The 55,290-nt window shown below is 64.7% G+C and carries 46 protein-coding genes, 1 tRNA gene and 1 pseudogene; 31 read left to right on the top strand and 17 right to left on the bottom strand.

Annotation, left to right across the window (positions count from 1 at the left end; translation table 11 throughout):
• The 3 genes from Q0R16_RS15960 to copC form a co-directional block, all read right to left on the bottom strand.
• Positions 1 to 326: heavy metal-binding domain-containing protein (locus Q0R16_RS15960; protein WP_295638313.1), on the bottom strand; the 326-nt coding region annotated here is incomplete at its 3' end.
• Between the two features lie 106 nt (positions 327 to 432).
• Complete coding sequence (gene copD / locus Q0R16_RS15955; protein WP_295638300.1) at positions 433 to 1,317, bottom strand: copper homeostasis membrane protein CopD; 885 nt, start codon at positions 1,315 to 1,317, stop codon at positions 433 to 435.
• A gap of 3 nt (positions 1,318 to 1,320) precedes the next feature.
• Positions 1,321 to 1,704, bottom strand: coding sequence for a copper homeostasis periplasmic binding protein CopC (copC, locus tag Q0R16_RS15950; RefSeq protein WP_295638297.1), 384 nt, complete (start codon positions 1,702 to 1,704; stop codon positions 1,321 to 1,323).
• A gap of 117 nt (positions 1,705 to 1,821) precedes the next feature.
• Here copC and Q0R16_RS15945 point away from each other — a divergent pair, with 117 nt between their 5' ends.
• Genes Q0R16_RS15945 through Q0R16_RS15930 form a run of 4 tightly spaced genes read left to right on the top strand, consistent with a single transcriptional unit; the run spans position 1,822 to position 5,004 of the window.
• A complete protein-coding gene (locus Q0R16_RS15945) occupies positions 1,822 to 2,094 on the top strand; it encodes a hypothetical protein (protein WP_295638294.1) in 273 nt (90 codons plus the stop codon).
• On the top strand, positions 2,091 to 2,531 hold the full coding sequence (locus Q0R16_RS15940; RefSeq protein ID WP_295638291.1) for a periplasmic heavy metal sensor: 441 nt from the start codon (positions 2,091 to 2,093) through the stop codon (positions 2,529 to 2,531). Before Q0R16_RS15945 ends, Q0R16_RS15940 begins: the two co-directional genes overlap by 4 nt.
• The gene (locus tag Q0R16_RS15935; protein WP_295638288.1) at positions 2,528 to 3,109 is read left to right on the top strand and encodes a sigma-70 family RNA polymerase sigma factor; all 582 of its coding nucleotides are present in this window, start codon (positions 2,528 to 2,530) and stop codon (positions 3,107 to 3,109) included. Before Q0R16_RS15940 ends, Q0R16_RS15935 begins: the two co-directional genes overlap by 4 nt.
• A gap of 5 nt (positions 3,110 to 3,114) precedes the next feature.
• A complete protein-coding gene (locus Q0R16_RS15930) occupies positions 3,115 to 5,004 on the top strand; it encodes a copper resistance system multicopper oxidase (RefSeq protein ID WP_295638284.1) in 1,890 nt (629 codons plus the stop codon).
• A 79-nt stretch (positions 5,005 to 5,083) separates the two neighbouring features.
• Here the strand turns inward: Q0R16_RS15930 and Q0R16_RS15925 are convergent, their stop codons facing one another.
• Positions 5,084 to 5,323 (bottom strand): hypothetical protein, encoded by a 240-nt coding sequence (locus tag Q0R16_RS15925; protein ID WP_295638316.1) that lies wholly within the window; start codon positions 5,321 to 5,323, stop codon positions 5,084 to 5,086.
• Here Q0R16_RS15925 and Q0R16_RS15920 point away from each other — a divergent pair.
• Both Q0R16_RS15920 and Q0R16_RS15915 read left to right on the top strand, forming a co-directional pair.
• Positions 5,208 to 6,119, top strand: a complete 912-nt coding sequence (locus tag Q0R16_RS15920) for a copper resistance protein B (protein ID WP_295638310.1) — start codon at positions 5,208 to 5,210, stop codon at positions 6,117 to 6,119. The genes Q0R16_RS15925 and Q0R16_RS15920 overlap by 116 nt on opposite strands.
• A gap of 82 nt (positions 6,120 to 6,201) precedes the next feature.
• Complete coding sequence (locus Q0R16_RS15915) at positions 6,202 to 6,585, top strand: DUF305 domain-containing protein (RefSeq protein WP_295638281.1); 384 nt, start codon at positions 6,202 to 6,204, stop codon at positions 6,583 to 6,585.
• Between the two features lie 84 nt (positions 6,586 to 6,669).
• Here the strand turns inward: Q0R16_RS15915 and Q0R16_RS15910 are convergent, their stop codons facing one another.
• The 4 genes from Q0R16_RS15910 to Q0R16_RS15895 form a co-directional block, all read right to left on the bottom strand.
• Positions 6,670 to 6,999, bottom strand: coding sequence for a hypothetical protein (locus Q0R16_RS15910; RefSeq protein ID WP_295638278.1), 330 nt, complete (start codon positions 6,997 to 6,999; stop codon positions 6,670 to 6,672).
• Positions 7,000 to 7,093: 94 nt separating this feature from the next.
• Positions 7,094 to 8,335, bottom strand: coding sequence for a CDF family Co(II)/Ni(II) efflux transporter DmeF (dmeF, locus tag Q0R16_RS15905; RefSeq protein ID WP_295638275.1), 1,242 nt, complete (start codon positions 8,333 to 8,335; stop codon positions 7,094 to 7,096).
• A gap of 5 nt (positions 8,336 to 8,340) precedes the next feature.
• Positions 8,341 to 8,619 carry a metal/formaldehyde-sensitive transcriptional repressor gene (locus tag Q0R16_RS15900; protein ID WP_295638272.1) on the bottom strand — a complete coding sequence of 93 codons (279 nt, stop codon included), beginning with the start codon at positions 8,617 to 8,619 and terminating at the stop codon, positions 8,341 to 8,343.
• 744 nt (positions 8,620 to 9,363) lie between these two features.
• A tRNA-Pro gene (locus tag Q0R16_RS15895) sits at positions 9,364 to 9,440 on the bottom strand.
• Positions 9,441 to 9,717: 277 nt separating this feature from the next.
• Between Q0R16_RS15895 and Q0R16_RS15890 the strand changes: the two genes are divergently transcribed.
• The 21 genes from Q0R16_RS15890 (at position 9,718) to Q0R16_RS15790 (ending at position 38,178) form a co-directional block, all read left to right on the top strand.
• Positions 9,718 to 10,608, top strand: a complete 891-nt coding sequence (locus tag Q0R16_RS15890) for a LysR family transcriptional regulator (RefSeq protein WP_295638269.1) — start codon at positions 9,718 to 9,720, stop codon at positions 10,606 to 10,608.
• Positions 10,609 to 10,718: 110 nt separating this feature from the next.
• Positions 10,719 to 11,945: an amidohydrolase family protein gene (locus tag Q0R16_RS15885; protein WP_295638266.1), complete on the top strand. Its 1,227-nt coding sequence runs from the start codon at positions 10,719 to 10,721 to the stop codon at positions 11,943 to 11,945.
• Positions 11,946 to 11,950: 5 nt separating this feature from the next.
• Positions 11,951 to 13,477 carry a bifunctional 3-(3-hydroxy-phenyl)propionate/3-hydroxycinnamic acid hydroxylase gene (locus Q0R16_RS15880; protein WP_295638263.1) on the top strand — a complete coding sequence of 509 codons (1,527 nt, stop codon included), beginning with the start codon at positions 11,951 to 11,953 and terminating at the stop codon, positions 13,475 to 13,477.
• The gene (locus tag Q0R16_RS15875) at positions 13,474 to 14,364 is read left to right on the top strand and encodes a VOC family protein (protein WP_295638260.1); all 891 of its coding nucleotides are present in this window, start codon (positions 13,474 to 13,476) and stop codon (positions 14,362 to 14,364) included. Before Q0R16_RS15880 ends, Q0R16_RS15875 begins: the two co-directional genes overlap by 4 nt.
• 25 nt (positions 14,365 to 14,389) lie before the next feature.
• Positions 14,390 to 15,223: a fumarylacetoacetate hydrolase family protein gene (locus Q0R16_RS15870; RefSeq protein WP_295638257.1), complete on the top strand. Its 834-nt coding sequence runs from the start codon at positions 14,390 to 14,392 to the stop codon at positions 15,221 to 15,223.
• A 23-nt stretch (positions 15,224 to 15,246) separates the two neighbouring features.
• The gene (locus Q0R16_RS15865) at positions 15,247 to 17,610 is read left to right on the top strand and encodes a TonB-dependent receptor (protein WP_295638254.1); all 2,364 of its coding nucleotides are present in this window, start codon (positions 15,247 to 15,249) and stop codon (positions 17,608 to 17,610) included.
• Positions 17,611 to 17,612: 2 nt separating this feature from the next.
• Complete coding sequence (locus Q0R16_RS15860) at positions 17,613 to 18,458, top strand: alpha/beta hydrolase (RefSeq protein WP_295638250.1); 846 nt, start codon at positions 17,613 to 17,615, stop codon at positions 18,456 to 18,458.
• Positions 18,459 to 18,469: 11 nt separating this feature from the next.
• Positions 18,470 to 19,507, top strand: coding sequence for an aromatic ring-hydroxylating dioxygenase subunit alpha (locus tag Q0R16_RS15855; RefSeq protein WP_295638247.1), 1,038 nt, complete (start codon positions 18,470 to 18,472; stop codon positions 19,505 to 19,507).
• Positions 19,504 to 20,820, top strand: coding sequence for a family 1 glycosylhydrolase (locus Q0R16_RS15850; RefSeq protein ID WP_295638244.1), 1,317 nt, complete (start codon positions 19,504 to 19,506; stop codon positions 20,818 to 20,820). The genes Q0R16_RS15855 and Q0R16_RS15850 overlap by 4 nt, the downstream gene beginning before the upstream one ends.
• Before the next feature lie 234 nt (positions 20,821 to 21,054).
• Positions 21,055 to 24,000, top strand: a complete 2,946-nt coding sequence (locus Q0R16_RS15845; protein ID WP_295638241.1) for a TonB-dependent receptor — start codon at positions 21,055 to 21,057, stop codon at positions 23,998 to 24,000.
• Positions 24,001 to 24,105: 105 nt separating this feature from the next.
• Entirely contained in the window at positions 24,106 to 25,653 is a 1,548-nt protein-coding gene (locus Q0R16_RS15840; protein ID WP_295638238.1) for a tryptophan halogenase family protein, read from the top strand.
• The gene (locus Q0R16_RS15835) at positions 25,650 to 26,369 is read left to right on the top strand and encodes a SapC family protein (protein ID WP_295638235.1); all 720 of its coding nucleotides are present in this window, start codon (positions 25,650 to 25,652) and stop codon (positions 26,367 to 26,369) included. The genes Q0R16_RS15840 and Q0R16_RS15835 overlap by 4 nt, the downstream gene beginning before the upstream one ends.
• Positions 26,362 to 27,393: a cupin-like domain-containing protein gene (locus tag Q0R16_RS15830; RefSeq protein WP_295638307.1), complete on the top strand. Its 1,032-nt coding sequence runs from the start codon at positions 26,362 to 26,364 to the stop codon at positions 27,391 to 27,393. Before Q0R16_RS15835 ends, Q0R16_RS15830 begins: the two co-directional genes overlap by 8 nt.
• On the top strand, positions 27,393 to 28,892 hold the full coding sequence (locus Q0R16_RS15825) for a tryptophan halogenase family protein (RefSeq protein ID WP_295638232.1): 1,500 nt from the start codon (positions 27,393 to 27,395) through the stop codon (positions 28,890 to 28,892). The genes Q0R16_RS15830 and Q0R16_RS15825 overlap by 1 nt, the downstream gene beginning before the upstream one ends.
• Complete coding sequence (locus tag Q0R16_RS15820; protein WP_295638229.1) at positions 28,889 to 29,821, top strand: glycoside hydrolase family 16 protein; 933 nt, start codon at positions 28,889 to 28,891, stop codon at positions 29,819 to 29,821. The genes Q0R16_RS15825 and Q0R16_RS15820 overlap by 4 nt, the downstream gene beginning before the upstream one ends.
• A 3-nt stretch (positions 29,822 to 29,824) precedes the next feature.
• Complete coding sequence (locus Q0R16_RS15815) at positions 29,825 to 30,889, top strand: LacI family DNA-binding transcriptional regulator (protein WP_295638226.1); 1,065 nt, start codon at positions 29,825 to 29,827, stop codon at positions 30,887 to 30,889.
• A 4-nt stretch (positions 30,890 to 30,893) separates the two neighbouring features.
• Complete coding sequence (locus tag Q0R16_RS15810) at positions 30,894 to 32,090, top strand: MFS transporter (RefSeq protein ID WP_295638223.1); 1,197 nt, start codon at positions 30,894 to 30,896, stop codon at positions 32,088 to 32,090.
• A gap of 102 nt (positions 32,091 to 32,192) precedes the next feature.
• Positions 32,193 to 34,643 carry a glycoside hydrolase family 3 protein gene (locus Q0R16_RS15805; RefSeq protein WP_295638220.1) on the top strand — a complete coding sequence of 817 codons (2,451 nt, stop codon included), beginning with the start codon at positions 32,193 to 32,195 and terminating at the stop codon, positions 34,641 to 34,643.
• A 21-nt stretch (positions 34,644 to 34,664) separates the two neighbouring features.
• Positions 34,665 to 35,963: a sugar MFS transporter gene (locus tag Q0R16_RS15800; protein WP_295638216.1), complete on the top strand. Its 1,299-nt coding sequence runs from the start codon at positions 34,665 to 34,667 to the stop codon at positions 35,961 to 35,963.
• A complete protein-coding gene (locus Q0R16_RS15795) occupies positions 35,963 to 37,501 on the top strand; it encodes an MFS transporter (protein WP_295638213.1) in 1,539 nt (512 codons plus the stop codon). Before Q0R16_RS15800 ends, Q0R16_RS15795 begins: the two co-directional genes overlap by 1 nt.
• Complete coding sequence (locus tag Q0R16_RS15790) at positions 37,498 to 38,178, top strand: DUF6445 family protein (protein ID WP_366857834.1); 681 nt, start codon at positions 37,498 to 37,500, stop codon at positions 38,176 to 38,178. The genes Q0R16_RS15795 and Q0R16_RS15790 overlap by 4 nt, the downstream gene beginning before the upstream one ends.
• On the opposite strand, the gene cobA is transcribed toward Q0R16_RS15790, so the two are convergent.
• The 6 genes from cobA to Q0R16_RS15760 all read right to left on the bottom strand — a co-directional run bounded on the left by cobA (position 38,165) and on the right by Q0R16_RS15760 (position 47,453).
• Positions 38,165 to 38,977, bottom strand: a complete 813-nt coding sequence (gene cobA, locus Q0R16_RS15785) for a uroporphyrinogen-III C-methyltransferase (protein WP_295638207.1) — start codon at positions 38,975 to 38,977, stop codon at positions 38,165 to 38,167. The genes Q0R16_RS15790 and cobA overlap by 14 nt on opposite strands.
• Positions 38,977 to 41,649, bottom strand: coding sequence for a nitrate reductase (locus Q0R16_RS15780; RefSeq protein WP_295638204.1), 2,673 nt, complete (start codon positions 41,647 to 41,649; stop codon positions 38,977 to 38,979). Before Q0R16_RS15780 ends, cobA begins: the two co-directional genes overlap by 1 nt.
• The gene (nirD, locus tag Q0R16_RS15775; protein WP_295638202.1) at positions 41,646 to 42,002 is read right to left on the bottom strand and encodes a nitrite reductase small subunit NirD; all 357 of its coding nucleotides are present in this window, start codon (positions 42,000 to 42,002) and stop codon (positions 41,646 to 41,648) included. Before nirD ends, Q0R16_RS15780 begins: the two co-directional genes overlap by 4 nt.
• The gene (gene nirB / locus Q0R16_RS15770; protein WP_295638199.1) at positions 41,999 to 44,518 is read right to left on the bottom strand and encodes a nitrite reductase large subunit NirB; all 2,520 of its coding nucleotides are present in this window, start codon (positions 44,516 to 44,518) and stop codon (positions 41,999 to 42,001) included. The genes nirD and nirB overlap by 4 nt, the downstream gene beginning before the upstream one ends.
• A gap of 244 nt (positions 44,519 to 44,762) precedes the next feature.
• Positions 44,763 to 46,070, bottom strand: a complete 1,308-nt coding sequence (locus Q0R16_RS15765) for an alginate export family protein (RefSeq protein ID WP_295638196.1) — start codon at positions 46,068 to 46,070, stop codon at positions 44,763 to 44,765.
• A 129-nt stretch (positions 46,071 to 46,199) separates the two neighbouring features.
• Positions 46,200 to 47,453 carry a nitrate/nitrite transporter gene (locus Q0R16_RS15760; RefSeq protein WP_295638193.1) on the bottom strand — a complete coding sequence of 418 codons (1,254 nt, stop codon included), beginning with the start codon at positions 47,451 to 47,453 and terminating at the stop codon, positions 46,200 to 46,202.
• A 32-nt stretch (positions 47,454 to 47,485) separates the two neighbouring features.
• Here Q0R16_RS15760 and Q0R16_RS15755 point away from each other — a divergent pair, with 32 nt between their 5' ends.
• Positions 47,486 to 49,267 carry a bifunctional protein-serine/threonine kinase/phosphatase gene (locus Q0R16_RS15755; protein ID WP_295638190.1) on the top strand — a complete coding sequence of 594 codons (1,782 nt, stop codon included), beginning with the start codon at positions 47,486 to 47,488 and terminating at the stop codon, positions 49,265 to 49,267.
• A 230-nt stretch (positions 49,268 to 49,497) separates the two neighbouring features.
• Here the strand turns inward: Q0R16_RS15755 and Q0R16_RS15750 are convergent, their stop codons facing one another.
• The 3 genes from Q0R16_RS15750 to Q0R16_RS15740 are packed head-to-tail and all read right to left on the bottom strand — an operon-like array spanning position 49,498 to position 52,227.
• Complete coding sequence (locus tag Q0R16_RS15750) at positions 49,498 to 50,718, bottom strand: ABC transporter substrate-binding protein (RefSeq protein ID WP_295638187.1); 1,221 nt, start codon at positions 50,716 to 50,718, stop codon at positions 49,498 to 49,500.
• The gene (locus Q0R16_RS15745) at positions 50,715 to 51,311 is read right to left on the bottom strand and encodes an ANTAR domain-containing protein (protein ID WP_295638184.1); all 597 of its coding nucleotides are present in this window, start codon (positions 51,309 to 51,311) and stop codon (positions 50,715 to 50,717) included. Before Q0R16_RS15745 ends, Q0R16_RS15750 begins: the two co-directional genes overlap by 4 nt.
• A 55-nt stretch (positions 51,312 to 51,366) precedes the next feature.
• Positions 51,367 to 52,227: a LysR family transcriptional regulator gene (locus Q0R16_RS15740; protein ID WP_295638182.1), complete on the bottom strand. Its 861-nt coding sequence runs from the start codon at positions 52,225 to 52,227 to the stop codon at positions 51,367 to 51,369.
• Between the two features lie 93 nt (positions 52,228 to 52,320).
• On the opposite strand from Q0R16_RS15740, the gene Q0R16_RS15735 reads away from it, so the two are divergent.
• The 3 genes and pseudogenes from Q0R16_RS15735 to Q0R16_RS15725 form a co-directional block, all read left to right on the top strand.
• The gene (locus Q0R16_RS15735; RefSeq protein ID WP_295638304.1) at positions 52,321 to 53,478 is read left to right on the top strand and encodes an acyl-CoA dehydrogenase family protein; all 1,158 of its coding nucleotides are present in this window, start codon (positions 52,321 to 52,323) and stop codon (positions 53,476 to 53,478) included.
• Entirely contained in the window at positions 53,478 to 55,079 is a 1,602-nt protein-coding gene (locus Q0R16_RS15730; RefSeq protein WP_295638179.1) for a carboxyl transferase domain-containing protein, read from the top strand. Before Q0R16_RS15735 ends, Q0R16_RS15730 begins: the two co-directional genes overlap by 1 nt.
• A gap of 9 nt (positions 55,080 to 55,088) precedes the next feature.
• Positions 55,089 to 55,290 (top strand): annotated as a pseudogene (locus Q0R16_RS15725) (hypothetical protein); the annotation flags it as partial.

Here is a 55,290-nt window from a genome sequence, read left to right as displayed (position 1 = left end):
AGCGGCACGGCAAGGATAGCCGACACCCGGAAACGGCGCGTGAAATCTACGAGCTCCGGATTGGGCGCATCATCGAGCGATGGCGCTTCGGGTTCGAGTGCCATGCCGCAAATCGGACAGGTTGCCGGACCTTCCTGCCGGATTTGTGGGTGCATCGGACAGGTCCAGATCGCACCCTCCGCAGCGGGCGCGACCGCACGCGGCATGTCGGTCAGATAACGCGCCGGATCGGCGACGAACTTCGTCCGGCACCCAGCCGAGCAGAAATGATACTCGTGTCCATCGTGCGTCGCGTGATGCGCCGTCTTTGCGGGATCGACGGTCATACCGCAGACAGGATCACGCTCCGGCGATGGACCCGCTGTCTCAGGATGCACTTTTTCGTGATCGTGCTCGTGCGCGGCGATGGTCATTGCAACTCCTTTGCGTCGCCTAGCGCGACATCGGCGGCGCAAGAGTGCCGAGCCACGCGACCAAGCCAAGGATTGCGATGGCAGCGCCTGTTTCGAGCATCAGGCTTTTACGCAACGCACGACGCGCGCCATCGGCGTTATCTCGGCCGATTTTGCCAAGCGCGGGCGTCAGCCGGAACCGGTTGGTTGCGGCAAGGCCAAGCATCGCAGCGAACAGGGCAAGTTTGAGCAACAGCAGTTGCCCGTAGAATGTGGACAGCAGGCTGCCGAGCTTCGACCATCCGACGATGTAAAACCCGTTAACCAGCCCGCTGCCAACGACCGCCGCCACGATGACACTTCCGGCAGACGCGAATCTGTCGAGAGCGCGGTGTGTCTCTGCTTGACCGCTGTTTGCCCACAACAATGCGCTTAGCCCGACGAGCGCGCCGAGCCAAGCGCCCGCCGAAAGCAGATGCAAGAGATCGCCGATTAACTGGACGGTTCCCGCATTACCCTCGCCGGCCGCTCCATGTCCCGTCCAAGCCAATGAACCCAGTGCAATGGCACCAAACGACGCAATGACAGCGGGACGACGCAGGGCAACAAGACCGATCGCCAGCAACGCCAGTGCACCCATCCGAACGGCCCAGGCCATGCCCATCGGCGTTGCGGAAATCATTGCCGAGATCGATGCACGATCGACATCGAGGATAGGAACCCCCGCCATCGATGCGGTCATCGCGGCAATGGCGGCAGCCGATAGTGCCATGCCGACTATTGCCAATCCGATCAGGATTGGACGCTGGACCGCGACGCTATCGCGCCCCTCCGGCGTGTAGAGCGCAAACAGCGGCAGTCCGAACAGCAGCATCAGGTCCGCGTAGAGCGCGAACCTGATGCCAATGTAGAGCGGATCATTCACCCGCTATTTGACCGAGAAGCTGAAACTGCCCTGCATCCGGTGCGTGTCCGCACCCGCCGCGTGCCATGCCACCTGATAGGTGCCGACAGAAAACGCGCGACCGGCGGTCAGCGTGAGCGTCTTGCCATCAGCACTCCAGCTTGGCTTGAGGCCCGACAGTTTCATCGGCTTGTGGTTGGCCATGCCCGGCATCGCAGTCATAACGACATCGGCGCCCGAGAACGTCGGTACGACCTTTTCGTTGAACGACATTGAGATAGTAGTCGGCTTCGCCACGTTCGCATTGGCAGCCGGGGTCGATGCGACGAGCTTTGTGTGGGCCTGAGCGGCGCTGCCGCTTGCGATCAGGGCGACGGCGATCAGGGCTTCACGAAAGCGAATGGTCATGGTGAACTCCTTGCTTGGTTCGCTATCAATACGCATCCGCCGTCACGACCCCTCAAATTTACCCGATGAGGGAAAACCGTAGGAGCGCCGTATGGTATGGATTGGGCGGAGGGTCTTATGAGCGAACTTGACGATTTGATGCGGCAACTGGGCCAAATGCCTGTGCCACCGCAGTTGGCAGTCCTCGACGGCGAGATGCTCGCGGATGTTGCGGTGTCGCGTGCGAGCGACCTTCGCCGTCCGATTGCATTTGCCAGTGTCTTTGCGTTGCTTTGCGGGGTCGCAGGTGCGGGACTTCCAACCGCGCCCGCAGCCGCGCGGTCCTCGCTAACGCCTTTCGCTGTTGCTTCGCCGCTTATGCCTTCAACGCTGCTCGGGCGTGCGCCGTGACCAATACCCGACGCACTGCCGCAATCGCAATCATTGCGTTTCTGGCCGCCATTGCCGGGGTCTTCGTTGGGCGGGCGGTTCTTCCCGAACCCTCGCATACGGGGGCCGAACTTCATGCGCTATTGCATGACAAGCTGACGCTCGATGCCAACCAGCACGCCAAGCTCGACGCGCTCGAAGCGGACTTTGCCGTGCGCCGCAAGGCGCTCGAACTGGAATTGCGCGCCGACAACGCAAGGCTCGCCGAGGCGATCCAGGCCGAGCATGGGAATGGCCCGCGTGTCGCGGCTGCGGTCGACGCCTGCCATATGACGATGGGGCAGTTGCAGAAGGCGACGCTCGAACATGTCTTCGCGATGCGGTCGCTGTTGAAAGCCGACCAGACGGCGGTGTTCGATCAGGCCGTGGTCAAGGCGCTGACAGCCGACGCACGGTGACGCTTGCGCTCGACGATGCGTCCGATGGCGCACTGGCGGCGCTGGCGCGTAGCGGCACGCAGGCTGCCTATCGCAAATTGACCGAACGCCACCGTGAGGCCGTCTATCGACTTGTTCGCAGTGCGATGGGGGAAGCCGACGAAGCACTCGACGTGACGCAGGAGACCTTCGTTTCCGCGTTTGGCGCGCTCGACCGTTACGATCCGGCGCGACCGTTCCGGGCCTGGATTGCGCGCATCGCGCTGAACAAGGCGCGCGACTGGGGACGACGACGGGCGGTGCGGCGCATGTTCAACCTTGGAATGCCCGACCATGCCGCGCAAACCGTGCCTGACGAAGCTGTGGGGGCCGACCGAGCCGCCGAGGACCGACAGGCACTTAACCGCGTTGCAGCGGCGATTGCACAATTGCCCGCACGGCTCAAGGAAGCTCTGTTGCTCCGAACGATCGAAGGCATGTCGCAAGCGGAAGTCGCGGCCACGCTCGGCGTGAGCGAAAAGACAGTCGAGACGCGACTTTACCGCGCGCGTCAGAAATTGACCGAAGCGATGAGGGAAGACGCGCCGCGCCGCGTATAACGGGCATGGCCAGCAACGAACTTAATCTCCTCGACCGACGATCACTCTTGCGCGGCGGCGCGCTCGTTGGCGGCACCGCTGCACTGGCAACGTGGTTTCCGGCCTGGGCGCAGCCGGTATCGACTGGAATCGTCGCGCCACTGCCGACCGTAACCGGGCCCGACGTGAGCCTGCGGATCGCGCGACAGACGATGCGGATCGACGGCAAGCCGTTCCGCGCCATCGGGCTGAACGGCACGGTTCCTGGGCCGCTGATCCGGCTGCTGCAGGGCCAGAAGGTCAAGCTGTCGGTCACGAACGATCTCGATGAAGATTCGTCGGTGCACTGGCACGGGCTGCTGGTTCCGTTCCAATATGACGGTGTGCCGGGTGTGAGCTTTCCCGGCATCAAGCCGCGCTCGACGTTCCTGTACGAGTTCCCGGTCAATCAGGCCGGCACCTACTGGTATCACAGCCATTCGGGATTGCAGGAGCAGGAGGGGCTTTACGGGCCGATCGTGATCGACCCCGAGGGCACTGACCCGATCGCGTCCGACCGCGAGCATGTTATTGTCCTGTCCGATCACAGTCCGCTTTCGCCCGAAGCAATCTTCCGCAACATGAAGGTCGATCCGGGCCACTTCAACATGCAGCGCCAGACGCTTGGCGGGCTGCTTGCCGGACGCGACCAGCCGCTCAAGGACCGCATCGACTGGGGCAAGATGCGGATGGACCCGACCGACATCGCCGACGCGAACGGATCGACCTACCGCTTCCTCGTCAACGGCCATGGCCCGCGCGACAACTGGACCGCGCTTTTTAAGCCCGGCGAGCGCGTTCGCCTCCGCATCATCAATGCGTCGGCGATGACGTTCTTCAATGTCCGTGTTCCCGGCCTTCGCATGACCGTCGTGCAGGCCGATGGCCTAAACGTCCGGCCTGTCGAGATCGACGAATTTCAGATTGGTGTCGCCGAAACTTACGACGTCATCGTCACGCCGACCGATGACCGTGCCTATACCTTCGTCGGCGAGGCCACCGACCGTTCGGGCATGGCGCGTGCGACACTCGCGCCGCGTGCGGGAATGGCCGCCGAAGTGCCGCCGCTTCGCAAGCGCCCGCTTGCGACCATGACCGACATGGGCATGAGCGACATGAGCGGCATGGACATGTCGGGCGGCTCGATGGCCGGGATGGATCACGCTGCGATGGGGCATGGTGCCGCGACGATGGACATGTCTGCGCCTGCTCCCGCGCCGGACGCGGCGATGCCCGAGATGGACATGTCAGGGGCCGCGCCTGCCACTGACGGAATGGCTGGCATGGATCACGACGGCATGGCCGGAATGGATATGTCGTCAATGAAGATGCGTGATTTCTCGGTCGCACCGCAGGTCGAGCGCAATCCTGGTGTCCAGACGATTTCGCCGATGCCGATGGACCGCACCGGCGAACCCGGTCAGGGGCTAGAAGACGTCGGCCACAAAGTGCTGACCTATCGCGACCTCGTATCGATCGACCGCAATCCCGACGTCCGCGCACCAGACCGTTCGCTCGACATCCACCTGACCGGCAACATGGAGCGCTTCATGTGGTCATTCGACGGCGTGAAGATGTCCGACCACCACGCGCCGATCCCCTTCATCGAGGGCGAGCGCGTGCGCGTGAATTTGATCAACGATTCGATGATGAGCCACCCGATCCACTTGCACGGCCATTTCTTCGAGCTGGTGACGGGACACGGCGACCATGCGCCGCGCAAGCATACCGTAATCGTGCAGCCGGGCGGCAAGGCGACATTCGACCTAACCGCCGACGCGCTCGGTGATTGGGCGTTCCATTGCCATCTGCTTTATCACATGCACGCGGGCATGATGCGCGTGGTCAGCGTGCGCCCGCGCGGAGCGGCAGCATGAAGCGTGTCGTCGGCATTTTCGTCGCCGCGTCGTTCTGGGTAAGCGCACCCGCGTTCGCGCAAGGCATGGCCGGAATGGATCATGGTTCGATGCCGGGCATGAAGATGCGCGCCGCGAAACCCGCCGCCAAACCTCGCAAGCCAGTGGCACCAGGGCCGAAGGCAAAACCGATAAAGCGGGTAACGCGCGCACCGGGGAAGCCATTGGCACCAAACCCACCGCCTGCCAGCGAGATGTCCAGGATGGATAATTCCACGATGCCGGGCATGGACATGTCAGGTGACAAACCAAACACCACGCCGCCGCCGATGGCCGGCATGGTGATGGATCACGGCACGATGAGCGATGTGTCAAAGAGCGGAACCGATCTTCCCGCAGGCAACGCCCCCGCGCCAGCACCGCCCACCGATCATTATGCGACACGGATATTTCCCGCCGCCGACATCGATCGGTCACACCGGCAGATGATGAACGAGAGCGGCGCGCAGACCTTTGGCTTCGTCATGTTCAACCTTGCCGAATACCAGCCGCGTCGCGGACGCGACGGGTTCCGATGGGACGGCGAGGGCTGGTATGGCGGCGACATCAATCGACTAACCATCAAGACCGAAGGCGAAGGCAGGTTCGGTGAGGGCACCGAGGAAGCCGAAGTGCAGGCGCTCTACAGCCGTGCGATCGATCCCTATTTCAACGCGCAGGTCGGCGTGCGGCAGGATCTCGGACGCGGTGCGCGGCGCACCTATGCGACCGTCGGATTCGAGGGCCTTGCGCCTTATTGGTTCGAAGTCGAGGGCGCTTTGTTCCTGTCCGACAAGGGCGATGTGCTCGGCCGGCTCGAAGGCTATTACGACCAGCGCCTTACCCAGCGGCTGATCTTGCAGCCGCGTGTCGAGCTGAACCTTGCCGCCCAGGATGTGCCGACGAGCCGGATCGGCGCAGGTCTTTCGACCGCCGAAGTCGGGCTGCGCCTGCGCTACGAAATCAAGCGCCAATTTGCGCCCTATGTCGGCGTGTCGTGGGAGCGGAAGGTCGGACAGACCGGCCGCTACGCGCGCGCCGACGGCGAGAACCCGACGAGCGCCGGCCTCGTCGCGGGCATCAGGTTCTGGTTTTGACATTACCTCGTTGCCGCGCGGGCTCCATGTCGCACTTCGACGGGTTCCGACAGGCGGGGGCTAACGCTACGAAGGATTACCGATGAAGCTGAATGCAACAATGGCCACACTGGCAACCCTGGCCCTCACCAGCCCCGCACTCGCACATCAGCACAAGCCGATGAAGCCCGGTATGGCTGGGATGGACCACGGCATGATGATGAACGACCCGTCGAACCCCTATGCCAAGTCCGAAATGGACATGCATATGCGGATGATGGCCGCGAAAGCCGGCGACGTTTCGGAGAAATGGACGCGCAAGATGATCGAGCATCATCGAGGTGCCATCGCGATGTCGCGCGTCGCGCTTGCTCAGGCATCCGATGCCGACACCAAGCGGATGGCGCAGATGACCATCGACATGCAGGAAAAGGACATCGCCGAGCTTCAGGGCTGGCTCCGCAGCCACGGCAAGCCCGCTCAGTAAGTGAGTTGAAGCGACTGCCCGTCGCGCTGCTGCGCGATGGGCAGGCCGTTTCAGAGGCTACTGCTGATTGGCGGCACTCGCCGATCAATAACGCCAGCCGTAGCCGTCGTCGCGCCGCTGCCAATCGTCGCGGCGATGCTCGCGGCGGTGATCGCGTGCGATCCGCGCATCGGCGCGGTCGTGATCATAGGCCAATTGGCGGTGGAGCTGACGATGCTCCCACGGGCTTAGGCCATAGTCGTGCGCGTCGGCATGTTCGTCGTCGAGCCGATCGTGCACATCGTCATGCCGTTGGTCGAGCCGGTCATGCTGCCAGTCGTGGCGGCTGTTGCGGTCGTTTTCGTGCGCCAGCGCTGGGGCTGCAAAGCCGAGCATCGCCACCGCAGCCAGCACTGTCATTGTTACGTTTCGCATATTGTCCTCCTCATCCGAGAAGCCAATCTGCGTTCCACTGATTGAACCGGCGCTTAGCCGCGCTTGCAGCGATTGTTCATCGCGCTGCTGCCGGTCAGGCCGCCGAAGACACTTCGATCGTAATATGAGACAGCGATCTGAACCGAGCTAGCTGTGTTCGGTAGAAGTCTGCGTTGCGCGCCTTGTCAGTCATGATCGACAGGATTGCACCAAGATGTCCTGGCCCGAGCCGCCACAAGTGCAGATCGGCAACCCGGTCGCCACCCGTTTCGATCATTTGCCTAATGTTGCCTGCCATCCGGCGATCGGGATTCATGTCAAGGAGGATAGCGCCAGTGTCGCGGACGAGGCCGTAGGACCAGCTAGCAATAACGCACGCGCCGACGATACCCGCCAAAGGGTCCATCCACAGCCAGCCGAACGCGCGCGCAAGCAACAGGCCGACGATCACGAGGACCGAAACGGCAGCGTCGGCAAAGACGTGGACGACGGCCGCGCGCATGTTGTTGTCGCGCTGTGCCGAGCCGTGCGCGTGTTCATGTTCTTCGAACGCGACCGAATGTGTCTCGTCGCCGACATGGAGGTGTGCTGTGAACTGATGCGGTTCCGGGATTTCCTCGGCCGACTCCAGATATGCGCCGCGATCGAGCAGCACGAACGACTGGCTCGCTCCATCAGGTCGTTCGGTCACGACGGAGACGGTTTGGCCTGCCAACGGCATACCATTCGCGCTGCTAACTCGGAAGCGCGGAGGCACGCCGTCTTCGAAGACTTCAAGGTTCAGCGTTCCAAGCCCAGTGGCAATGTGTCGCACCTCGGCATGATCTTCGCCCTCGTCGGCGTGGCTGCCCCCGTGCGAATGTCCATGATGATGATCGCCGCCGCTGCTGAGCAGCAATGCACTGACAACATTAACGCCAAGCCCGAGGAGCGCAATCGGGATCGCTTCGCTGAAGTGGATCGGGACCGGCTGAAATATTCGGCTCACCGATTCATAGCCGATCAACACTGCGATCATCGCGAGGATGATCGCACTGGTGAATCCCGCCAGGTCGCCGAACTTCCCGCTGCCGAAGGTGAATGCATCGTCAGATGCGTGCTTGCGGGCATAGGTGTAAGCGAGCGCTGCTAGCAGTAGAGCGCCCGCGTGGGTGCTCATGTGCAATCCGTCGGCGACCAGCGCGATCGACCCGAAAAACAGTCCACCGAAGATTTCGAGGACCATCATCGCCCCGCAAATCCAGATGACAAGCCACGTTTTGCGCGCGCTTTTGTCGTGGCCTTCGCCGAGGAAAACATGATCGTGGTGTGGCGCAGTAATGGTAGCTGACATCATAAAACTCACTTCAAATAAGTGCGAACGACCGCAAGCAGTTGCTCGGTCGCGGCGGCATCGAGCGCGCCCGGGAATTTTTCTCCATCGACAAGATGCGTGCGGACATGATCTTCGACGACCTCCGCCATCAGTCCGGTAACCGCACCACGAACGCCAGCGATCAGGTGCATCACCTTTGAGCACCCCGCTTCGCTTTCGAGCGCGCGCTCGATTCCCTCGACTTGCCCGCGTATCCGACGAACCCGCGCGAGCAAATTGAGCTTGTCATCGATTGTGTGCGACATCACAAGGCGTATGGCATAGGGGACCACCCCATAGCAAAGGGTTATCGATAGGCTCATTGCGAACCACGGCTCACTGCCATCGTCCAGATCGGCAGCCGCTGTCGATACCGACCTAACGACCACTACAGCGAGTGCCAATCAAGAACTGGCTCCGTTGAAGCCACCAATTTCGACCGGTAGCGCGCCGACTGAATCGAGGGCTGCACTCGAGATCCTCAGACAATCTAATGGCTTGCGGAACGGTTAGCGTAAGCAGTCCGGCTTATTGATGAACGAACGAGCGAATTCACGACGTCGGCGCTTTAAAGCGGCCGTGCCGGTTTCCCCAACAGTTCAGTCGTTCGTCAACGCCTAAGCGGACGGCAGCTATTGAGGTCGGTAGCGCGCCACTCGAATGATCGAAATGTTGGCGGGAACCGACGGGCGCTCGACGGGCCCCAAGTGTTAGATTTTAACCACTAGCTGCTGACGTTCGCGAATGGCGGACTGGCACCGGAGGTTGCCGGAACCGTATTGTTGTTCCTTCGCTGGCCGTTCGAGCGAAAGCGGCGAATATTTTAAACGCAGGGTTTTCCAGCATGGGCTGATATCGAGCCTTGATTTCAATGTCCCGCGATAAAACGAGCGTCCTCCAGCGTTCAAAAAGTTCGCCGGAGCCTAAAAAACTTCTGCACAGTTCCTGCACAGGTCAAAAATGATAAATTTTTATCAGCATAAACAGTAACTTATAAATAAACTGTATAATGGTCGGGGAGATAGGATTCGAACCTACGACCCTCTGGTCCCAAACCAGATGCGCTACCAGGCTGCGCTACTCCCCGACTGGCCGTGGCCCTTAGGTTTCATGCGGTTGGGACGCAAGCGGAAAGGACTCATGCGTGGCAAGTAAGGGTGAACTATGGCGCGAACGCGTCGGGAGCGCCTTGCAAACACGCCGGCAGGTCGTTCGGGCTGTGTGCAGCAAGGGCAGCGGCGCCGAACGGTCATCCTTTTTGACTTAAAACGCCGTGCAGGTGCTAACGCGCGCAGGCGGGTCGTGATCCGCGTGCGCGCGCCTGGGTGTTCAGCCTGGCGCCGCAGCCAGTCGGGGAGGGGACGTTGATCGATCCGCGTGCGTTGAAGACGTTTCATGCCGTTTGCCAGGCAGGCTCGATCAGTGGCGGCGCGCGCCGTATCAATCTTTCGCAGCCCTCGGTTTCGTTGACAATCGCGAAGCTGGAACACGCCCTGGGCACGCCATTGCTGGAAAGAACGCGCACGGGTGTTGAGCCGACGCCGGCGGGTTCGCTGCTGCTGGCCCGGTGTGCCGCGCTGGAAACGCTGTTGCGCGACGCCGAGCGCGAAATCGATCTGGCCGGCGAGGGCATGGTCGGCCCCTTGCGGCTGGGTGGTACGCCCGGCGCGCTGGTCAGTCTGGTTCCCGCGGCGCTGCGCACGATGGAAGCGCAGGGGCGGCGCATCGCGGTGGATATTCTCGAACGGCCCGATCGCGAACTGGTCGAACTGCTCCGCCGCGGCGAGATTGAGATGGCTTGCGTGACGACCGAGATCGATCCGCCCGCCGACGGGGTGGAAGAAATCACGATCGCACGTGATTCTTATGCGTTGATTGTCGGACGGGCAAACGATGCGCTGCCCGATACGATTTCGCTTCACGATACCCGTCACCTCGGCTGGATCCTGCCCGAGGCGCAGGGGGCTTTTCGGCACCAGGTCGATGCGTTGTTCATATCCTCGGAGGTTCCGATCCCGCGCGGCGCGATCCGCTGCGATTCGCTGCTGACCACCAAGGCGCTGGTGCGCGACAGCGATCGGGTAACGATCCTGCCGACGACGGTGGCGTCGGCCGAGATTTCCATCGGGGTGCTGCGCGCCATTACCGTGAAGGAGGCCGCTTTCCAGCGCCGGGTCGGAATACGCAAATTGCGCGACGCCCGGCTGTCAGCGGTTGGCGAGGCGTTCTTGCGTATCTTGCAGGCCGGACCATAACTTCAAACTATACCCAATGTAAAATCTACTATTTTACACGATGGGTAGCGTAGTACAGTGCGTGACCGTCAAGGCACGCGAAATGGCGGGCCGGACAATGGGAGAGGGCCTTGGCCGACATCGTCATCCGCAACGTACAGATTTTCGACGGAGCCGGTGCGCCCTCGCAACCCGGTGCCGTGGCGATCACCGGCGATCGCATCAGCAGCTTGGCCTGGGGTGCCGACGCGCTGGCGGGTGAAACCGCGACCACGGTGATCGACGGGCAGGGCATGACGCTGATGCCCGGCATGGTCGAAGCGCACGGCCACCTGACCTGGGGCTCGTCGATCGAACAGGTCTACCACGCCTTCATGCTCCCGCCCGAAGAACTGAAGGTGGCCGCCTGGCGCAACGCGCGGGTGCTGCTCGAATCCGGATTCACCAGCCTTTATTCGGCCGGCGCCTTGGGTGACGGGATCGAGACAGAACTCGCCGCTGCGATCGATGCGGGCGAAACCCCCGGTCCGCGGATGTGGCCGTCCACGCTCGAACGCTCGCCCGAAGGCGACGACACCGGCAACATCTTCAACGGACGCGGGGCCACGGCAATGCGCGGCTTCGTCGATCACTGCCGCGACACCGGCGTGAAGATCGTCAAGCTGGTGATCTCGGGCGAAGACGCGCTCAAGCCCGGCTCCTCGCACGATGTGAACTATTCGGACGAAGAACTCGCCGCCGCGCAGGAAGCCGCCACGGCGAACGGCCAGTGGCTGTCCGCGCACGTCTACCACCCGCGTGCGATCGCGCTGGCGCTCGATCACGGGGTGCGGATGCTGTACCATTGCAGCTTCGCCGATCAGGCGAGCATCGATGCGATGGTTGCGCACAAGGACGCCATTTTCTACGCGCCGGGGCCCGGCGTCAGCGTCGCGGCGCTGGAGGCAAATCCGCCGCCGCATATCGACATGACGCACATGAAGGCCAGCGCGGCCGAACGGCTCGCGCTCGAAGCAAAGCTGGTCCCCGAATTGAAGCGGCGCGGCGTGCGCGTGCTGCCGGGCGGCGATTACGGCTTTCCGTTCAACCCCAACGGCACCAACGCGCGCGATCTCCAGCACTTCGTCACGCATTACAGCTTCACCCCGGCCGAGGCGCTGGTTTCGGCCACGAAGCTGGGCGGCGAACTGATGGACCTGCCGCTCGGCCAGGTGCGTGAGGGCTGGCTGGCGGACCTGCTGCTGCTCGATGGCGACCCGACCGCCGACGTTTCCATCATGGCCGATCGCAGCCGTCTGGCGATGATCATGAAAGGCGGCGTGCTCCACAAGACGCCCGCTTCGCTCGCGACCGCCTGACCGTCATGAACGATTTCGACGTCATCATCGTGGGCTGCGGCCCGGTCGGCGCGCTGGCTGCCAACCTGCTGGGCAAGCAGGGGCTGTCGGTGACCGTGCTTGAGCGCGAGGACACGCTCCACCCGCTGCCGCGCGCGGTCCATCTCGATCACGAGATGATGCGGCTGTTCCAGGGCGCCGGCGTGATCGACCGGATCGCGCCCCAGATGCGTGATACCGACGGGCATCTGCATGTCGGCGCCGATCACGGCGTGATCCGTTATATGGGCACCGTCGGCCAGCCGCGCCCGTTCGGCTGGGCCAACGACTATTTCTTCTACCAGCCCGAACTCGAAGCACATTTGCGCGCCGGGTTTGCCGATTGTGAACGCGTGTCATTGCGGCTCGGGGCCGAGTTCATCGGGCTTGAGCAGGACGGCGACGGCGTGAACGTGCGCTTCGCTCAAGGCGGGCACGAACACAGCCTGCGGTCGCGCTGGGTCATCGGGTGCGATGGTTCGCGCAGCGCGGTGCGCAAGGCGCTGGGGGTCGAACTCGATGATCTCGGTTTCGAGGAACCGTGGCTGGTGATCGACGCCGAAGTCGATGGTCCGGTGGCGTTTCCACCGATCTCGGGCGTGCCGGCGTCCGCCGATCTGCAGCGGCTGTCGGTGATGATGTGCGATCCGGCGCGCCCCGCAACCATCGTGCCCGGCCGGGGCAATCACCGCCGCTGGGAATTCATGCTGCTGCCCGGCGAGGACGATGCCGATATGATGGCGCCCGACGCCGTCCGCGCGCTGGTCGGCCCATGGATCGGCCACGCACCCCATACGCTCGTGCGCGCCGCGACGTACCGGTTTCATGGACTGGTGGCGGAACGCTGGCAGGTTGGCGCGGTGTTCCTGGCGGGCGATGCGGCGCACCAGACGCCGCCGTTCTTCGGCCAGGGCATGTGCCACGGGTTGCGCGATGTTGCCAACCTGGCGTGGAAGATGGCGGCCGTGGTCAACGATCATGCCGATCCGGCGCTGCTCGATACCTACCAGCCCGAGCGCGATCCCCACGTCCGCGCGGTGATCGGCGCCGCGGTCGCCGCCGGGCGCTATATCTGCGAACTGAACCCGGCCAAGGCCGCAACGCGCGATGCCGACATCCGCCTGGCGCAAGCCAGCCGCGATGGAGAGACCGCGCACGATCTGATCCCGCCGATCGGCGCGGGCGCGATCATGCCTGGAAGCCCGGCGGCGGGCGAGCGGTTCATCCAGCCGCGCGGGGCCGATGGGCGGTTGCTCGATGATCGGGTCGGTGGAGGCTGGCGGCTGTTCGTTCGGTCGGCCGCGATCGGCGGCGAGACCCGCGCCGTTACGCGGATCGATGCGGCCACGGTCGATGACGGCGATGCGATTATTGATTGGCTCGACCAGCGGGGTGTCGACGCGGTGCTGGTCCGGCCCGATCATTATGTCTTTGGAACCGCAAGCGGCACCGGTGCAGGCCTGTTGCATGGCCGTTGCGGTGCGCTTGCATTGACGGTGGAGGCCGCCGCGTGAAGCTTCGCAGCATCGAATTTGCCTTGCCCGACCCGGCTGCGGCTGCCGCGTTCATGATCGATGTCTGGGGCATGGCTCCAGCGGGCATGGTGGGTGGGACGCACTACCTGCGCGGGTCGGGGACCTTTCCATACCTCGTCGCGCTGGCACCCGCCGCTGACGAGTTCGTTCGCAGCACCACCTTCGTGTGCGATGACGCCGAACTGGCGGGCCTGCGCACCCGGATCGCGCACGCCGGCTGGCCCTGCCGCGATGTCATCTCGAATGACCTTGGCGGCGGCCAAGGGTTGATCGTCGAGCTGCCCGAGGGCGAAATCCTGCGCTTCCTGGCGGGAACGGCCGAAGTCGCACCGATCGAGGGCCGTGACCTGCCGGTCAAGCTTACCCACGTGGTGTTCAACTCGATCGACGCCGAAGCGAGCGGCCATGCGGTCGAGCAGGTGCTGGGTTTCCGCGTGTCGGACCGCACGAAGGGCATGGTGTTCGTGCGCTGCAACGACAGCCACCATTCAACCGCCTTTGCCCGCGCCGGGATCGCCAGCCTGAACCACGTCGCCTTCGAAATGGCCGACCTCGACGCGGTGATGCGCGGGATCGGGCGTATGCGCGATCACCGCCACGCCCCCGCCTGGGGACCGGGTCGGCATGGCCCGGGCGCCAACGTTTACGCCTACTACATCGCCCCATTCGGCCCGGTGATCGAATTCTCGACCGCGGTGGAAAAGGTCCCCGCCGATTACCGCACCGGCGAGCCCGACGACTGGACCTGGCCTCCCAACCGGATCGACCAGTGGGGCATTTCGGACAAGGATTTCGCAGGATTGCGCGCGGCCGAGGAGCGCTTCAAGTTCAAGCGGGAATGGGACGCGCAGGCGCCGGCCGGCTGACTTGCGCCAGAGAGGAATGACCACGATGACACGGTATTGCAGTTTCACGGACGCCGATGGCGTGGCGGGCTTCGGCCGGATCGAGGGCGATACAGTGATCGCGCTGACCAGCCCCGGCATACCCACGCTGCGTGCGGCGCTGGGTTTGGGCAAGCTCGCCGAACTGCCCGACGGCAAACGCCTGCCACTGGCCGCAGTGACCTTGCTGCCGCCGATCCCCGATCCTGCCAAGATCATCTGCGTTGGGCTCAACTACGCCACGCACGTTGCTGAAACCGGGCGCGAGCAGAAGGAGCATCCCGCGATCTTCACCCGCTGGGCCGATACATTGGTCGGCCACGAGCAGCCGATGGTCCGCCCCGCCGTCACCACGCGGTACGATTACGAGGGTGAGCTGGCGGTAGTGATCGGCAAGCCCTGCCACAAGGTCAAGGCGGCCGACGCGGCGGCTTATGTTGCGGGCTACAGCGTGTTCAACGACGGCACCGCGCGCGACTGGCAGCGGCACAACATCCAGTTCACGCCGGGCAAGAACTTTCCGGCCAGCGGCAGCTTCGGCCCCGCGCTGGTGCTTGCCGATGCAATCGCGGACCTTGCAGTACAGCGGGTGCAGACCCGCCTCAACGGCCAGCTCGTCCAGGACCAGCCGATCGGAGACCTGATCTGGGATATTCCCGCGATCATCGAATACGTTTCGGCATTCACCCCGCTGGCGCCGGGCGACGTCATCGCCACGGGCACGCCGGGCGGGGTCGGCGATAAGCGCACGCCGCCGCTTTACATGAAAGCGGGCGATCGCATCGAAGTTGCGATCGGCACGATCGGTACGCTGATTAATACCATCATCGACGAACAGTAAAAAACGAAGGGGAGGATAAGATCATGAAAAATTTCGGTAAAGCACGATCGGTTGTGCTGCTGTCTGGCCTTTGCCTGGCAGCTTTGGCGGCTCCGGCATTGGCGCAACAGGCGCCGCAAAGCGGAACGCCCGAGGCGAGCGACAACAGCGATGTGGCCCCCGCTGACATTGTCGTGACCGCCACGCGCCGGTCTGAACGATTGCAGGACGTGCCTATCGCGGTTTCGACGATCAGCGCCGATCAGATCGCCAAGGGCGGCTTCCAGAAACTGACCGACTTGCAGTACCAGTTTTCGGGCCTGCAATACGGCACTTCGCCCAACGATTCGGGCTTCCGCATGCGCGGCGTGGGATCGGCCGGCGGGTTTTCCAGCTCGTCCGAACAAAACGTCGGCACCGTGGTCGACAACGTGATCATCCCGTTCGGCAACCCGGTGCAGAGCCTGGGTGATCTCGAGCGTGTCGAAGTGCTGAAAGGCCCGCAAGGCACGCAATTCGGCAAAAACGCGTCTTCGGGCGTGGTCAATATCACCACTGCCAAGCCCAAGTTCGATGCGATCAGCGGCAAGGCCTTTGCATCGTATGGTGAACTCAACGAAGTCAACGCCAACGGCAGCATCAACCTGCCGCTGGCCTCGAACGCCGCGTTGGCGGTCTATGGCTATTATCGGCGCAACGATGGTTTCCTGCACGATGTGCCGCTTAACGTCGATTGGGGCGCTGAAAAAAGCTATGGCGCGCGCGCCAAGCTGCTGTGGGAGCCGACCAGCCAGCTTTCGATCTATGTGATCGGCGATTACTCGATCACCAAGGGCGTCGGGCCGGGCCAGTTGTGGTCGCTCAACCACTTGCCCTTCGATGTTGCGCAGAACCCGCTGATGGGCGTGCGCTTCGGCAACCTGGCGGCGCTGGGCATCACGCCGGGCTTCTACAACGACAAGTCGGCCGAGGAATATCCCGGCTTCACCCGCTCGATCGACTTCGGCGGCAGCCTCGAGGTGAATTACGCGCTGGCGGGCGGCTACAACCTCACCTCGATCACCGCGTACCGGCGGACCAACGATGGGCCCAACCAGTTCGCGATCGACGGCACCAGCTTCCCCGTCTTCACCGCCAACCAGGATGGCGTGCCGCAATCGTTCGCCTCGCAGGAATTGCGGCTGACTTCGCCCAAGAGCAGCGCGTTCGAATTCACCACTGGCGTCTATGGCTCGATCCGCAAAGTGGGCGACAACAGCCACTTCAGCCGTGCGCAACTGCGCCCCGCCACGCCGTTCCCGGCCGGCCCCGGCGGCAGCCAGTTGATCGTCGATATCTCGGGCGGGCAGAGCAACACCCAGACCCGTTCGGCTTCGGCCGCGGCGTTCGTCGACGGGCGTTTCCACGTCAACGAACAGCTCGCGCTGATCGGCGGCGCACGCTATCAGTATGACAAGGTCAATGCGCGGTTCTATTCGATCATCGATCCGGCCTTCGCGCCCGGCAGCTTCGGCGCCCAGGGGTTCGTCGCGCCTTACACGCCCACTGCGCTCAAATCGGGCCAGGTCAGCAAAAGCGGCTTCTCGGGCCGCGCCGGGCTTGAATACAAGGTCAACCGCGACATCCTGCTGTTCGCCACGGTAGCGCGCGGTTACCTCGGGCCGACGGTGGCGTTTTCGGGGCTGACCGGAACGCAAAGCTCGGTCAATCCGCAGACCGTGCGCGACGTGACGGTGGGCTTGAAGTCACAACTGTTCAACCGCGCCGTCACGTTCAACGCCAACGTGTTCTTCGACAAGTACAACAACTTGCAGACTTCGGTGTTCAACGGGGTCGAATTCCTGACGCAGAATGCCGGTGGCTTCCGCGCCAACGGCTTCGAGGCCGATGCTTCGTGGCGGGTCAGCAAGGCACTGAGCTTCCACGGCAGCTTCACCTATTCGGACACCAAATTCACCGATTACGTGACCGCATGCCCCAGCGTGGTGAAGTCCGGATACAAGTGCTTCCTTGGCTCCGATGGCGTGACATCGCTGGTCCAGGCGGCGGGCGAACCGCTGTCGGGCGCGCCCAAGACCAGCGCCACCTTCGGCGCCGACATCAAGCTGCCGATCAACGATACGCTTACGTTCGACTGGTCGGCCAACGCCTACTACCGCAGCCGCGTGCAGTATGATGTTGCCAACGCGCTGTCGTTCCAAAAGGGTTATGCCACGATCGGGCTGAACACCGGCATCGGTTCGGCCGATGGTCGCTGGCGGGTCGGCGTGTTCGCGCGCAACCTGCTCGACCAGCGCTTCCACGCCGCGGTTATCGGCCTGCCGTTTGCCGACGCCGGTGGCGAAGTCAACTGGAACACCCGTGAAGGCCGCCGTACCGTTGGCGGCAGCGTGCAGTTCAGCTTCTGACCATGCGCAGTGCGATCGCCGCGATGGGTACGGGCCTGGGGCCCGGCGTGCTCGATGCGTGCCGCGCGCTGTTCGACGATGAACAGCGCGCGCTCGCCGCGAGGCAGCCCGCAGCGGCGATCGACCTTGCTTACGGCGCCGCACCGCGCCAGCGGCTGGATATTTACGCATCGGCCGGTGCCCAAGGGCGGCCGGTGCTGGTTTTCGTCCATGGCGGAGGGTTCCTGAAGGGCGACAAGGGTTCGGACCACGCCTGGCCCAATGCCAGTGTCGGGCGGATGGCGGCATCGATGGGGCTGGTCGGCGCAGTGATCAACTACCGCCTCGCGCCCGAGCATCCTTGGCCGGCGGGGGCGGAGGACGTGGTTGCGGCGGTCGACTGGCTGCACGCCAACGTCGCTGCGTTCGGCGGGGATCCCGCGCAGTTTGTGCTGATGGGCACTTCGGCCGGCGCGGTGCACGTTTGCGGAGCGCTGGCCCACGATCCGGCGCTGGCAGTCCGGGTGCGCGGCGCGGTGCTGCTGTCGGGGCTTTATGGCTTCACCCCGCTCGATGAGCGAGACACGCTCTACTACGGCGATCCGGCGCTCTATCCCGCGCGGATGCCGCGTGCGGCGCTGGTCGAAACCACGCTGCCGCTGCTGGTCGCCTGCGCCCAGTTCGATCCGCCGCGGTTCCAGGCCGAATTTCTCGGACTGCTGACGGCGCGGCTCGAACGGCACGGCGCCATGCCACGGGCGCACTTTGCCGGCGGCCACAACCACTATTCAATGGCGATGCACCTCGGCACGGCGGACCGGGCGCTCGCCGCCGCTGTTGCCAGCTTTATCGCTGATTGCTGCGATTGATGGAGGGACCGATGTATCCACTCAACCAGAAGCAGCCCTGGCCGCGGCAACAGTGGTGGATCGCCGCCTGGTCGGGCGAGGTTTCGCGCGAACTGCTCGGACGCACGATCTTGGGCGAGCCGGTAATCCTCTATCGGACGGAGGATGGCACCCCGACTGCGCTTGCGGGCGTGTGCCCGCATCGCAGCTACCCGCTGGCGCAGGGCACGCTCGTCGGCGATGCGGTGCAATGCACTTATCACGGATTCACTTTCGACGCGGCCGGCGCTTGCGTGCGCGTTCCATCGCAGGCCAGCGTTCCCGATCGGAGCCGCTTGCGGCATTACCCTACGGTCGAGCGCGGCGGCACGGTGTGGATCTGGACGGGTGATCCCGACCGGTCCGACGCTGTCACCATTCCCGACGTTCTCGCGATGGGCATGGCTGCGCCCGGCTGGGCCAACGACATTTCGCCGATGGTGACGATCAGGGGCCGCTACACGCTTCTGATCGACAACCTGATGGACCTCAGTCACGCCAGCTTCATCCATGCCGACACCATTCCCGGCGCTGACTATATCGCAACAATTCCGGCAGAGCTGGTCGATGGCGCGGGCAGCCTTGCTGTCCGTCGCGTCGGCCGGATCCCGCCCAATCCGCTCACGCGCAAGCAGTTTCCGCTGCAAAACGGCGGTGTCGAACAGCATTTCGATGCCGAATACCATGCGCCGGCGCTGATCCGCACGGGCGGCGACATCCGCACCGAGGCCGGCGAGCCGCTCGGCACGCAGAACTTCATCCACGGCATCACGCCCGAAACCGCGCACAGCGTCCACTACTTCGTCGCCACCACGCGCGATTTCGCGATCGCGGACCCAGCACTGAGCGCCGGTAACCTCGCCATGGGCGATCGTATCCAGCCGCAGGACGTAGCTGCGATCGAAGCGGTCGAAGCGATGCTTCGATCGCTCGCCGCCGCGCCGACCGAAGTTTCGTGCCGCGCCGATACCGGCGCGCTCAAGGTGCGTCACCGGCTGGCGCGTCAGATTGCATCGGAGGACATGGCATGATCGATCGGCGAAGCCTGCTTGCTGCTGGCGCTCTCAGCGCTGCAATCGCCGCCGCGCCTGCGGTCTCCAAGGTTGCCGCGACCGGTCCACGCCGATTCCCCAAGGGATTCGTGTGGGGCGCGGCGACGGCGGGGCATCAGGTCGAAGGCAACAACGTCAACGCCGACAGTTGGTTGCTCGAGAATGTCCGGCCCACGGTTTATGCGCAACCATCGGGCGATGCCGCGAACAGCTTCGCCATGTGGCCGGCCGATCTCGATTGTGCGAAAGCGCTGGGCCTCAACGCCTATCGCTTCAGCCTCGAATGGGCGCGGATCGAGCCCGAGCCGGGCCAGTTTTCAGGTGCCATGCTCGATCACTACAAGGCCGTGATCGACGGCTGCCATACGCGCGGGCTGGCGCCAGTCGTCACCTTCAACCACTACACCACGCCGCGCTGGTTTGCGGCGCGCGGCGGCTGGACACATGCCGATGCGCCCGCGCTGTTCGCGCGGTTCTGCGATCGCGCGGCGCGGCACCTGGCGGGCGGGATGGCCTACGCCACCACGCTCAACGAACCCAACATCATGACCCTGCTGCGCGTAGTGCTGCCGCCGCCGGTGATCGCCGCACAGCACGCGATGCTGGCCGCCGCCGCAAAGGCCAGCGGAACAGCCAGCTTTGCCGCGGGAAATGCCATCGAGATCGATCAGGTCGACGCCGCCACGAAGCTGATGATCGCCGGGCACAAGGCCGGGCGCGCGGCGATCAAGGCGGCGCGCGGCAACCTGCCGGTGGGCCTGAGCCTGGCCATGTTCGACGATCAGGCCGCCGGCCCGCACAGCCAGCGTGATGCAATGCGCAGTCGGCTTTACGGGCCGTGGCTCGAAGCCGTGAAGGGTGACGATTTTCTCGGCGTGCAGAATTACGAGCGCAAGATCTGGGGGGCGGACGGCGCGCTGCCTGCGCCGGCCGGAGCCACGCTCAACTATTCGGGCAGCGAGGTCTACGCCGCTTCGCTTGGCGGCGCGGTGCGTTACGCTCACGCCGCGACCGGCCTGCCGATCTTTGTCACCGAGCATGGCGTCGGCACCGATGACGACGCGGTCCGCGCCGCATTGATCCCTGCGGCGCTGGCGGGCCTCCACGGCGTGATGGCCGAGGGCGTTCCGGTCATCGGTTACTGCCACTGGTCGCTGATCGACAACTTCGAGTGGATCTTCGGCTTCAAGGTCCATTTCGGGCTGCACCGCGTCGATCCGGTCACATTTGCTCGCAGCCCCAAGCCAAGCGCCGCCACTTACGCAGCGATTGTGCGGGCCAACGCAGTCTGACGCCGACCTGTATCCCGAATTCCGGAACCCTGGCGTGCGAGTGATCGCAGTGGCGCCCCGTTGAGGCCGAAACCGGCCTGATCGATACCGCGCAACGCCCTCGACAAATCCTGCGATCATCACGAATGGAAAAGACGACTACCCTTGACCAAGTGAACGTTATCATTTAGGGGAACGTTCACAATCAGCGATCTCGAACAATGGATCGTGCAGAATCGGGGAGGGGAATCGAAAATGAAGGCACCGCGCACGCTCGCTTTTGGCCAGCTCATGTTGAGTGTTTCGGCCGTTGCACTGACCATCGGCATGCAGCCGGCTTTCGCGCAGAACGCCGCACCCGAAGCGCGCGCCAACCCTGACGAAATCGTCGTATCGGGCATCCGCGCCAGCCTGGCGAAATCGCTCGATCTCAAGCGCGACGGGCAAGGCGTTGTCGATGCCATTTCCGCCGAAGACATCGGCAAGTTCCCCGACACCAACCTGGCCGAATCGCTCCAGCGCATCACCGGCGTGTCGATCGACCGCAGCAATGGCGAAGGATCGACCGTTACCGTTCGCGGCTTCGGCCCCGATTTCAACCTGGTCCTGCTGAACGGCCGCCAGATGCCGGCGTCAAGCCTTGGCAGCGGCGTGCCGGCCTCGCGCAGCTTCGATTTCGGCAATCTGGCTTCAGAGGGCGTCGCGTCGGTCGAAGTCTACAAGTCGGGCCGCGCATCGCTGCCGACGGGCGGCATCGGCTCGGTCATCAACATCAAGACCCCGCGCCCGCTCGATCGACCGGGCTTCAAGGGCAGCATCGGCGTCAAGGCCGTGTACGACACCTCGCGCTTCGAAGGCAGCAAGGTTTCTCCCGAAGTTTCGGGCATCATCAGCGACACCTTTGCAGACAACCGGATCGGCGTCCTGGCCACCGGTTCGTACCAGCGCCGCCGGTCGAGCCAGGCACAGTTCAACGCCGGCTGGCGCGAAGGTTATCTGGGCAGCGAGAACAACTGGGGTTCGCTCGCCATGCCGGGTGATCCGCGTTACGCCAACATCACCAATCGCCCGAAGGCGACCGACGTCTATCAGGTTCCGCAGAATGCCGGTTACGACCTGACCGACACCGATCGCGAGCGGATCAACGGCCAGTTGGTGTTGCAGGTCAAGCCGACCGACAACCTGTCGGCAACGGTTGACTACACGTTCTCGCAGAACACCGTAAACGCCCGCACCAACAGCATCGGCATCTGGTTCAACCACAACGACACCACCAGCAGTTGGACCAACGGTCCTGCGGCGGGCCCGAACTTCTATGCCGAAAATTTCGCTCAGGCCGAAGGCAAGGATCTGGCCATCACCGGTGCGGTCGCGGCCAACCGGTCGATCAACAAGTCGATCGGCGGCAATCTCGACTGGAAGGGACCGGGCGGCCTGCGCCTGACCCTCGACGGCCATCATTCGACCGCCGAGAGCAAGCCGACGAGCCCTTACGGCAGCAACATCGCAGTCGGCAGCGCGATCTATGGCATCAAGAACCAGCGGGTCGACTTCACCACGGCTCTGCCCGTCATTTCGGTGGCGATGTATCCGGGTTCGGAAATCGCCGCATCGAACATTCGTCCGGCCGGGAACGCCTTCCGCAACGCCTACATGCGCGACGAGATCAACGAGGCCTCGTTCAAGGGCAGCTATGATTTCGACTCGTCATTCATCAAGAGCCTCGATTTCGGCGTGGGTTATACGGACAACAAGGTCCGTACGGCCTTTGGTTTCATCCAGAACGACACCTGGGGTGGAACCTTGTCGGCGGCGCAAACCCCGGACAGCCTGTACACGATCACGAGCCTGCCCAACCGGCTTGGCGGGATCGACGGTTCGAACGCGTCGGGGATTATTCCCAATTACTTCAAGATCAACACCGAATCGCTGATCGGCCTGCTCAACTCGAACCTGGGGATTTGCGCGGCTGCGGCGCAGGCGGGAACCTGCCTTGCCAAGTACACGGCCGATCGCCGGATCGAGGAAAAGACCCTCGCGCCCTATATCCAGACGACTCACCGGTTCGACTTGCTCGCCGGGCCGGCAAACGTGCGGCTTGGCCTGCGCTATGAACGCACGAGGATCAATTCGTCGGCGCTGGTCCCCATCCCGACCGGCACCGTGTGGACCGGCGGTAACGAAACCTCGATCATCTACGGCACTGCCTCGGGCTTTGCCACGCTGAAGGGCAACTACAACAACTGGCTGCCCGCGATCGATTTCGATCTCACGCCGATCCGCAACGTCAAGCTGCGCGCATCGTACAGCCAGACCATCACCCGGCCCGATTATGGGAGCCTGCAGGGCGGCACTACGCTCGATTCACCGATCCGGATCGGCGGGAGCACCGGCGGCAGCGGCAATCCGGGCCTGTTGCCTTACAAGTCCAAGAACATCGATCTGTCGGCGGAATGGTACTACAAGCGCGACAGCTACATTTCGGTGGGCTATTTCCACAAGAACGTCAGCAACTTCATCAGCAACACCACGGTCAACACGCCCGAGTTCGGCCTGACCAACGCCGCAGCGGGCCCGCACGCCGCCGAGGCGCGGACGGCACTGGGAGCCAACGCTACGCCGGCCGCCCTGCTGGCATATATCGCGGCGAAGTACCCATCAACGATCGATGCGGCGACGGGCGGCGTGATCGGACAATCCACCGATCCGCTGGTCAATTTCGTGATCACCCAGCCGACCAACAGCAACCAGACGGCCAAGCTGTCAGGTTTCGAGTTCGCGATCCAGAACAGCTTCTGGGATACCGGGTTCGGAACAATCCTGAACTATACCATTGTCAACAGCGATACCAACTACAACAATGCACTGCGCTATACGGTGCCACAGTTTGCTGTGAATGGCGTGAGTGACAGCGCCAACGCTGTGCTTTACTATGACGAGCACGGGTTCCAGGCCCGCGTTGCCTACAACTGGCGCGCCGGCTTCCTTGCGGGTTACGGCTTCGATCCTTACTACACCAATCCCTATGGGCAGTTCGACATCAGCGCGAGTTACGAATTCCGCAAGGGCTTCACGGTCTTTGCTGAAGGCATCAACGTGACCAATGCGTCCCGTCGCGGCCATATGCGCAACGATCAGACCGTGTTCTTCTCGGCCCCGGGTTATGGCCGTTACGCAGCGGGCCTCCGGTATGCATTCTGATGTGAACTGACCGGTCTGCCATTAGCCTCCTCAACAGAGTCGCACTGCCCGTCAGTGCGACTCTTTTGCCCTTGAACCAGCCGAATGTCGGCTATGGTCTTTTGCATGATGGTCGGTAGCATTCAGCGTGTCGTGATAGTGGGCGGCGGAACCGCAGGCTGGCTTTCGGCCTGCCTGCTTGCCGCGCGGCACCCGCACTTGTCGGTCACCCTCGTCGAGGCTCCGGGCATCCCCACGATCGGCGTGGGCGAGGGCACCTGGCCGACGATGCGCGCCACGCTGGCGACGATCGGCATCGCTGAAAGCGATTTTCTGCGCGAATGCGATGCCGCGTTCAAGCAGGGCTCGCGCTTCGATGGCTGGCTCGACGGGTCGGCCGCTGACAGTTACCTGCATCCCTTCACCGCGCCCCCGCCCGGCGACATGCGCGATCACCTGGCCGCCTGGCAGGACCAAGCCGCCGGTCAGCCCTTCGCTGCGACCATGACCGCGCAACACGTGGTCTGCCAGCGCAACCTGGCGCCGCGGCAGCGGACGATGCCCGACTACGCCGGCGCACTGAATTACGGATACCATCTCGATGCCGGCAAGTTTGCGAACCTGCTGGCGCGCCACGGCACCGGCAAGCTGGGGATCACGCACGTCGCGGCGCTGGTCGATGGCGTCGAAACCTCGGGCGATGGCGATATCGCTTCGCTGCGCTTGCGCGATCGGGCGCCGTTGCCCGGCGATTTCTTCATCGACTGTTCGGGCCAGGCGGCCATCCTGATCGGCGATCATTGCGGGGTCGAATGGGTCGATCGGTCGGACGTGTCGTTCAACGATCGCGCGCTGGCCGTGCAAGTGCCGGTGGAACCCGGCAGCGCGGTTGCATCGCAAACCATCGGCACTGCGCACGAAGCGGGCTGGCTGTGGGACATCGGCTTGCCCACCCGTCGCGGCATCGGCTGCGTCTACAGTTCGCGCTTCCTGTCCGACGACGGGGCGGAACGCACCTTGCGCGAATATGTGCAAGCGCGCTGCCCGGCCGCAGACCAAGCGCAATTGCGGCCGCGCAAGCTGGCTTTTGCTACAGGGCACCGGGCTCGTTTCTGGCAGGGCAACTGCGTGGCGGTCGGCTTGTCGGCCGGCTTCATCGAACCGCTCGAAGCATCGGCGATCGTGCTGATCGAACTGTCGATCCAGGCGCTGGCAGACAACTTTCCCCGCAGTCGCGCGGCGATGGATATCCACGCGCGCCGGTTCAACGACTTGTTCCGCTATCGCTGGGACCGGATCGTCGAGTTTCTCAAGCTGCACTATGTCCTCAGCCGCCGCGAGGAGCCGTACTGGCTGGCGCAAAGGGCGCCTGCTAGCATCCCCGCGCGACTGGCCGAAAACCTTGCCCTGTGGCGCGACCAGCCGCCTTCGACCTGGGATCTTGCGCAAGTGGACGAGATATTCCCATCGGCCAGCCAGCAATACGTGCTTTACGGCATGGGCTTTCCCCCGCCGCAGCAGGCCGTTGCACCTGAACGCAACCCGATGCTCGACGAGATCGGGCAGCGGGCCAAGGCTCTGGCTTCGGCACTGCCCGCCAACCGCGACTATTTTACCGCTGCCGCTGCACATCAGCAGGCGCAGACGGCCCGTGAAGGACTTGCCGGACGATGAGCACGCACCAGATCCTGACCAACGCGGACCATGCCGAATTGCGCGTTCACACCGGCGCCGGCGCCGAATATGGCGACAATGTCATGGCGTGCTTCACCGTGCCGATCGAGTTCCGCCGGGTGCAGGCGCATTTCCCGATCGTGTTCCGCCGCGATCTCGAAAGCGGCAGGATCTCGGCGCTCGCGCTGTTCGGCTTCGACAACGGCGAGAACCTGTTTCTCGACGGCGACCGCTGGGATGCCGGATATCGCCCGCTTTCGCTCGCCATCCAGCCGTTCCTGATCGGGCAGCGGATCGCCGAGGATGGCGACGCGCAAGTCCATCTGGACACCAGCCACCCGCGTATCGCCAACGGCGGCGAGGGCGTCCGGGTGTTCGACGAGCATGGCAAGCCCACGCCCTATCTCGAAGCCATGGCCGAACAGCTTGGCGACCTGGATCACGGCTACCGCCAGAGCGAGGCGTTTTTCGCCGATCTCGAACGCCATGCGCTGCTCGAACCGTTCACGCTCGAAGTGGCGTTGAACGACGGTTCGAAGAATTCGCTCGTTGGGTACCACACGATCGACGAAGACCGGTTGGCGCAACTCGATGGCGAAGCGCTGCAATCGCTGCATGCCAGCGGGCACCTGCAACCGATCTTCATGGCGATGGCATCGCTGTCGCAGTTTGCTGAACTCGTGGCGCGCAGGAACGCGCGTGTCGCTGGTGGCTGAGCACGATCCGTCCACCTTCGCCGGACTGACGGCGGTTGCCGAACGGCAGGCAGGGGACGCGGCGTCGCTCGATGCCTTGTTGCACGGTGCGCGCGATCCGTTCGTGATCCGCGGGCTGGCCGCGGACTGGCCGCTGGTGCAGGCCGGGCTGCGATCGCCGCGCGATGCGCGCGAATACTTGCTGGAACGGGCGCTTGCGGTTCCGTTCACGGTTTCGATCGGCTCGCCGGGGCACGACGGCCGCCTGTTTTACGACGCCGGCATGGACATGAATTTCCACACCGCGCGGGGCAAGCTCGCCGATATCTTCGCCGGCATCGATGCCAACGAAGACCGTGCCGAACCGCCGACGATCTATCTCGGCTCGATCGATGTTCCGGCGCATTTCGAACGTGTTGGGGAAGAAAACCGGATCGACCTCGGCAGTCGCGAGCCGCTGACCAGTTTGTGGATCGGCACGCAAACGCGGATCGCGGCGCACAATGATTTTCCCGATAACCTGGCCTGTTGCGTGGTGGGTCGGCGCCGCTTCACGCTGTTTCCGCCCGAGCAGTTCGCCAACTTGTACCTTGGCCCGATCGACAACACGCCCGCCGGCCGCGCCGTCAGCATGGTCGATTTCCACGCGCCGGACCCGGCCGCACACCCGCGTTTCGCAGAGGCGCTGAATCATGCCCAGGTGGCCGAGCTGGAGCCGGGCGACGCGGTGTTCATCCCTTCGATGTGGTGGCACCACGTCGAAGGGATGGCCCGCTTCAATGCGCTGCTCAATTACTGGTGGCGCGAGACGCCGCGCTTTCTGGGGCAGCCGCAGGACGCGCTCAACCACGCGATCCTCTCGATCCGTGATCTGCCGCCCGCAGACAAGGCGATCTGGCACGCGCTGTTCAACCACTACGTCTTCGAAAACGGACCACTGGTGACCGACCACATTCCAGCCGGAGCGCGCGGTGTGCTCGATCCGCTGGATGCGGAAGGCGCCGGGCGGTTGCGATCGTTTCTTCTCAGGACATTGAGCCGATGATGCAGGAATACACAAAGCGCCGGATCGTGGTTGCCGGGGGCGGAACGGCCGGCTGGATGGCCGCCGCGGCGCTGGCGCGGACGATGGGCGATGCGATCGAACTGACGCTGGTGGAATCCGATGCCATCGGCACGGTCGGCGTGGGCGAAAGCACGATCCCGCCGCTGGTGACCTATAACCGCCTGCTCGGGATCGGCGAGGCCGAGTTCATGAGCGCCACGCAGGCGACCTTCAAGCTGGGCATCTCGTTCGAGAACTGGAAGGTCCAGGGGGAAAAGTACTTCCATTCATTCGGCGTCACCGGCCGCGATCACTGGTCGGCGGGCTTCCAGCATTTCTGGATGCACGGCCTTTCGAAAGGGCACGAATGGAGCTTCGATGATTACTGCCTCGAACTGAAGGCGGCCTATGCGGGCAAGTTCGCGCACTTGCCCGACAATCGCATGAATTACGCCTACCAGCTCGATTCCACGCTCTATGCCGCCTTCCTGCGCAAGCTGGCCGAAGCCGATGGCGCCAGGCGGGTCGAAGGCAGGATCGCCGAAGTCCGGCTGAGCGGCGATTCCGGCAAGATCGAAGCGCTCGTGCTCGATTCAGGGCAGCGGATCGAAGGTGATCTGTTCCTTGATTGCACCGGGTTTCGCGCCTTGCTGATCGAAGGCGCGCTCCATGTCGGGTTTGACGACTGGACGCATTACCTCCCCTGCGATTCGGCCATCGCGGTGCAGACTGCCAGCGTGCGCCCGCCGATCCCTTACACCCGCGCGATCGCGCACGATGCCGGCTGGCAATGGCGCATCCCGCTCCAGCACCGGCAGGGCAACGGCATCGTCTATTGCAGCCGCTACCTCGCTCAGGATGCTGCGCTCGAACGCCTGCTGTCCACGATCGAGGGCGAACAACTGACCAAGCCCAACTTCATCCGTTTCACCACCGGTGCACGGCGCAAGCAGTGGCATCGCAACTGCATTGCGATCGGGCTTTCGGGCGGCTTCATGGAACCGCTCGAATCGACCAGCATCCACTTGATCCAGCGCGCAATCCTGCGGCTGATCCGCATGCTGCCGATGGGCGAAGTCAGCGATCGCGATGTGGCCGAATTCAACGATCAGCAGATGACCGACATGGTCCAGATCCGTGATTTCCTGGTGCTCCACTACAAGGCCACCGAACGGCGCGACAGTCCGTTCTGGCGCCAGTGCGCCGACATGGAAATCCCCGACAGCCTGACCCAGAAAGTCGAACTGTTCCGCGAAACCGGGCGGGTATTCCGCAAGAACGACGAACTTTTCGCGGAAAATAGCTGGGTGCAGGTGATGATGGGGCAGGGCATCATGCCGCAAGCATATCACCCTGTCGCCACCAAGCTGGCGGACGACGAACTGGCGCATCTGCTCGGCGGTCTGCGCGAAAGCGTTGCGAAAACCGTTGCCGGCCTGCCCGATCACCATGCCTATGTTGCGCGCTACTGCTCGTCGGCCAAGGCCGAGGCGGCATGATCGCCGGGGCCGCGGCCGTGCTGTCGCTGTTGGCGGCACAACCGGCTGCGGCGGAGGAGTGGCATCTGGTGTGGTCGGATGAATTCGACAAACCCGCGATCGATACCGCCAAATGGAGCTTCGACGGCGATTGCTGGGGCGGCGGAAATGCCGAGCGCCAGTGCTACACGGCGAACAATCACAACGCCGCGATCGAGGATGGCAAGCTCGTCATCACCGCAAGGCGCGAGCGCGCGACCGGCCCGGCCTTGCCCGAGGACCAGCGCAGACGCGCCGCCGATCCGGACGCGCAAGCCACCCGCGATTTCACCTCCGCCAAGCTGACCACGCGCGGCAAGGCCGGCTGGCGCTATGGCCGGATCGAAGTGCGCGCCAGCCTGCCGCATGGGCAGGGCACCTGGCCGGCGATCTGGATGCTGCCCGAACACGACACATACGGTGCGTGGGCCGCGTCGGGTGAGATCGACATGCTCGAAGCGGTCAACCTGGGGGTGCCGTGCAAATCCTGTCCGGGCGGCCGCGAGGACACGATCCTGGGCACGCTGCACTTCGGCGGGAACTGGCCCAAAAATGTCCACTCCGGCAGCGAGGTCCACGTCCCCGAAGCTCTCGAGGGCTTTCACACGTACGCGATCGAATGGCAGAACGATCGCATTTCCTGGCAAGTCGACGGCCGCACTTACGCCGAACGCAGCAGCAGCGACTGGTGGTCTGCGGGTTCGAAAGCACCGGGCGCGCCCTTCGACCGGCCGTTCTACCTCATCTTCAACCTGGCGATCGGCGGCGGCCTGGCCGAAAAACGCGGGGCAGGCGGCGTGTCGACGCGCGAATTTCCCAAGCGGTTCGTGATCGACTGGGTTCGCGTCTGGCAAAAGCAGGCTGGCTCGGTTAGGTCGCAACCGATGTCAACCATGCAAAAGGGCCAGTAGCGCATGGCGAGGCGTCGTCAGGCGGTCACGATCAAGCATGTCGCAGCGGACGCGGGCGTGTCGTTGCAGACGGTGAGCCGCGTCATCAACAATGAACCCAACGTGCGCCCGGAAATGAAGCAGCGGGTGCAGGAATCGATCGACAAGCTGGGCTACGTGCCCTCGATCGCCGCCCAGCGGATGAGCGGTTCGCGATCCTATCTGATCCTGGCGCTCAACGATCGTGAACGCACGATCGCGGACTGGCGCGCGCGCCAGGGCACCGACTGGGTTGACCAGATGCTGTTGGGCGGCATGCTCAAGTGCGCCGAACACGGCTATCGCATGATCGTCGAACTGGTAGACACGCACAGCGACCATGTCGAGCGCGAACTCCTTGCGGCCATCGCCGCGCTCCAGCCCGACGGCATCATCCTGACTCCGCCGCATTCGGACAATCCGCAGCTCGTGCGCTTGCTGGCCGGGCACGACATCCCGTTCGCGCGCATCGGTTCGAAAGGCGACGGCGCGGGCCTGCCCATTTCGATGGATGACGAAGGATCGGCGCGGGCGGCCACCCGCTACCTTGCCGAACGCGGGCACCGGCGCATCGGTTTCATTGCCGGGTCATCCGAATACAATCTCAGCGCCTGGCGGGTCGATGGCTGGACGGCAGCCATGGCCGAGGCCGGGCTCGGCACCGCCGGCTTGCTCGAGACGGGCGATTTCACTTACGCTTCGGGTGAACGCGCGGCGCGCAGGCTGCTCGAATCTTCAGAACCGCCCAGCGCGATCATCGCCAGCAATGACCAGATGGCGCTGGCAACGCTTGAAGTTGCGCGTTCGCTGGATTTGCGCGTGCCGCAGGACCTGTCGGTAATCAGCTTCGACAATTCGCCGCTGATGCATTTCACCCAGCCGCCGCTGACCGCGATCGATCAGCCGATCGCTGCAACCGCATCCAAGGCGGTGGAGATGATCATCGCCTCGCAAAGCGGTGAGTCAGCACCCAAATTGCTGACGGTTATCGCCGCCAGCATCGTCGAACGGGGCTCGGTCGCAAGCTTTCCGCCGCAGCCGGTCCGCTAACCCGATGGCCGGGTCACGGCAATCGAACCGCTTCCTGCTGCTCTATGCACTGGCCTGGGCCGGAGGGTCAGTCGCCTATGTCCCGTTCCTGACCATCCTGCTGCCCGTGAAGGTTTCGCTGCTTGCGGGGGCTGGTGGCGAAGTGACCTGGCTGGCCTATATTGCCTTCGCCGGCGCCATCGCGGCCAGCCTGGGGCATATCGGCTTTGGCTATCTCAGCGATATCACCGGCAATCGCCGGGGGTGGATATGGCTGGGACTGATTGTCTCGTGCTGCCTGCTCGTGGCAGTGACCCGGGCGACGGGTCTGGTGAGCATGATCGCCATCGTGCTGGCCTGGCAACTTGGCCTCAACATGATGCTGGCGCCGCTTTCGGCATGGGCCGGGGATAGCGTTCCGCACAGCCAGAAGGGCTTGCTGGGCGGGCTTCTGGCCTTTGCGCCGGGGTGCGGGGCATTGGCAGGAGCGTTCGTGACGATTCCGGGGCTGGCTCCGGCCGACGGCAGGCTGTGGCTGGTCGCGCTGATCGTGGCGGCGTGCGTGGTGCCGGTGCTGACGATCGGATCGCCCGAACCTGTCGAGGAGCCGGTGCCATCTCCTGAAAAAACGGTTGTGCCTGAGCACCCCGATGGTCTGCTCGATCGCAATGGTGCAAAGCAGCGGATGTGGCTGGCGCGTCTGGCCGTGCAGGTGGCCGAAGCCGCGTTGTTTTCGTACCTCTATTTCTGGTTCCGCTCGATCGATCCGGCGATGAGCGACAGCCGCACCGCCCGCATCCTGAGCGTGGTCCTGGTGCTTTCCGCGCCCGTAGCGGTGTGGACCGGGCAATGGGCCGACCGGCACCGCCGCCCGGTGGTTCCGCTGATCGTGTGCTCGGCGCTGTCGTGCGTCGGCCTGATGGGGATGGCGTTCGCGCAGTCCCTGCCGGCCGCGATCGGGGCTTATGCGCTGTTCGGGCTGGCGACGTCGATCTTCCTCGCCCTGCATTCGGCTCAAACGCTTCGCGTGCTGACACGATCCGATCGGCGCGGCCGGGATCTTGGCGTGTTCAACCTGACCAACACGGTGCCTTCGTTGTTCATGCCGTGGCTGACCCTGGCGCTGGTGCCGCGCTTCGGCTTTTCGGGACTTTTGCTGGTCCTGTCCGCCCTTGCCGCGGTGGCGGGCCTGCTTCTGGTCTCGTTTCCCCGCCGCACCTGACAGCACGCTTGATTTTGCGGGTCCCGTGTGTCAGTCACCGATTGATAACGTTCACACGATCAGATCGACAACGGTCACACCGTTACGGGATTGAGGGTTTCCATGATTTTCTGGCGCGTGCTCCTGGCGATGGGCTTGCTGACGACTGGCTGCGCCTCGGCTTCGGCAACCCGGACGGCTTCGGCAACCCGGACGGTTTCGGCGATCAAGACGCCCGCGGTCCGGGCGCATCCCGGGCTATGGCCTGCCGCACACAGCCCGGCCGCGATTTCCGACAAGGCGACCGAAGCCCGGATCACCGCAATGCTGTCTCGCATGACGATCGAACAGAAGGTCGGGCAGATGATCCAGGCCGATATCTCCGCGATCACGCCGGCAGACCTGCACGATTATCCGCTCGGCTCCATCCTCGCCGGCGGCAACTCGGGTCCTTATGGCGATGAGCGCGCTGATGCTGCGACGTGGAAGCGCCTTGTTTCAGAGTACCGTGACGCTTCGCGCAAAAGCGGGGCCGGTATCCCGATCCTGTTCGGTGTCGATGCGGTCCACGGCCATTCGAACTTGCCGGGTGCAACGATCTTTCCGCACAACATCGCACTCGGCGCGACACGCGATCCTGCGCTGATCCAGAGGATCGGTGCCGCGACGGCGGCCGAAGTGGCGGCGACCGGCATCGAATGGACCTTCGCGCCAACGCTCGCGGTCCCGCAGGATGTGCGCTGGGGGCGGACGTACGAAGGCTATGCCGGCGACCCTGCGCTGGTGGCCAGATATGCGCGTGCCATGACACTCGGCCTGCAGGGGCCGATGATGGCGGGCAAGCCGATCGGACCCGACCATGTTGCCGCCACCGCCAAGCATTTCCTGGCCGATGGTGGCACCGCCGATGGCAAGGACCAGGGCGATGCCCGAATCCCGGAAGCGCAACTGGTGGCCCGCCATGCCCAGGGCTACCCCGCCGCGATCGATGCCGGCGCGCTGACGGTCATGGCCAGCTTTTCGAGCTGGAACGGGGTCAAGAACCACGGCAACGCCAGCCTGCTGACCGATGTGCTCAAGGGGCGCATGGGCTTCATGGGCCTGGTTGTCGGGGACTGGAATGGCCACGGCCAAGTGCCCGGTTGCCTGGTCACCGATTGCCCGCAGTCGTTTGCCGCCGGGCTCGACTTGGCCATGGCGCCCGACAGTTGGAAGGGCCTGTTCGCCGCGACCGTCCGTGAGGCCCGCGCCGGGACGTTGCCGATGGCGCGGATCGACGATGCGGTCCGCCGGATCCTGCGGGTCAAGGCCAAGCTGGGGCTGCTCGATCCCGTACCGGTGGAGCGCGGCAACCTTGCGGCAATCGGTACGCCCGAACACTTGGCGCTGGCCCGCGAAGCCGCTGCGCGGTCATTGGTCCTGCTCAAGAACAACGGCGGGATACTGCCGCTTCGCGCGGGTTCGCGGGTGCTGATCACCGGCCCCGGCGCGGACAGCATGGCCATGCAGGCGGGCGGCTGGACCATCACCTGGCAAGGCACCGACACCACCGCCGGCGATTTTCCCAATGGCCAGACGGTCGGTCGCGCCATTGCGTCAGCGGTCGTCGCGGCGGGTGGGCAGGCCACGCTTGCCGCCGATGGCAAATGGTCGGGAAAGCCCGATGTGGCGGTCGTGATTTACGGCGAGCCGCCTTATGCCGAATATCAGGGCGATCGTCCGGACCTGGCCTTCCGGTCGCGCGAAGGCGAACAGGATCTTGTCGCCCGCCTCAAGGCGCAAGGGATCCGGGTGGTTTCGGTGTTTCTTTCGGGCAGGCCGCTGTTCACCGGTTCGCTGATCAATGCATCGGATGCCTTTGTGGCAGCATGGTTGCCCGGCACGCAAGGCGCCGGCGTCGCCGACGTGGTGGTGGCAGGACGCGACGGGAAGCCGGTTCGCGATTTCACCGGGCGATTGCCGTTTGCCTGGCCCGGCGATGCCATTTCGCCGATCCGCCGTCCGCTGTTTCCGGCGGGCTACGGGCTCGATTACGCCCATCCAGCCAATCTGGGCCGCGTGAACGAAGACCCGCGCGTCGATCTGGTCGCTGCAGCCAGCGAGGACGTCTACGTCTCGCGCGGGCTGGTGCCATCGCCGTGGCGGCTGACTTTGGACAACACGGTTACCTCGCGCGCGATGGATCTTTCCGCACAGGAAGATGCGCGCCAGTTTTCGTGGCAGGATCGCGGCGCGGTGACCATCGACGGTCCCGCGGTCGATCTGATGCGCCAGCTCGACGAGGGGTTTGTGCTGCGGCTCGACTGGCGCATCGATGCGGCGCCCACCGGGCCGGTCGATGTGGCGTTCGGCGGGGCCGCGCTCGATATCGGCAACCAGCTTCGCTCGGGGCCGAACGGCAAGGTCGTGCAGACGCTTGTGCCGCTGCGGTGTTTCAAGGAAGCCGGCGCAGACCTCAAGGCTGTGGGAACTCCGATCCGGATCGTTGCCGCAAAGGGATTCACGGCTACCTTGCGCGGTGCCAGGATCGAAGCGATCGGCGCGTCGCTTCCCTGTCCGCCCAAGTCACGATAAACCATAAGGGAGAGCACATCGATGGCACTTGTTCCCGCGGGAACGGCGGCGCCTGGCGTTGTCGGCAGAGGCGATGACTCTGCGCACGTCGATGCGCCTCAGCTTCGGCTGTTCGTGATGGGGTTGTTCTTCATCTTCGGAGGGATCACCAGTCTGAACGACGTGATCATTCCCAAGCTGAAGGAACTTTTCACGCTCAACTACACCCAGGCCATGCTGGTGCAGTTCTGCTTCTTCACCGCATACGCGATCGTGGGTATTCCGGGCGCCCGGCTGGTCAAGAAAATCGGCTACATGCGCGGCGCCGTGGCCGGATTGCTGACGATGATGGCCGGCTGCCTGCTGTTCATCCCGGCCAGCCAGACCGCGACTTACGGCGTGTTCCTGGCTGCGCTGTTCGTGCTGGCGAGCGGGGTGGTGTTCGTGCAGGTCGTCGCCAATCCGCTGATTTCGATGCTGGGCAAGCCCGCAACCGCGAGCAGCCGGCTGACCTTTGCGCAGGCGTTCAATTCGCTAGGCACCACGCTGTTTCCCTACTTCGGATCGATCCTGATCCTGGGCGGGCTGGCGAAGATCAGCGTGGGCCAGCTATCGGGCGCGCAGCTCGATGCCTATCGTACCGCAGAAAGTCAGGCGATCGTGCACGGCTATCTTGGCCTTGCGGTCGCGCTTGCCCTCGTGGCCGCCGCGGTCTGGCATTTCCGCGATGCGCTGCAGGGCGAAAGCCACGAACAAAGTGGCGGCCTTGTCGGGTTCGACTTGCTCAAGCGGCCGCGCTTCGGATTCGGGGCGCTGTGCATCTTCCTTTACGTCGGCGCCGAGGTTTCGATCGGCTCGCTCGTCGTCAACTATCTCAAGCAGGCCGACGTCATGGGGCTTGCGCAGGAATCGGCCGGCAAGATGATCGGGCTTTACTGGGGCGGGGCTATGGTCGGCCGGTTCATCGGTTCGGGCGTGTTGCGCCTGGCCAGTCCGGGCAAGGTGCTGGCGGCCGTGGCGATGAGCGCAATCGCGCTTCTGCTTATCTCGACCAGCACCAGCGGAGCCACGTCGGGCTACAGTTTGCTGGCGATCGGTCTGGTCAATTCGGTGATGTTTCCGACGATCTTTTCGCTGGCGTCCGAACAGCTCGGCGCGCGGGCAGCCGACGGTTCGGGCATCATCAACGTCGCGATCTTCGGCGGTGCGGTCATTCCGTTGCTGACCGGCGCCATTGCCGATGCAACGGGCAGCCTGGCCACGGCACTGGTCTTGCCGGCAATCTGCTATGCCGTGATCGCGGCTTTCGGATTTTACGCGAGACGACCGGCAGGATCCTGATGGCCGCCGAAGCCAGCCACTCAGCTTCCGCAGCAAGCGGTTCCAACCGCGCCGGGTGGTTCTGGCTCGGTTGCGCGGTGATCAGTCTTGGCGTCCTGCTCCACGTGCCGATGCTGGTGGAAGCGCATGCCATGGGCAATCGCCTCGTCGGCATGCCCGTCGATACACCGATGCTGGCCGGCATGGCGATGATCGCGGTTGGCGCGATCATGGCTTGCTGGGGCGCCTTGCCTGGCAGGGTAGCGGTGCGTGATCAGCATGACATGGTCCTGTTTGCGGTCCGCGATGGAACGCCGCTCAATCGCTGGCACGCAACCGCGATGGCGGTCCTGGCTGTGGGCCTGATCATCGACGTGATGAAGCCGGCAACGCTGGGTTTCGTGCTGCCGGGCCTCGCCAAGGAATACGGCATCGAACGATCGACCGCCGCGCTGCTGCCGCTCGTCGCCCTGACGGGGACGGCGGTCGGTTCGATTGTGTGGGGCTGGATTGCCGATGCCTATGGTCGGCGGGTCTCGATCCTGCTTTCGGCCATCCTGTTCGCTGCAACATCGATCTGCGGGGCGATGCCGTCGTTCGGGTGGAACCTGCTGATGTGCTTCCTGATGGGCAGTTCGGCCGGTGGGATGCTTCCTGTGGTCTACACGCTGCTGGCCGAAATCATTCCGCCGCGCCACCGCAGTTGGGTGCTGGTTCTGGTGGGTGGAACCGGGCTGGTCGGGGGCTACCTTGCCGCATCGGGGGCGGCGCATCTGCTCGAACCGGGGTACGGGTGGCGTTCGTTGTGGTTGCAAGGCTTTCCTACCGGGCTTGCGCTGCTGGTGCTGGCGCGGTTCATACCCGAAAGCCCGGCATTTCTTCTGGCGCAAGGGCGCAGCAACGACCTTTCGCGCCTTGCCGACAGGTTCGGCTTCGAGCAGGTCGAACGGATCGCCATGCCACAAGTTGACTCGGGCCAAGCCGGCAACCGTGGCTTCGAAGCGGCACTCGTCGTTACCGCCTTGTCGTGGAGCTTCGTCAACTTCGGCCTGCTGCTGTGGCTGCCGATGGATCTGCAAGCGCGCGGCTATAGTTCGGGGCTGGTCAGCGGAGTCCTGGCCAGTTCCGCGCTACTCGCACTTCCCACCACCGCGCTGGCCGCGTGGTGCTACAGCCGGTTAAGCAGCAAATGGACGCTGATCGGCACTGTCGTGCTGACCATGATCGGCCTGGTCGGCGCCTTGCTTCCTACCGAGTTGCTGGTCTGGCGGCCGTTGCTGATCGGGGTCGTCACGATCCTGATCGTCGGCACCAACGGGACGATCGCCGTGCTTCTGCCCTACACGGCAGAAAGCTTTGCGGTCGGGGTGCGCGGCCGGGCAACCGGAGTGGTTGCAGGGTGCAGCAAATTCGGCGGCATTGCTGTTCAAGTTGCTGCCATCGCAAAGCTGTTTCCGACGCTCGGCGGTGCTGCGCTGGCCCTGCTGGCCCCGACAATCCTCGGCATCGTCATGCTCGGCCTGGCTGGCCGCGAAACCCGCACGGGCGCGCACGGTTGAGACAAGCCGACGTTACCGTCATGACGATCGGGCTGGGGGGCGAACCGCTGGTCGTCATCGACGATTTTTTCCCCGATCCGGATGCCCTTCGCGCAGCAGCCTTGGCGGCATCATTCGTCCCGGCGCGCAACACCTATCCAGGGGTGCGGGCACCGTTGCCCGATTGCTACTGGTCATCCGATCGACTCGACACGATGTCGGCGATGATCGAGCAGGCCTTCGGCTTGGCGGGTGCGATCGCCATGATCGATGCAAGCTTTTCGATCGTGACCACGCCCGCCGACCAGCTCAGCGTGGCGCAGCGCCTGCCGCATTGCGATGCCTTCGTGCCGAACCAGATTGCGCTGGTGCATTACCTTTCGCTCGATTGCCTGGATGGGACGGCCTTCTATCGGCACCGATCGACAGGATTCGAAACCATCAGCGAGCAACACCGGCAAATGTATTTCGCGCAGGTGGATTTCGAACTGCGCCATCTCGGCATGCCAGCGGCCGGTTACATCGTGGGGGATACTCCGATGTTCGAACGGATCGCGTCGGTCGAAGGACGGTTCAACCGGGCGTTGCTGTATCGCGGCAAGCAATTGCACAGCGGTGCGATCGGCCCCGGCGCAATCCTTTCGGATGATCCGGGCGTGGGCCGCTTGACGGTAACCGCGTTTTTTACGGTAGGGTGATTGACCCGCCGACAGCACCGGCCTCTGCAAGTGCCGCCGGCTGCGTGACTCCGTCGGTTCTCGCACCCATCGCCTGGCCAATCAGCAGTAGCGCCGGGCCATCCGACGCCGTTGCGTGGACCGTCAGTCCCAGCAGATCCAGTCGCGTCCTGACGATCCGTTCTTCGGGCAGGCTGGCGCTTTCGACCATCAGCGCGGGCGTGCTGCCTGGCAGGCCTGCAGCCATCATCTGCGCCGCCACTTCGGCAGCAGAGGCCTTGCCCATGTAGATCGCCGTGGTTGCGTCGGGATCGGCCAGCGCGTTCCAGTCGAGCGCCAGGGCTACGCCGGCGCGGGTATGCGCGGTGACGAAGGTCAATTTCCGCGCAAGTCCGCGCAAGGTGAGCGAATTTCCGATCGAAGCGGCTGCGGCGCTGGCGGCCGTTATCCCGGGGCAGATTTTCACCGCGACACCTGCGGCGCGGCAGGCGGACAATTCTTCGTTGGCACGGCCGAAGATCGCGGGATCGCCGCCCTTCAGCCGGACCACGCGCAATCCTGAAAGCGCGGCTTCGAAAAGCAGGCGGTCGATGCTCGGCTGGTCCTTCGAATGGCGGCCGGATCGCTTGCCGACCGGCACCATGCGCACACCGCGTGGCGCCAGATCGAGCACGCCGGAACCCACCAGCGCGTCATAGAAGATCACGTCGGCGGCGGCGATCAGTCGCTCGGCCTTGCGCGTCAGCAGTTCGGGATCGCCCGGGCCGGCGCCAACCAGCCAGACCATGCCTTGCGGGAAATCCTGCGCCGAATTGGTCATCAGGCGGTCTCCAGTGTGAATGCCTGACGCACGGCCAGGATGGCCGAGATCGCCGGCCGGCAACTGCCGCAGTTGGTGCCCGCGCGCGTGGCTGCACCCACCGCCAGAACGTCGCCCGCCCCGGCGCAGACCGCCGCGCCGATCTCGTTCGCGCCGATGCCGTGGCAAATGCAGACCATCGGGCCACGATCGGGCTGGGGAATCGATGGCCTGCCCGCAAGCAGTTCGACCGGAGCCGCCGCGGCGGAGCCCAGTTCACCCGCCACCCAATCGCGCGGCGGAAGCGTGCCCGAGCGGCTGATGTAAAGCGCGGCGATCAGCGCACCCGCACCATCGCGCACCACAATCCGGCGCATTCCGCGCGCGCTATCGGCCACTTCCAGGCGATCGCCAATGGGTAGCAAGGCATCGATATCGATCGCGCCCATTCCGGCGAGTTCGACCAGCCAGCCACCGGGCACGCGCGAACGGGTCCAGTACAGAACATCATGCGGCCGGACCGCGTCGCGGCTGGCAAGGAACGCCCGCCATTCAGGCGCTACCGGCGCAATCCGCGCGGCGATGCGCTTGAAGGCGGGCTGGCCCGAATGCGGATCGGTGAGCGGGGGAGCAAGCCGGTTGGCGCGTCCTTGGCTGGCGAAAGCATCGGTCCAGTGCATCGGCGCGTAAATCTCGCCACGGCGCTGCGCATCGGTGACGAGCACCCGAAACACGCTCGTCCCCATTCCGGTGGTGATACGCGCAAGCCCGCCATCGGCCAGCCCCAGCTCTGCGGCATCGGCCGGATGGACTTCGAGCAAAGGCTCGCGGCGGTGTTGCGACAAGGTGGACGAAAGCCCGGTGCGGGTCATCGTATGCCATTGATCGCGGTAGCGACCGGTGTTGAGCCACAGCGGAAATTCTGGATCGATCACCGATGCGCGCGCCACAACCGCGATCATCTTCGCGCGGCCAGTGGCGGTCGGGTAGCCCTTCGCAAACGGGTGCAGACCGCCCCACCTGAAGGGTTCGAGCGCTTCATAAGCGCTATCACTCAGCCCAGCCTTGTCCGACAAGTCGAGCAGCTTGCCGTGCCGCCCGGCCAGCGCGGTCATCGCCGCATATTCGCGGAAAACGGCTGCCGGGCTGGCGAAGTCGAACGCCTCGCCCCAACCCAGCCGTGCGGCCACGTCGCAAACGATCCGCAAGTCCGCCCGTGCTTCACCTGGCGCCGCGAACAGCGCACGCTGGCGGCTGACCATGCGTTCGGAATTGGTGACGGTGCCGTCCTTCTCGCCCCATGCCAGCGCGGGCAGGCGGATATGCGCGAATTTGGCGGTGTCGGTATCGGCGATCACGTCGCTGACCACCACGGTCGGGCAGCGGGCCAGTGCCTCGCGCACGAAGCCGGCATCGGGCATCGACACGGCGGGGTTGGTCGCCATGACCCACAGGAACTTGATCCGGCCATCGTGGACCGCGCGGAACATTTCGACCGCCTTGAGGCCGGGGCCGGTGCAGAGTTGCTCGGTGTTCCAGAACGCCGCGACATCGGCGCGTTCGGGTGCGGAAAAGCCCAGGTGGCAGGCGAGCATGTTGGCGAGCCCGCCCACTTCACGCCCGCCCATCGCGTTGGGCTGGCCGGTGATCGAGAACGGCCCCGCGCCGGCCTGGTTGATCCGCCCCAGCGCGAGGTGAAGGTTGATGATCGCGTTGCCCTTGTCGGTGCCCGAAACCGACTGGTTGGCGCCCTGGCTGAACAGCGTGACCATGCGCGGATGCGCGGCGACGAGATCGGCGAGGGCCTGAAACTCCGAGTCACCCACCCCTCCGTTCGTGTCGAGCGAAGTCGAGACACGCTGGTGATGCGCGTGGTGTCTCGACTGACGCCCGAAGGGCGGCAGTTCATCCTGAGCCTGCCGAAGGGCTCGACACGATCGGAGGTGGGGCCAGAAATTCTCCGGAACCTCACAGTGCTGTTCGATGAAGCTGTGTTCCACCAACCCGCGCTCATCCATCTCTGCCAGCAGCGCATTGAACAGCGCAACATCGCCATCGGGCCCCACCTGCACGTGCAAGTCCGCACCCTCGGCGGTCTCGGTGCGGCGCGGGTCGATCACCACGATCTTCGTGCCGCGCATCTCGCGCGCGCGTTCAATCCGCTGCCAGATCACCGGATGGCACCACGCGGTGTTCGAGCCGACCAAAAGGATCAGGTCGGCTTCATCGAGGTCCTCATAGCTGCACGGCACCACGTCCTCGCCGAACGCGCGGTTGTGCGCGGCGACCGCGCTGGCCATGCACAGCCGCGAATTGGTGTCGATATTGCCGCTGCCGATGAAGCCCTTCATCAGCTTGTTGGCGACATAGTAGTCCTCGGTCAGCAATTGGCCCGAGACGTAGAACGCCACGCTGTCGGGTCCGTGCTCGGCGATGCAGGCGCGCATCCGGCCGGCGACTTCATCGAGGGCCGCATCCCATCCCACCCGCTCATCGCCGATCATCGGGTGGAGCAGCCGGCCTTCGAGCCCTACTGTTTCGCCCAGATGCGTGCCCTTCGAGCACAGCTTGCCGAAGTTGGCCGGGTGTTCGAGGTCGCCAACGATCGTGACCGTGCGCTCGCCAGTGACCGTCGCGGTCACCCCGCAGCCCACGCCGCAATAGGCGCAAGTGGTGCGGATCGGAGTGCTCACGCCGCGCGCAAGTCCGTCGCGCTGTGCGCTACGAGCGCACTGCGCAGCAGGTAGATCCGCCCTGCATCGACCCGCAACGGGATCACCGGCACGCAGCCCTTGTCGTCACCCAAGGCCTCGCCGCTGGTCAGCGAGATGTTCCAGTTGTGCAGCGGGCAGGTTACCACCCCGCCGTGGACGATGCCCTGCGAAAGCGGTCCGCGCTTGTGCGGGCAGGCGTTGACCAATGCGTGGAACTGGTTGCCTTCGGTGCGGAACACCGCGATTTCCTCACCGCCCTGAACCTTGAGCGTGCGCGCGCTGCCGGGTGTGATCTGGTCGACCGGGCCGATATCGAGCCATGCGCCGATCATGATGCGGTCTCCAGAGTGGTTGGCATTTCGGTGCCATGGGGGCGGAACTCGCCGATGTGCTGGTGCAAATCGGCGCGATCGCCGGCCGCGCGCTTGGCCCAGGGATCGTCCTGGCAGAAGCTTTGCGAAAAGCGGAACCGCGCGGCAAGTTCGGTCACGGCTTGCGGGTCGTCGAACAGTCCGGCCTTCACCGCATCGAGCCCGACGCGCTCGATCCACGGTGCGGTGCGTTCGAGGTAATGTGCCTGTTCGCGGTAAAGCTGGATGAATGCGGCGCAGACCTGCATGACTTGCGCCTCGGTTTCGACCTTGCACAGCAGGTCGGTGCCGCGCAGCTTGATCCCGCCGTTGCCGCCGACCATCAGTTCGTACCCCGAATCGACGCAGATAACGCCGAAGTCCTTGATCGTCGCCTCGGCGCAGTTGCGCGGGCAGCCGCTGACCGCGATCTTGAACTTGTGCGGCATCCAACTGCCCCAGGTCATGTGCTCGATCTTGACGCCCAGCCCGGTCGAATCCTGCGTGCCGAAGCGGCACCATTCCGAACCCACGCAAGTCTTCACCGTGCGCAGCGACTTCCCGTAAGCATGGCCCGAGACCATCCCGGCAGCATTGAGATCGGCCCAGACGGCGGGCAGGTCCTCCTTCTTGATCCCGAAGATATCGAGCCGCTGGCCGCCCGTAACCTTGACCATCGGTGCGTTGAACTTCTCGACCACATCGGCAATCGCGCGCAATTCGCGCGGGTTGGTCAGCCCGCCCCACATCCGCGGCACCACCGAATACGTGCCGTCCTTCTGGATGTTGGCGTGCATCCGTTCGTTGACGAAGCGGCTTTTCTGGTCGTCCTCGTACTCGCCCGGCCAGGCACAGAGCAGGTAGTAATTGAGCGCCGGGCGGCACGAAGCGCAGCCTTCGGGGGTCGACCAGTGGAGTTCCTGCATCACTTGCGGGATCGCGCGGAGCGACTTTTCCACGATCAGCCGGCGCACATCGTCGTGGGTGAAGCTGGTGCACTTGCACATTGTGCGGGCGGTCTGCGCAACGTCGTCGCCCAGCATCAGCGCAAGCAGGCTTTCGACCAACCCGGTGCACGATCCGCAACTCGCCGAAGCCTTGCACTGCGAGCGCACTGCATCGAGGCTGCAAGCGCCGCCCGCGATGGTTGCAACCACTTTGCCCTTGCTGACGCCGTTGCAGCCGCAGATCTCGGCATCGTCCGAGAGCGCCGCAACGGCCGCGTTAGGGTCCGCGAGGGCGCCACCCCCAAGCGCGAATGCCTGGCCGAAGATCAGTCCTTCGCGGATCGACGAAACATCCTCGCCCTTTTTCAGGAGATCGAAATACCAGTTGCCGTCGGCGGTATCGCCATAAAGCACCGCGCCGACGAGCTTGTCGGCCTTCACCACCACGCGCTTGTAGAGCCCGCGTGCAGCGTCGCGCATCACGATGTCCTCGGCGCCTTCGCCGCCCGAAAAATCGCCGGCTGAGAACAGGTCGATCCCCGAAACCTTGAGCTTGGTCGCGGTGACAGAGCCGGTGTAGCCGCTCGGTGAACCAGTCGCGTGATCGGCCAGCGCGCGGCACATGTCCCACAGCGGCGCGACCAGGCCGTAGCAGGCGCCGCGATGCTGGACGCATTCGCCGACCGCGAGGACCGTGGGATCCGAGGTGACCATGTGGTCATCGACCAGAATGCCGCGTTCGACGTCGATTCCTGCCGCTTTGGCGAGTTGGGTCGCGGGCCGGATGCCCACCGCCATGACCACGATATCGGCGTCGATCACGCGTCCGTCCTTGAGCCGGACGCCGGCGACATGTCCGTCCTTCTCCACGATTTCCGCAGTATCGGCGCCGGTCAGGATCGTCTGCCCACGGCTTTCGAGTTCGGCCTTGAGCAGGAAGCCCGCCGCCTCGTCGAGCTGGCGCTCCATCAGCGTGGGCATCAGGTGCAGCACCGTCACCGTCATGCCGCGCAAGCTGAGGCCATGCGCGGCCTCCAGCCCGAGCAGCCCGCCGCCGATCACCACCGCGCTGCCGCCCTTCTGCGCGGCCAGCAGCATCCGGTCGACATCGTCGAGATCGCGGAAGGTGACCACGCCGGGCAGCTTGCTTCCCGGCACCGGGATCACCACCGGGTCCGAGCCCGTGGCGATCAGCAAGGTGTCGTAGGGTTCGACCCGGCCCGACCTTGCGATCACGGTCTGCGTCGCGCGGTCGATCTGCGCGATCGGATCGCCCGAAACCAGCGTGATGCCGTTGTCATCGTACCAGGCCAGGTCGTTGATGACGATGTCATCGAACGCCTTTTCGCCCGCCAGCACCGGCGAGAGCATGATGCGGTTGTAATTCACGCGCGGTTCGGCGCCGAAGATCGTGATCGCGTATCGCGCCGGATCGCGTTCAAGGATTTCCTCGACCGCGCGGCACCCGGCCATGCCGTTGCCGATCACCACAAGGCGTTCGGCCGGCGGTGTCTTGCGGGCGGTTTCGTCGAAAGTCAGCGGCGCATTCACTGGGGCGTCTCCGTCGGACAAGCGCACGCAAAAAAGCCGCCACAAACCGATCCAACAGGATCGCTTCGGGCGGCTTCGTTGCCACGCGTATGAGAATGTTCGGGGCGAAGGCGGCAATCGATCACCCAACGCTGGGTGGGCCGATGCTTCGCTATGCCACGGGTGTAACCGATTCGGGTGCAGTGCGGCAAGTCTATTTTGCAGTGCAGCAAAGATTTGCCGCCCCGCACCCGATCGACTTCGCTCAGTAGGTGAATTCGGCCTGGAGCCAGCCCTTTTTTGTGTTCACGCCGAAGCCCCGCGCCTTGTAATCGGCGTACTTGGCCAGCACTGTCACCCGCCCGATCTTGAAGCCAAGGCTCGCGTCGAGTTCGTTGCCGTCATAGATCCCGCCGAAGTCGCTGTCGAAGCGGTGATAGATCACCGCCGCGTTCAACCCTGGCAACGCCTTGATCTTGGGGAAAGCCTTGGCGAGGCTTGCGTAATAATTCTGCAAGCCATTCGCCGGGGTGACCAGGAACAAGTCCGCCCAGCCGTTGAACTTGTGCAATGTGGCCATCTGCGTCTGCACCGAACGTCGCACACCGGTGGCCGAAACCGCGCTGCCGAGCTTTTCGTAGCCCCCGGTCAGCGTAAACCCGTGAGCGGCCAACCCGGCTTCGGCGGCGATATAGTCCGCGCCGTAGTTCAGCGGATTGCCCTTGTAGGCCGACTGGCGCGCATAACTGGCGGCGAGCGACAGCTTGACCTTTGACGTCAGCGCAAAGCCCGCCGTGGCGCGCGCGCCGTACGTCTGGCTATCGGCGTTGAGCGTTGCGAGCGCGCCGCCTTGTGCCGAAAGCTTGTAATCGAGCAGGTAGGCAAAGCCCTTGATCGCGATTTCGGCTTTTTTCGTCCCCGCCTTCACGCCTGCACCCAGAAACACGAAGTTGCCGTCGAACGCGGTGCGTGGGAGTGCGTCCTCACCGAAGATCGTACGCTGCGCGATCGAGTATGTGCCATCGAGCGTCACCGGCCCGATCTTGCCCTCGCCGCGCACCGCGTCGAAGGTCTGCTCGTTCTGCCGCCAGCCGGCATTGCCGACCCAGCGCTGATCGTCGAGGTTGATCCGCTGGCGACCGAGCGTGACGGTCAGTTGCTTGATCTTGTACTGCACCTGGATGCGGTTGAGTTCGATGTTCTGCGGATCGGGGATCACCGCGTAGCCGGTGCGGCGCTGGCTGTTCGGGCTCACCGGCACGAACGGCAGCGCGTTGTACTTATTGACGAGGCCCAGAGTCGCCTCGCTTTCGACCAGCACGTTGACGTGGATCGGCTTGAGCTGGAGCTCGGCGCCGGCGCGGATGCGCAGGGTCAGCGCGTCGGCCTCGATGCCCGGCTGGTCGACATGTTCGTAGCGCAACCGCCCGTCGAACATCGGATCGATCGTGATTTCGGGCGTGATCGCTACCGGATCGCCGAAATGGTGCTTGGGGGCGGGTGCGGCAAACGCAGTGTGTGCAGCTCCGATCGACGCCGCCACTGCGGTCGCCGTCAGCAGATAGGTTTTCATGAAAATGCCTCCCTGGCATGGATGCTTTTGAGCGAAAGTTTCAGGCATCCTCTCGCCGGCCCCGATAATCCGGGTGCCGCTATCTGCGGGGGCGGGGTTCGATGCCCCGCCCTCTCGCCGCCCCTCAAATCAGATGCGCACGCCTTGCACGGCCGCACCCCAGGTGGTCCGCCAGCGGCGCTTTACGGAAGTCAGTCCGATCAGCGCGATCACCGCCAGCGCGGCGAAGATCAAAAAGCCCGGCCCGGCGCTGCCGGTCAGCTTCTTGGCATAACCGAGCGAGGAAGCGAGGTAGAACCCGCCGACCCCGCCGCCGAACCCGACCAGCCCGGTCATCACGCCGATTTCCTTACGGAAGCGCTGCGGCACGAGCTGGAACACCGCGCCGTTGCCCACGCCCAGCGTGCCCAATGTGGCGATGAACAGCGCCACCATCAGCGGCAGGACGTGCGGCGCGAAAGCGATCACCGTCAGCAGGATGGCCGCCACGATATAGACCACCGTCAGCGTGCGGATACCGCCGAAACGGTCAGCCAGCCCGCCACCCATCGGGCGCAGCAGCGAACCCATGAACACGGCGGCAGCGGTGCAGTAGCCAGCGATCACTGGAGTCACGCCGTAACCATCGGCGTAGTAAGTCGGCAGCGAGCTCGACAGGCCGACGAAGCCGCCGAAAGTCACGCCGTAGAACAGCATGAACCACCAGGCATCGGCATCCTTGAGCACCGCAGCATAAGCCGAAAGCGGCTTGGGCGCGGGCTGGTCGGGGCTGTCCTTGGCGACCACGAGGTAGATCACGAACACCGCGATCAAGGGGATCAGCGCCAGGCCGAGCACATTGGTCCAGCCATAGGCCTTGGCCAGCAATGCCGCGAACAGTGCGGCGAACACGGTGCCCGAATTGCCCATGCCGGCGATGCCCATCGCCTTGCCCTGGTGCTCGGGCGGATACCAGCGGCTCGCCAGCGGCAAGGCCACCGCGAAGCTCGCCCCGGCAAAGCCGAGGATTACGCCGAGCGCCAGCGTACCGGCGTAGCTGGTGATGCCGAAGTGCCACGCGAAGGCCAGGCCGGCGATGACGATGATCTGGCTGATCGTGCCGGTGCGCTTTGGCCCGATCCGATCGACCAGCAATCCGTTGACCAGCCGCAGCACCGCGCCGGCCAGCGTGGGAACCGCGACCATCAGGCCCTTCTGGCCGGGATCGAGCATCAGTTGCTTCGAGATGATCGGTGCCAGCGGGCCGAGCAGCACCCACACCATGAATGCCACGTCGAAATAGAGGAACGCCGCGATCAACGTGGGGCTGTGCCCCGATTTCCAGAACGATTTGCCCGATACGGGCGCGTAACCGGCGGTACCGGCGGCGGCTAGACTGGCCATTGTTTGGTCCTCCCTGGACTTGACGAAGCGAGATGAGAGCCGATCCTCGTGCGTACGGGCGTGACGCCCGTACGCACGTGAGCGGCGGAAACCTGGGGCTGGAAACGAAGATGGGCGATTTGGGCCGCGATGTGGGCGAACTGGTGGTGGCTGCGGGATTTGCCACGCGCACCGGACCGCGCGCCGACAACCAGGACTTCGGGGGCGTGCACTTGGGCAGCGCGCTGGAACGCACGCGCTTCGGGCTGATCGCCGCGATTGCCGACGGGGTCAGTGGCGGGCGAGAAGGTCGCGCCGCGTCCGAACTGGCGGTCCATTCGCTGGTCGAGGGGTTCTATGCGGCGCCCGATACGATGGGTGCGGCGCGCGCGATGCACGGCCCGCTGGTCGCTTACAACCGCTGGCTGCACGCGCAAGGGCAGGGCGAAACGATGCGCGACGCCGCCACCACGCTGACCGCCTTCGCGCTGCGGGGCCGCCGCGCGCATCTGGTCCATGTGGGCGACAGCCGCGCGTGGCGCTTCGCCGGCGGCCGGTTGACGTGCCTGACCACCGATCACGTCCGCAGCGAACCCGATCTCAAGCACGTGCTCATCCGCGCCATCGGCATCGAGGGTGACTTGCGGCTCGATCACGCCGACGTCGAACTGGCCGAGCACGATCGGTTGGTGCTGACCACCGATGGCATCCACGGCGTGTTGTCCAAGGTGCGGATCGCAGCGATCCTGGGCGAAGGCGAAAGCGCGCAAGCCTGCGCCGATGCGCTGGCCGATGGCGCGATCGCAGCGGGCGGGCAGGACAATGCCAGCGTGGTCGTGCTCGACGTGGTGCGGCTGCCCGCGCCCGATCACGATGGCATCCTGGCCGGTCTGTCGGGCCTGCCGACGATCGACCCGCCCGCGCCGGGGCAGAGCGTGGACGGATTTGCGGTGAAGCGCGTGCTCAGCACCGGGCGCTATGCCGTGCTGCTGGTGGCGGTGGATGGCGAGGACGGCGCCGAAGTCGTGCTGAAATTCCCGCGCCAGCAAGCGCTGACCGACCGCGCGATGCGGCTGGCCTTTGCACGAGAAATGCTCGTAGCTCAGCGAGTTGCAAGCCCCTTCGTGCTCGCCGCGCACCCGGTCCGGCCCGATCGGCAGACCGCGCTGTACGGCGTTCAGCCGCTGCTGCTGGGCGAGACGATGACCGCGCGGATCGAGCGCAGCCTGCCCTCGATCGCGCTGGGGGTGACTCAGGCCGCACGGCTGGTCCGCGCGGTGGCCGCGCTGCACCGGCTGTCGGTGATCCACCGCGACATCAAGCCCGACAACGTGATGCTGACCGCGGATGGTGGGCTGAAACTGATCGATCTGGGCGTGGCGCGGCTGCCGCGCGTCGAGGATTTCCGCGAGGGCGAGATCCCCGGCACCCCCGGCTACATGGCGCCCGAACAGTTCGACGGCGAGCCCGGCGACGAGCTGACCGACCAGTTCGCGCTGGGCGTCACGCTCTACCGCTGGTTCACCGGCAAGGCGCCGTTCGGTGAGCAGGAGGCGTTCCAGCGCCCGAAGTTCGGCCGCCCGGTCGCGCCGTCGGTGCATCGCCCCGAAGTACCGAGCTGGCTCGACGAGGCGATCCTGAGGGCGATCCAGCCCGATCGCGGGGCGCGCTTCGGCGATGCGGTCGAGATGCTGCGGGCGATCGAGGGCGGTGGCGCCGCGGCCACGCGCTTGCGCCGCAAGCTGCCACTGCTGCAACGCCATCCGCTGCGGTTCTGGCAAGTGCTCAGCGCATTGCTCGCGGCGGCCCTGCTGGCCTCGCTGCTGCTGCGCTGAACTTTGCCCCACAAATCGCATCGTCGCTCCGGATTTGCGCACGCAAAAAAGCCGCCACGAACCAGGTCATTCGACCTGATCGGGCGGCATCGTTGCCACGCATTTTGAGAGTGTTGCAGGCCGGCCAGGATCGCCCCTTCATCGGGGCGCACCGGTTCTGCTCGACGCCAAGCTAACCGATTCGCGAGGCGGTCGTAAAGCGATTTTTGCAGTGCAGCATCGAATGAGGCTCAGCCAAGCCTGGCCAGGTAGCCCTGCGGATCGAGTGGATCGAACACGCCGCCGTCGAAGAAACGGTTGCTTTCCAATGTCATCGCACCTTGCTGCGTGCCAACCGTAGTGGTCTGGAAGATGCTGCCTTCGACCTTCGAACTGGCCCCGGGCAGCGGTTCGCTGGTTCCGATCAGCGCGCTGCGGTAGACATCGGGGCGGAACACCTGCGCCACCTTGCGTGCATCATCGGCATCGAATGCCAGTCCGTCCCACCGCACCATCTGCGTGTAGAGCCATTCGGCCTGGCTGACCCACGGGAAGTTCGCCGCCTCGCGGTACTGGAACATGAAGTCCGGAAAATCCACCAGCGAACCACCCCGCGCCAGCAACAGGCGATCCGATATGGCTCGCTTGATCAACATGGATGAACCATCGAGGTACTCCGGCCGCGCCAGGATCGTTGCGTTGTCGTCCCAGTTCCGCGGGTCGACGAAATGCCGGCCGGCCTTGATCAGCGCGCGGATCAGCGCTTCGATCTGGTCTCGACGATCGGCCAGCAGCGGTTCGCGCAACGCCAGGACCTTCTCCACGCCGCGCCGCCAGATCTGGGCGGTTGCCAGCACAATCTCACCAGCACCGGCTTCGACCGCGACGCTGTTCCATGGTTCACCGACGCAGATCGCATCGACTTCGCCCAGTTCGAGCGCATCGGCGCAGAACGGTGGCGCCACGGTGGTGATCTCCACATCGCGATCGGGCCGGATGCCGCACGCCGCGAGCCAGTAGCGCAGCATGCAATTGTGGCTGGAATGGCGATGCACCACGCCGAAGCGCAGCGGATTGCCCGCTGCCAGCCGTTCAAGCGCAACCACGCGCAAGGCAGCCCCCACCCGCGATGGATCGCCCAATCGCCCGGGTTCACCGATCCGGTGCGCCAGTTCGGGCCGCATCGTGATGGCATTGCCGTTCAGCCCGAGCACGAACGGCACCGCCAGCGCCTGCGCCGGCCGCCCGCGTCCGAGCCCCTGGCCAAGCGAGGTGCTGATCGCCAGCGGCGCGACCATGTGCGCGGCATCGGTGTGCCCGTACAGCAGCCGATCGAGCACTGTGGCCCAACTCATGTCGCGCACCAGCGTCAGCGACAGGCCTTCCTCCTCGGCAAAGCCGTGCTCGCGCGCCAGGATCGGCAGGCAGGCATCGACCAGCGGCAGGAAGCCGATCGTGAGCGAACTGGTCATTTCCCGTGTTCCGGATGCGTGTTGGTCAAAAGCATGTGAGCGGTGATCAGTGCCTCGGCAATCTCGGCGATGCGGCGGCCCTGGTTCATCGCGGTGCGGCGCAATTCGGCATAGGCCTCGGGTTCGGTCAGCCGGCGCTGGTCCATCAGGATGCGCTTGGCCCGATCGATCGCGTCGCGCTCGGCGAGCTTGCCCTTGGCCTCGGCCAAGTCGGACTGGAGCCGCGCGAAGGCCTGGAAGCGCCGCACCGCCAGATCGAGCAACGGCCGGATGCGATGCGGCGCGAGCCCGTCGACAACATAGGCCGAAACCCCGGCATCGACCGACGCGCCGATCGATTCTTCGTCGCTCTCGTCGACGAACATCGCGATCGGCCGGTCGAGCGCGCGGCTGACCACGAAATATTCCTCCAGCACGTCGCGCGACGGATTGCCGAGATCGATCAGCACAATGTCGGGGGCGATCTCGCCGATTCGGGCAACCAGTCCGCGGTGTTCGGTGACGATGAAAATCTCGCAATCGTCGAGCGCAGCCAGCCCCTCGCGGATGACCGCGGCGCGGGTGGTGCTGACGTCGACGATGGCGATCCGCATTGGTTCATTGTGCAACGCAGCAAGCGTGGTGGCAATGGCCGCTTACCGGGACCGTTCAAGAACTGCTGTTTTCAGCGGTACAGGCATGTGCAAGGTCGGACACGATTGCCGCGTGGCGCGCCAGCCAGCCAGGTTCGCCGATCAAGCCCAGCCGGCGCACAAAGTCATAGCCGGCGAGCCTGACCCCCACGATACCCGGACTGGCCAACGATGCTGGCGCGGTTGTCACCCCGGCGCCGGCGGCGACCAACGCCAGGCACCGTTCGTCGTTGTCGCTGCGCAGCGCAAACGGCGGGCGGATGCCGCGCGCGGTGAAGAACTGACTGGTTTCGCGCAGGATTTCGCAACTGCGCCGCGCGATCATCGTCTCGCCGGCAATGTCTTCGGGGGCGATGCGGGCGCTTGCGGCCAGGCGGTGGTCCTGTGCCACCATCAGTAGGTAGGGTTCGGGCGGCAGCAACGGAACATCGCCGTCACGGTGCAAAGTCAACGCCAGATCGATCCGCCCGGCGTCGAGCGCGGCGCGCAATTCGGCGTCGGTGCTTTCGATCAGGTCGATGCGAAAGTGCGGTGCCAGCGTGGCGATCAGCGTGCGCAAGCGGGCGCTCGCCACCGATCGGATCGTGCCCATCCGCAGCAAGGGCGCGGGAAGTGCCGCGAGCGCGCCTTCGAACTGGTCGAGCCCGCGAAACTCACGTTCGGTGCGCCGCGCGAGCGGCAGGAATCGCGCGCCCGCCTCGGTCAGCCGCACCCGCCGCTTTTCGCGCACGAACAGCAGCGCGCCCGCCAGCCGTTCGAGTTCGGCCACGCCCAGCGACAGCGTGGGCTGCGTCACATTCAGCCGCGCGGCGGCGGCGGTGAACGTGCCGGCATCGACCACGGCAAGGAACTGACGGATGTGGGTGCGTTTTATCATAGGCAAATCTTATGGCAATGGCGGCTGGAAATCAATTTTGTGCAAAGGCCGCGCTGGCTTAGGATGCACGTGGGAGACCTGCCGGAGAACACCATGCGCGCTACGCCCGATTTCGATTTTGCGCTGCCCGAAAGCGCCGTGATGATCCGCGACGCCACCGCGCGCTTCGCCGACGAGAAGATCGCGCCGCTGGCCGCTCGGATCGATGCCGAGGACTGGTTCGCGCGCGAACTGTGGCCGCAGATGGGCGCGCTGGGGCTGCACGGCATTACGGTCGAGGAAGAATGGGGCGGGCTGGGGCTGGGCTATCTCGATCACGTGATCGCGGTGGAGGAAGTGAGCCGGGCATCGGCATCCATCGGGCTTTCCTATGGCGCGCACTCCAACTTGTGCGTCAACCAGATCCGCCGCTGGGGCAACGACGAGCAGAAGTCGAAGTACCTCCCCGGGCTGATTTCGGGCGAGCATGTCGGGTCGCTGGCGATGTCCGAGGCCGGCGCCGGATCGGACGTGGTGTCGATGAAGCTGCGCGCCGAGGCGGTGCAGGGTGGCTATGTCCTCAACGGCACCAAGTTCTGGATCACCAACGGCGCCGAGGCCGATACGCTGGTGGTTTATGCCAAGACCGGCGAGGGATCGCGCGGGATCACCGCGTTCCTGATCGAAAAGCACGACGAAGGCTTTGGCATCGGCCAGAAGATCGACAAGATGGGCATGCGCGGCAGCCCCACTTCCGAACTGGTGTTCAACGATTGCTTCGTTTCCGAAGAGCGCATCATCGGCCCCTTGCACGGCGGGGTGGGCGTGCTGATGAGCGGCCTCGATTACGAACGGGTGGTGCTGGCCGGGTTGCAGTTGGGCATCATGCAGGCGTGCCTCGACACGGTGATTCCCTATGTTCGTGAACGCCAGCAGTTCGGCAAGCCGATCGGCGCGTTCCAGTTGATGCAGGCCAAGATCGCGGACATGTATGTCGGGCTGCAATCGGCGCGGGCTTATACATATGCCGTCGCGCGAAGCTGCGATGCCGGACAGACTACGCGCTTCGACGCCGCCGGGGCGATCTTGCTCGCATCCGAGAACGCTTTTCGTGTCGCGGGCGAGGCGGTTCAGGCATTGGGCGGCGCGGGCTACACGAAGGACTGGCCGGTAGAACGTTTTCTCAGGGATGCCAAGCTGCTCGACATCGGCGCGGGCACCAACGAAATTCGCCGGATGTTGATCGGGCGCGAACTGATCGGGGCCGCTTGATGTCTGCCCCCGTCCTGACCACCACGTTGATCGCCGATAGCCCCGAGGCGCAGCAGCGCGCCGCACACAATCGCGCGCTGGCCGGAGAACTGCGGGCCAAGGTGGCCAAGGCCGCGCTGGGGGGCGAGCAGAAGTCGCGCGATCGGCACACGTCGCGCGGCAAGCTGCTGCCGCGCGACCGCGTGGAGCGGCTGCTCGATCCGGGCTCGCCGTTTCTCGAGATCGGCCAACTCGCTGCCAACGGACTCTATGGCGGCGACATACCCGGCGCCGGGCTGATTTGCGGAATCGGGCGCGTTTCGGGGCGGCAGTGCATGATCGTGTGCAACGACGCGACGGTGAAGGGCGGCACGTACTACCCGCTCACCGTCAAGAAGCATTTGCGCGCGCAGGAGATTGCGCAGGCCAACCGGCTGCCGTGCATCTACCTCGTCGACAGCGGCGGCGCGAACCTGCCCAATCAGGCCGAGGTGTTCCCCGATCGCGATCACTTCGGACGCATTTTCTTCAACCAGGCCCAGATGAGCGCGCTCCAGATCCCGCAGATCGCCTGCGTGATGGGCAGTTGCACCGCGGGCGGCGCCTATGTGCCCGCGATGAGCGACGAGACCGTGATCGTGCGCAACCAGGGCACGATCTTCCTGGCCGGCCCGCCGCTGGTCAAGGCCGCCACGGGCGAGGAAATCACCGCCGAGGAACTGGGCGGCGGTGAACTGCACACGCGCAAATCGGGCGTGGCCGATCACCTGGCCGAAAACGACGAGCACGCGCTGACGATCGTGCGCGATATCGTCAGCCACCTTGGCCCGGTCCACGCGCACGGGCTGCCGCTCAAGGAACCGCGCGCGCCAAAGTACCCGGCCGAGGACCTCTACGCAGTGACCCCCGACGACGTGCGCGCGCCTTACGATGTCCACGAAGTGATCGCGCGGCTGGTCGACGGCAGCGAATTCCACGAATTCAAGGCGCTGTATGGCGCCACGCTGGTCTGTGGCTTCGCGCATATCTGGGGGATGCCGGTGGCGATCCTGGCCAACAACGGCGTGCTGTTCTCCGAATCCGCGCAAAAGGGCGCGCATTTCATCGAACTGGCGTGCCAGCGGCGCATTCCGCTGCTGTTCCTCCAGAACATCTCGGGCTTCATGGTCGGCGGCAAGTACGAGGCCGAAGGCATCGCCAAGCACGGCGCCAAGCTGGTCACCGCAGTCGCCACCGCCACCGTTCCGAAAATCACCGTGCTGATCGGCGGCAGCTTCGGTGCGGGCAACTACGGCATGTGCGGCCGCGCGTTCGAACCGCGCTTCCTGTTCACCTGGCCCAATTCGCGGATCAGCGTGATGGGCGGCGAACAAGCCGCCGCCGTGCTCGCCACCGTCCACCGCGATGCTGCGAAGTGGAGCGCTGACGAGGCCGAGGCGTTCAAGGCCCCGATCCGCCAGATGTACGAGGACGAAGGCAACCCCTACTTCGCCACCGCGCGGCTGTGGGACGATGGCGTGATCGACCCGGTGCAGACCCGCGATGTGCTGGGGCTGGCGTTGGCGGCCGCGTTGGAAGCGCCCATTCCCCAACGCCCGGCGTTCGGCGTGTTCCGGATGTAAGGAGACGTGATGCCGCTGATTCTCGCCCTGCTTGCCGCGCAAATGGCCTCGCAGCCACCGCTGCCCAAGGGCACTGCCTTGCCGCCGCCCGCAAGCGAGGAGGGCCAAGTCATGGTCCCGGTCAACGCCGCGCTCGCCGCGATCGGCGCGCGCGATGCGGTCGCGCTCGGGCAGACGATGCGCTCCGATGCCACCACCACCACCGCCACCG

It is taken from the genome of Novosphingobium sp. (genome assembly GCF_025351285.1).
Lineage (GTDB): Bacteria > Pseudomonadota > Alphaproteobacteria > Sphingomonadales > Sphingomonadaceae > Novosphingobium.
The sequence above is the reverse complement of the archived record's forward strand: the minus strand, read 5'-3'. Positions and strand labels throughout refer to the sequence as shown.

Bases quoted from the DNA above. Each gene is read 5' to 3' on its own strand.
- Q0R16_RS15805 (WP_295638220.1), top strand. From the start codon at position 32,193: ATGATTTTCTGGCGCGTGCTCCTGGCGATGGGCTTGCTGACGACTGGC.
- Q0R16_RS15815 (WP_295638226.1), top strand. From the start codon at position 29,825: ATGGCGAGGCGTCGTCAGGCGGTCACGATCAAGCATGTCGCAGCGGAC.
- Q0R16_RS15800 (WP_295638216.1), top strand. From the start codon at position 34,665: ATGGCACTTGTTCCCGCGGGAACGGCGGCGCCTGGCGTTGTCGGCAGA.
- Q0R16_RS15795 (WP_295638213.1), top strand. From the start codon at position 35,963: ATGGCCGCCGAAGCCAGCCACTCAGCTTCCGCAGCAAGCGGTTCCAAC.
- Q0R16_RS15810 (WP_295638223.1), top strand. From the start codon at position 30,894: ATGGCCGGGTCACGGCAATCGAACCGCTTCCTGCTGCTCTATGCACTG.
- Q0R16_RS15865 (WP_295638254.1), top strand. From the start codon at position 15,247: ATGAAAAATTTCGGTAAAGCACGATCGGTTGTGCTGCTGTCTGGCCTT.
- Q0R16_RS15915 (WP_295638281.1), top strand. From the start codon at position 6,202: ATGAAGCTGAATGCAACAATGGCCACACTGGCAACCCTGGCCCTCACC.
- Q0R16_RS15855 (WP_295638247.1), top strand. From the start codon at position 18,470: ATGTATCCACTCAACCAGAAGCAGCCCTGGCCGCGGCAACAGTGGTGG.
- Q0R16_RS15835 (WP_295638235.1), top strand. From the start codon at position 25,650: ATGAGCACGCACCAGATCCTGACCAACGCGGACCATGCCGAATTGCGC.
- Q0R16_RS15910 (WP_295638278.1), bottom strand. From the start codon at position 6,999: ATGCGAAACGTAACAATGACAGTGCTGGCTGCGGTGGCGATGCTCGGC.
- Q0R16_RS15745 (WP_295638184.1), bottom strand. From the start codon at position 51,311: ATGCGGATCGCCATCGTCGACGTCAGCACCACCCGCGCCGCGGTCATC.
- Q0R16_RS15840 (WP_295638238.1), top strand. From the start codon at position 24,106: ATGATGGTCGGTAGCATTCAGCGTGTCGTGATAGTGGGCGGCGGAACC.
- Q0R16_RS15820 (WP_295638229.1), top strand. From the start codon at position 28,889: ATGATCGCCGGGGCCGCGGCCGTGCTGTCGCTGTTGGCGGCACAACCG.
- Q0R16_RS15765 (WP_295638196.1), bottom strand. From the start codon at position 46,070: ATGAAAACCTATCTGCTGACGGCGACCGCAGTGGCGGCGTCGATCGGA.
- Q0R16_RS15925 (WP_295638316.1), bottom strand. From the start codon at position 5,323: ATGCCGGCCATCGGCGGCGGCGTGGTGTTTGGTTTGTCACCTGACATG.
- Q0R16_RS15880 (WP_295638263.1), top strand. From the start codon at position 11,951: ATGAACGATTTCGACGTCATCATCGTGGGCTGCGGCCCGGTCGGCGCG.
- nirD (WP_295638202.1), bottom strand. From the start codon at position 42,002: ATGATCGGCGCATGGCTCGATATCGGCCCGGTCGACCAGATCACACCC.
- Q0R16_RS15740 (WP_295638182.1), bottom strand. From the start codon at position 52,227: ATGATAAAACGCACCCACATCCGTCAGTTCCTTGCCGTGGTCGATGCC.
- Q0R16_RS15850 (WP_295638244.1), top strand. From the start codon at position 19,504: ATGATCGATCGGCGAAGCCTGCTTGCTGCTGGCGCTCTCAGCGCTGCA.
- Q0R16_RS15900 (WP_295638272.1), bottom strand. From the start codon at position 8,619: ATGTCGCACACAATCGATGACAAGCTCAATTTGCTCGCGCGGGTTCGT.
- copC (WP_295638297.1), bottom strand. From the start codon at position 1,704: ATGACCATTCGCTTTCGTGAAGCCCTGATCGCCGTCGCCCTGATCGCA.
- Q0R16_RS15860 (WP_295638250.1), top strand. From the start codon at position 17,613: ATGCGCAGTGCGATCGCCGCGATGGGTACGGGCCTGGGGCCCGGCGTG.
- cobA (WP_295638207.1), bottom strand. From the start codon at position 38,977: ATGACCAATTCGGCGCAGGATTTCCCGCAAGGCATGGTCTGGCTGGTT.
- Q0R16_RS15845 (WP_295638241.1), top strand. From the start codon at position 21,055: ATGAAGGCACCGCGCACGCTCGCTTTTGGCCAGCTCATGTTGAGTGTT.
- Q0R16_RS15930 (WP_295638284.1), top strand. From the start codon at position 3,115: ATGGCCAGCAACGAACTTAATCTCCTCGACCGACGATCACTCTTGCGC.
- Q0R16_RS15755 (WP_295638190.1), top strand. From the start codon at position 47,486: ATGAGAGCCGATCCTCGTGCGTACGGGCGTGACGCCCGTACGCACGTG.
- Q0R16_RS15825 (WP_295638232.1), top strand. From the start codon at position 27,393: ATGCAGGAATACACAAAGCGCCGGATCGTGGTTGCCGGGGGCGGAACG.
- Q0R16_RS15760 (WP_295638193.1), bottom strand. From the start codon at position 47,453: ATGGCCAGTCTAGCCGCCGCCGGTACCGCCGGTTACGCGCCCGTATCG.
- Q0R16_RS15945 (WP_295638294.1), top strand. From the start codon at position 1,822: ATGAGCGAACTTGACGATTTGATGCGGCAACTGGGCCAAATGCCTGTG.
- Q0R16_RS15870 (WP_295638257.1), top strand. From the start codon at position 14,390: ATGACACGGTATTGCAGTTTCACGGACGCCGATGGCGTGGCGGGCTTC.
- dmeF (WP_295638275.1), bottom strand. From the start codon at position 8,335: ATGATGTCAGCTACCATTACTGCGCCACACCACGATCATGTTTTCCTC.
- Q0R16_RS15735 (WP_295638304.1), top strand. From the start codon at position 52,321: ATGCGCGCTACGCCCGATTTCGATTTTGCGCTGCCCGAAAGCGCCGTG.
- Q0R16_RS15750 (WP_295638187.1), bottom strand. From the start codon at position 50,718: ATGACCAGTTCGCTCACGATCGGCTTCCTGCCGCTGGTCGATGCCTGC.
- Q0R16_RS15730 (WP_295638179.1), top strand. From the start codon at position 53,478: ATGTCTGCCCCCGTCCTGACCACCACGTTGATCGCCGATAGCCCCGAG.